A 57,671-nucleotide genomic window follows, 5' to 3' on the forward strand; every position below is an offset into this window, starting at 1 on the left:
TCAAAAGAAATAAGATACTGCAAACCATTGATTTTAAAGGGTTTGCAAAAAAATAACAAAAATATTAGCACTCACCTATTGACAGTGCTAACAAAAAGGAATATACTGTTAGCAGACATAGAGGTGGAGTGCTAGAAAGGAGTGAAAGACATGCTAACAAATCGCCAGATATCCATATTTAAAGCAATTGTTGATGAGTTCACCAGAACAGCAGAACCAGTTGGCTCTAAGCGATTGATGGATTTGTTAGAGTTCACTTGTTCCAGTGCTACCATACGAAATGAAATGGCTGCATTAGAGGATGTCGGCTTGCTGGAAAAAACACATACCTCCAGCGGACGCATTCCAAGCAGTAAAGGGTATCGCTTCTATGTTGAACATCTGATGGAGAAGCAACTTGATGAAGGAGTTAAGAATTCTCTTCAGGAAGTATTCAAGGAACGCCATTACTCAATGGATGAAATCGTCAAGAAAAGCTGTGACATCCTATCGCAGATGACATCATTAACATCTGTCGTGTTAGGACCGGAAAGCAAGTATCAAACCTTGCAGCACATTCAGCTATTTCCTTTGACAGAACGCAGTGCAGTCGCCGTCTTTATTACAGACCATGGGCATACGGAAAATAAAACGTTCCATTTTAACACCGAGGTCAGTATAGACGATATCAAGACCTGCTGCAATTTGTTGAATGATAAGCTGAGCGGCACACCGATCAATGAGGTCGTGGAGCGCATGCAGGAAATTGAGCCTTTATTAGCTAGTCATGTCGCACGACATGAAGTCTTGTTTGAAGCCTTCGTCAGTGCTTTCATGAAATTCGCTACGGAGCATGTGTATTGCAGCGGTAAAACCAATATGTTATACCAGCCGGAATTCGCAGATATCGAAAAGCTCAAGGAATTGATGAAGATGTTGGAAGACAGCTCTTTATTCCGTCAGATTGCCAATCACGAAGGCAACATGGCAATTGAAATCGGCGGTGAAAATGAATTGATCCATATGAATGATGTTGCTGTTGTCAGCAGTAAGTTCAAAGTTAATGACAATGAAGAAGGTGAGCTGATGATCGTTGGTCCAACCCGCATGCAGTATAGCCGTGTCGTTGCTTTGATGGAGTATATGAGCAAGGTTCTTGAAGATTTGTATCGACAGGAAGAAGTATAGGAGGTCATCATGCAGGAAGAAAAAGAATTGCAACAAGAAACAACATGTGACTGTGAAAAAGAAGCGTGTAAAACCGAAGAAGTAAAAGAAGCTGGCAAAGACGAAAAGGCAGCGGATAAAGAAGTAAACAAAGATGCGAAGGCAGATGATAAAGAAGCAAAAAAAGATGCCAAAGCTGAAGAAAAAGAAGAAAAGAAAAGCGCGAAGTTCTCAAAACGCAAGCGCATTGAAGAATTAGAAGAAGAAGTCGCTAAATTAAAGGAAGAAGTCGCTGCCAGCAAAAATGCGTATTTCAAGGCATATGCAGATGCAGAAAACTTAAAGAAGCGTTTGCAGAGTGAGGCAGACAACGTACGAAAATATCGTATCCAGGGATTCGCTACTGAAGTATTACCGGTATTGGATAATCTGGAAAGAGCACTTGATGTAAAGGTTGAAGATCCTAACATCAAAAATTATGTGAAAGGATTTGAGATGATTTATCAGCAGCTGGTACACATTTTGGAAAATGAAGGTGTCAAAGTAATTGAAGCACAGGATAAACCATTTGATCCAAATTATCACCAGGCACTGATGCAGGAGGCCAAAGAAGGCGTAGAATCCGGTATGGTCATTGAAGTTCTGCAGAAGGGTTACATGTTAAAAGATCGCGTATTACGTGCAGCACTCGTAAAAGTGAGTGAATAAATTAAGGAGGAAATTCATATGAGCAAAATTATTGGTATTGACTTAGGTACAACAAACAGCTGTGTCGCTGTGATGGATGGCGGAGAATGTAAGGTTATTACAAATCCGGAAGGAAATCGTACAACACCATCTGTTGTCGCATACAAAAACGGTGAAAGAATTGTCGGTGATGCCGCAAAACGTCAGGTAGTCACAAACAAAAATACTGTTTCATCTGTAAAACGTTTAATGGGTACAAATGAAAAAGTAGAATTGGAAGGAAAACAGTATACACCTCAGGAAATCAGTGCGATGATCCTGCAGTATTTGAAAGGTTATGCAGAAGATTATTTAGGAGAAAAAGTAGAAAAAGCGGTGATTACAGTGCCTGCTTACTTCAACGATGCACAGCGTCAGGCTACAAAAGATGCTGGTAAGATTGCTGGTTTGGAAGTAGAACGTATCATCAACGAACCTACAGCTGCAGCTTTAGCTTATGGTATTGATAAGACAGAAAAAGAACAGAAAGTTTTGGTATATGACTTAGGTGGTGGAACATTTGATGTTTCTATCCTGGAATTAGCTGATGGTACTTTTGAAGTATTATCAACAAACGGTGATACGAAATTAGGTGGCGACGACTTCGATAACGTTGTTGTTGATTGGATGGTTGATACATTCAAGAAAGAAAACGGTGTTGACTTACGTAAAGATACGATGGCAATGCAGCGTTTAAAAGAAGCTGGTGAAAAAGCGAAGAAAGACTTATCCGGTATGGTGCAGACACAGATTTCTTTACCATTCATCTCTGCAGGAGCTGATGGACCATTGCACTTTGAAGCAACTTTAACACGTGCAAAATTTGATGAAATGACAAAACACTTGGTAGATCGTACGATGGAACCAGTACGTAATGCATTGCGTGATGCCGGTTTAACAAAGAACGATATCCATCAGGTATTGTTAGTAGGTGGATCTACACGTATTCCAGCTGTTCAGGAAGCTGTTAAAAATGTCTTAGGTAAAGAGCCTAACCGTTCTGTAAACCCTGATGAAGTTGTAGCAATGGGTGCGGCTATCCAGGGTGGTGTTATCCAGGGTGATGTAAAAGATGTATTGTTACTGGATGTTACACCATTGAGCTTAGGTATTGAAACAATGGGTGGTGTCATGACAGTATTGATTCCACGTAATACGACAATTCCTACAAGCAAATCACAGGTATTCTCAACAGCAGCTGATAATCAGCCAGCCGTTGATATCCGCGTATTGCAGGGTGAACGTCCAATGGCAAATGATAACAAGGAATTAGGTATGTTTAAACTGGATGGTATTGCTCCAGCACGTCGTGGTGTTCCACAGATTGAAGTAACTTTCGATATTGACGTTAATGGTATCGTTCATGTATCTGCGAAGGATAAGGGTACTGGTAAAGAACAGTCTATCACGATTCAGAACACTAGCGGTTTAAGTGATGAAGAAATCGATCGTATGGTACGTGAAGCAGAAGAACACAAAGCAGAAGATGAAAAACGTAAAGAAGAAATTGATTTACGTAACCGTGCAGAAGGCTTTATCGCACAGATTGATGGTATGTTAGCTGACAGTGGTGATAAGATTGACGCTAAACAGAAAGAAGAAACACAGAAATTGCGTGATGATTTACAGAAATCACTGGATGAAAATGATATGGCAGCTGTGAAAGAAAAACTGGATGCTTTGGAAAAAGCAGCACAGGCAGCTAGTGCACAGATGTATCAGCAGCAGGCAGGAAATCCTAACGATGCTGGTAATGCACAGGGTGCTAACGATGACAATGTCGTAGATGCTGAATTTGAAGAAAAGAAATAAAATGTTTGACGACTACAAATCCTAGTGCTTGCGCTAGGTTTTGTATGTTGTTAGAAACGGTATCTAAAAATATAGGATAGCGAGTTTGTTGTCATAATGAGAATGATGTGTCATAAATAAAATAAAGAATGGTATTTGTGGCAAAGTGTGATAAAATAAAACCCGGTATGAAGAAATGTAACATGAATATTTATGGAACATTTTATCATTTATTTATAACAAGCAATTCAGGAAGGTGATGAGCATGGCAGAAAAACGAGATTATTACGAAGTCCTTGGATTAAGCAAGGGTGCAAGCGAGGATGAAATAAAAAAGGCATATCGTAAGATGGCCAAAAAATATCACCCGGATATAAATAAAGAACCGGGTGCAGAAGAAAAATTTAAAGAAATAAATGAAGCTTATGAAGTATTGAGCGATCCACAGAAAAAGGCAACCTACGATCAGTTTGGTTTTGCCGGTATGGATGGTGCACAGGGCTTTGGCGGTGGCGCCGGATTCGGTGGATTTGAAGATCTGAGCGATATCTTCGGTTCTTTCTTTGGCGGAGGCTTTGGCGGTGGAAGTCGCCGTGCCAGCAATGGACCACGTAAGGGAAATGATCGTTTCATGCAAATGCGCATTGATTTCATGGATGCTATCTTTGGTAAAACCGAAACGATTACAATTGATGTGGATGAACAATGTGATGAATGCATGGGCAGCGGTGCACGCAGTAAATCTGATGTGAAATCTTGTAGTCGTTGTGGTGGTACAGGTACTGTAACTCAGCAGCAGCGTACACCATTTGGTGTTTTCCAATCACAAACGGTTTGTCCGGATTGTAATGGTACAGGGAAAACGATTGCCCACAAATGTCCAAAATGTCATGGAAAAGGCTATGAGCATAAGCGTGTAAAGCTGGATATTAAGATTCCGGCAGGTATTCAATCTGGTCAGCAGGTTCGTGTGCCAAACAAAGGTGAACGTGGTGTAAATGGCGGTCCTAATGGTGATTTATATATCGAAATCTTAGTTACTCGTCATAATCAGTTTGTCCGTGATGGCAATGATATAAGAATCAGTGTACCAATCAGTGCGATTGATGCGACGTTAGGTTGTAAGATTGATGTTCCAACAGTGTATGGTGATGTAGAATTAACCATACCGGCAGGTACACAATATGGACAACAGTTCCGCTTGAAAGGTAAGGGTGTAAAATCACCTAGAGGTTCGCAAGGTGATCAGTATGTGGAAATCACAGTTGAAATACCTAAAAAGCTTTCTCGTGAAGAGAAGGAATTATATGAGAAGATACGTAATCGTAAAGATCATGAAAGTCCATTTGAAAAATTCAAGAATGCGTTTAAATAGTAAGAAGAAAGATACAAACAAATTACTTGTTGTGTCTTTTTTTATATGAGATTGAATTTAATATTGGTCTTTTAAGTAATCTAATCTATGATACCGAAATTTAGGTTGGTTTTACGTTCATACAAGGATTCTAGCTGATGGAGAATAATAAAAACGCAAGGAAGTATCATAATTCATCTTCGTTATGTCATTGTTTAGAAATTTTTAAGATTTTATTTCAACAGTTGATAAGAACTATCCTTCATACTGATAACAGTAAGAAAGAGGAGATGAAGATGAAAAAACAAAGAAAACAAATTAGTTTTGCCATCATCTGTATACTGTTTACGATTGCCTTATGTATCATCATTGCATCTACCCCCTTTTTAAGAACGATTGATACAATGGATGGTATCGTATTGGCAATGGCAGTTGGCTTTATGATAAAAACCACCTTACAGCGCTATATGATACAGCAACAAAAACGGTGGGAGGGATAAGATGGAACTATTTGTATACTGCATCTGTACGGTATGCACGTTTGCAGGATTTCTTCTGCATAGGAATATCTAAGCTTTCCAAGTGAATAGAAATCGGTTAAAATAGAACAAGTAAATAAGAGAGGGCGTTGAAACATATGGAACATACCGTATTAGTTGTTGAAGATGAACAAGGAATCCGCGAGGCAATCGCAATATATCTAAAGAATCAGGGCTATCAAGTGTTGTTAGCGGAAAATGGAAAAGAAGGACTTGACTTGATTCATACCAATGATGTACATTTGGCAATCGTAGATATCATGATGCCGATCATGGACGGTATCACTATGACGATGGAATTGCGTAAAAACTATGATTTCCCGGTGATTTTTTTAAGCGCGAAATCAGAGGATATCGATAAAATCAATGGTTTAAATATAGGAGCGGATGATTATGTCACAAAACCTTTTGGCTCAATGGAATTATTAGCACGTGTGCGTTCTCAATTGCGCCGGTATGAACAAATATTATCGCTACAAACAGCATCCAAACAAGATAAAACAGAGAAAAATCCCCATCGTTTCTGTGTCGGCGGATTAGAACTCGATACCTATACAAAGGATGTATATGTAGATGGCAGGCGTGTCAAATTGACTCCGAAAGAATTTGCTATTCTTCAATTGTTGATGGAATCCGCAGGAAGAGTGTACTCTGCAAAACAGATTTATGAGCAAGTATGGGAAGAAGAAGCCATCAATACAGAGACAATCATGGTACATGTTCGTAAATTGCGTGAAAAAATTGAAGTGAATCCTCGTCAGCCACAATATTTGAAAGTGGTATGGGGCGTAGGATATAAAATTGAAAAAGGATAGGTGAAAAGCATGAAGCAAAAAAGAATATTTTTAAGTGTATGGATCATGTTGCTCAGTGTGATCAGCATAACTATATGCAGTTTTTATCCATCATCTAAAATGGATAAAGAGAATATGCATAAAACCATTCAGAATGTACTGGGAGATGAATTGTTCTTCTATGCACTCAGTATGAATCAATTTGCGGATGAACAATGGTCCTATCCAAGGTTTTCAAATTTTCCTGAAAAAAGTCATTTTGAAGATGAGTATATAAGCTTGATGGATCGAGCAGTCTCCTGTTTCCAAAATGATGAAAATGTACAATATATCGTTTATGATGCAAATACAAAAAAACGATTAGCAGCGAATGTCAAGGATGATTTAAGTGAAAATGATAGTATGTTTTATGGCATAGGAACTTTTAAGAAAGATGGTTCTTTACAGCTGAGCGGAGATTTTGGTAACTATACGAATGGTGCTAAAGATTATTTGGTGGATTGTATGAATACGTTTATCCGGGATCCTTCCTTATATGATCAAAAAAATGATGCAAAGGTTTCTTTTCGTAATGATTTTACAGTTGTTATACGCATCCCTGAGAAATTAACAAATAATGGTATGTATGTTTATGATACAATTTATGACAGATATGAATATACTCCTTACGTGTTTATCGCTATGGGAGTAGGTGCTTGTATTTTAGCTCTATTCATACTTCTAGTACCGATTCGTATCGTAGAACAATGTCAACCGTTCAAAATTTTTGTGCAAATCAAGTTTGAAATCAATTCCATTTTAGCCTGTTGCCTGATTACCTTTGGCTGCATGGGTGTAGTGGTGCTTTCTAATTATACGATGAATGGCTTATTGGCTGAAATATTGTTACGATATGAAATGTGGGATGGCATAAGCCTACTTGCGAACCTTGCGGCATGGATGTTGTTATTTGCTTATTTATCAATCATTTTCTTTTTGCTAAAGTATATAATTGCCCATGGTGTGATTCGCTATTTGAAAGAGGGCACCTTCATTGGCAGTATCATTCGGCGTTTTAAGCATTATGTTAATGCTTTAGCAGATGTAGAACTAGATAAATTGAATCAGAGTTTGATCAAACTGCTATTGATAAATTTGCTAATCGTTATTATCTTTTGTTCCTTGCAGGGATTTGGTATCATCCTTTCCTTTGGATATACAATTGCTCTTTTCTTTTGGCTGCGTGATAAGTTGAAAGAGGTAAAATTAGAGTATCAAGAATTACTAGAGAATGCAAAGGCGATGGAAGAAGGACGTTTTGATTATGAATATACACATGTAGATGGTGTATTTAAAGAACTACAACAGGAATTAACCCAAGTGCGCAGTGGTTTTGAAAAAGCTGTGCGTGAAGAAACAAAATCGCAGTTAATGAAAACGGAGCTTATCAGTAATGTATCACATGATTTAAAAACACCATTGACCGGTATGCGAAATTATGTTGAATTGTTGCAAGATACGACATTGTCAGAAGAAACAAGAACACAATATGTACAAATGCTTGCTCAATATACACAGCGTTTAAGTCGTCTGATTGAAGATTTATTTGAGGTTAGTAAAGTTAATAGTGGAAACATTCAGTTAAATCTTATGGAGTTAGATGTCAAAGCATTAATCGAACAAGCACAAGCTGAATGTAGTGAATTATTACAAGAGAAGCATTTACAGGTCATTACTAGCTTTGATCAAGAACAATATTTGGTTGCGTTAGATGGCGATAAAACCATGCGAATTTTTGAAAATTTATTTATCAATATCGGGAAGTATGCATTGGCCAATACAAGAGTTTATGTGATGGTGAAAGCAGAAAATGAAACGGTGATAATCACCATGAAAAATATATCCGCGGAACCATTAAATTTTGATGAAACGCAAATTGTCGAACGTTTTCAACGAGGTGACTCTTCTCGTCATGGAGAAGGAAGTGGTTTAGGCTTGGCAATCGTTAAAAGCTTTACGGAGATTCAAAATGGTCAATTCCATATTGAAGTAGATGGGGACTTATTTAAAGCTATCGTGCAATTCGCTTTGCCTTCTGATGCAAATATAAACTGATAAACAGTAATCGCACAAAGCATGCTAGTTTAAGAATTTCTTAGCTATGCATGCTTTATTTTATCCTCAATCGTTTTCATGAAAAGAAGCTCATAGGAAATCGATGAAGTTCTTATAAGACATCACCTGTGATAATAATTCCAGTATAAGAATTGCTAAAAACCTTCTAGGTATGGTACTATAACCACACTATAGAATTGAGGGATATAATGAAGAAATATGTAAATTTGTTAGATGGTGCGATACTTCCGGCATTAAGCTCATTAGCACTACCTATCATGGCAACCAGTTTGATACAAATGGCATATAATCTTACCGACATGTTATGGATTGGCAGAATCGGGGCAAATGCTGTGGCATCTGTCGGTGCTGCCGGTATGTTCATGTGGCTTTCCAATGGCCTAGTCACCTTAGCCAAGATGGGTGCTCAGGTCAAAGTTGCACATTCTTTAGGCGCACAAGATCAAAACAAGGCAGCATGTTATGCCCAAAGTGCCATACAGATGGGCATTGTTTTCGCATTGGCATTTGGTTTTGTCACGGTCGTTTTTTCACGGCAAATGATTGGCTTTTTTAAATTAAACAGTGCACAGGTAGCAGGCGATGCACAAAGTTATTTAATCATCACCTGTGGCCTGGTGATTTTCTCATTTCTTAATCAGATATTCACGGGTATTTTGACAGCCATGGGAAATTCTAAGACTTCCTTTATAGTGACCGCTTTGGGATTGCTCATGAATATCCTCTTAGATCCTATTTTTATCTTTGGTTTTGGTGGGATACCGGCGATGGGAGTGCGTGGGGCAGCTATAGCTACAGTAATGGCCCAAATGATTGTTTGTCTATTATTTCTCATGGCAATAAGAAAAGATACACTTATTTTTTTACAAGTACATATTCTTTCACATATACACAAGGAAGAAATGAAGGAAATATTTCGTATTGGGCTGCCTATTGGATTACAAAGTATGTTGTTTAGCAGCATCTCTATGGTGATAGCACGCTTTATTGCCGGTTGGGGTGATGCAGCCGTTGCAGTGCAAAAGGTTGGCTCACAGATAGAATCCATTTCTTGGATGAGTGCGGAAGGCTATGCCGCTGCTTTAAATAGCTTTGTAGCTCAAAATCATGGTGCGCATAATGCACAGCGTATTCGCAAGGGATATCGTTTGTCTATGAGATTGATGATAAGCTGGGGCATCCTTTGTAATTTGATATTGCTTTTATTTCCGCAGTTTATTTTTCAGATTTTCATCAATGAACCAAAAGTCATTTGGATGGGCGTAGATTATTTACGTATCTTAGGTTTCTCCCAATTGTTTATGTGTATGGAAATTACTACTGCCGGTGCTTTTAATGGTTTAGGTAGGACATTGCCACCTTCGATTATATCCGTAACCTTGACGGCCGCTCGTATACCTTTGGCAATGTTGCTGGGAAATGGGCTTGGTTTAAACGGTGTTTGGTGGGCCATTACCATAAGCTCCATTTTTAAAGGTGTGTTACTGTTTGGTTGGTTTTTATGGGATATGAAAAAACCGGATTTCTTAGTTCAAGACCATCCGTCAAAAAGTATTTGTTAAGTTCTTAGTAAGCGATAAAGATATAAAAAACATCCAAATAGAAAGGTCTGTACTGGTAAGCGTTGATATTCCCAAGCGAATCCCCTATCTGGATGTTTTTTTATTTTCATAGTGGTTGTTATGGATGAAGGATAGCCATGATAAGAATATCGTGATAACTGCCATCATAATATAAGCCATCTTTTTTTCGTCCTTCTATCTGATAGCCACAACATTCATACACATGTTGGGCACGAGGATTGTAATCAAACACTTCCAGTTCAATGCGATGAAGCTGTAAGGTATACAATCCAAAATCCGTAACAGCTTTTACGGCCTGTTTACCGATGCCTTTATTTGTTTGTGTGCTTGAAAATAAAGCAATTCGAAAACCAGCCATGTTAGCATCCCAATCAATGTCATTTAAAACAGCTTCCCCAATTAACTCGTCTTGATATGTAAATATTAAAAAATCATAGCGATCATCAGCTTCAGCAATACGTTCGACATAATCGTAGATCATCTTTTTGCTAAACGTTTGTGTCGTTCCGGTAAAACGTCTCACTTCCTCATCTTCTTGCGCAAAACCTTTCTCATAATACATGGCGGCATCTTCTTTTCGTAGCAAACGAAGATAACAGTCTTGTACATACAAAACATCTGTTGTTTGTTTCTCATGTCTCATGCAATCCACCCAAACTTTTTACAAGCCTTCCATATTCCATCACGTGTATTAGTATCTGTCACATAATCCGCTTTTTTCTTCAAGACTTCTTTAGCATTTCCCATCGCGATACTTGTCCATTGTGAATCAAACATGACCAAATCATTTGTATCATCACCAAATACAACAACATCTTCAGCTTTTCCATCAATATAGCGCAACATGTCTATAATACCATCTTTTTTTCGGTCATGTTGAATTGTTAAGTAAGCATCGACGAAGCGGAGTTGGCCGACTTCTTTTAATAAAGGAATGCGATCTTCTTCATCAATAGGTACGGAGATATATAGTTTATAAATATCTTTTGCATCCTCAATGCGAAAGTTTTGATCATACACATAGCGTGTAGGTTCTTGACGTTCTCCACATTGTTTTACAAACGTGTCATCTATCCCATAAAGGTCAATAGAATCATCTAGCATTGCTAATACACCATATCCAGCATTGATTGCTTGATGATATAAGGTAATACTTTGTTCACGATCTAAGGGAATGTTTTGGATAAGTTCATCGTTTACTACGAGTGCATTTCCTCCGCAACAAACCATGTTATGCAGATGGACGCTTTCCATAAAGGGTCGTGCCTTATAATGTGCACGCCCTGTGGCAATCGCCACAAAATGTCCGTTTTTTTGCAGCTCATCTAGTGCTTTCTGAGCACTAGGTACGATTTTTTTAGTAGCATTGTCGGTTAATGTACCATCAATATCAAAAAAGATATATTTCTTCTTCATTGTAATCACCTTTCTATTTGGTATTATCATACAGGAAACAAAGAATTTTGACAAGAATAGTGGGCCATACAAGAGCCATCCTAACAATAGGTGATAAGATGAAAATTGGATATGCTTGTACACTGGCATTACAGGATGATACAAAAATGCGTAGCTGTATCGCAAAAAATGCGAGTGAGTTGCGTTTAATAGAACTGATAGATCACAATTTAACCGCTTTATCAAATATTCTGACATATAATCATCAACAGGGAATTAAAATGTTTCGCATTAGTTCAGACATCATACCTTTTGGCTCTAGTCCTATCAACAGTGTTGACTGGCAGACTTTGTTTCAGTCAGCCTTTACTTTCTTACAAGAACAAATTAAACGCTATGATATGCGGGTTTCTATGCATCCTGGACAATATACGATTATAAATTCTCCTAATCCGGAAGTGGTACAAAGAGCGATAGTTGATTTACAATATCATTGTGCGCTTTTGGATCTTTTATGTGAGGATGCCACGCATAAGATGGTGTTACATGTGGGTGGGGTATATGGCGATAAACAGGAAGCGATGAAACGTTTTATGGCAGAATATCGAGAATTGGATGAGACAATCAAACGACGTTTGATCATTGAAAATGATGATCGCTATTATACATTAGAGGATGTCTTATGGATCGCGGAAAAAATCCAGATACCGGTGGTCTTCGATAATTTGCATCATAAATTAAATCCATCTCTTACCAATCTTAATGAAAAACAATGTCTAGCGTTGGTAAAGCAGACTTGGAAATCCGTTGATGGGCGCATGAAGATGCATTACAGCGAACAGGATCCGTTAAAACGTGCCGGTGCCCATGCCTCATCTATTGACATAGAGACATTTTTGGAATTCTGCAAAGATTTACAAAAAGAGGAAGTTGATATCATGTTAGAGGTTAAAGATAAACATGTTTCTGCATTGCGTGTGATAGAAGCATTGCGAAATAAATATCCATGGCTGCTTGAGGAATAAAGTAAAAAGCCCTGTGCATACTAAAGATTGACAAGGAGGAATCAGTAATGAAAAAAACAATGAAAGTATTGCTGGCAGCATTTCTGTTCACAGGTATATTACAAGGCTGTAGCAGTAATAACAATGAAACCACTGGTAAGGAAAATCAAAGTGATACCGGTGATGTTGCAAATGATGTAAAAAATGATATTGATGACAGCATTGACAATGTCATGAGCTTCTTCAATAACAAAAAAGTTGAGCTTGAGAATATGCAGCCAATCAAAAATATGGAATTTGCGGCATATGAAGGAAAAAGCTTTGAGGTGAATGGCAAAACAGCTTATCTATATCGTGTAAAAAGTAATGATGAAAACATGAAAAAAGTCTTAAAAGAGGCTAGAGAAAAAGGTAAAGTACGAGTAAATATCAAAAATAAAGAAATGGAGTATGGAGCAAAAGTAAATGGAAATTTCTTACTGTTATATGACCCAAATGCTGATATGAACGATGTCTTAACAACATTTGATGGTTATACAAGTGGTGGAGTAAATGCAGGAACAAGCGCCAAAGATACGACCAATACGCCAACAAGTGATGGTGCATATGGAAATGCCAAAACAAACGATCCCAATGCCGGTAATACGACAAGTGGGAATCAAAATGGTGATGTGAATAATAATGGTAAAACAAATGCCAACAATACCAATGGAACCAATGCTGCAGGACAAAATGAAAACTAAGTAAATATAAAATAAATCTTTCTATATATGAATTGTAGGAAGATTTTTTTGCTGTACAGATAATAAAAAAAGTTTATACTATTTTTATATTATTACACAAATAATGTAACAATGTGGTTTATGATATAGCCGTAAAGATAAGGAAAGAGGTTGAGGCTATATGATAAACGAGAGAAAAATGGCAAAGGAATTATTAAATGCAGTTTGGAACAAGGAAACGGAAAGAATCAAGGAACTTTTAGATTTTGGGGCGGATCCCAATTGGATTTTCAATGGCTATCCCATCTTATTACATGCTGTCTATACGCGTAATGTAGATGCTGTTCTGGCATTTTTAGAAGCAGGAGCATATCACACGGAAGAGGCATTAGGTTTTGCGTTAGAAAATGGAATAGGTGAAGTCGTGGCGGCTTTAGCACCCAAAGGTATCGTACCAAAGAAAAAAGAAGTTGAACCGGTTTTTGGTTCTTTTCCATCCCGCTATAGTCCATTGGACTATCATCCAAAGGTCATACGTTCCTAATGGGAAGGATGAGAGGAAATGAAACGCAGTGCACGCTGTATTCAAATGTTGCAATTATTAAAAGCAAGAGGTTTTTTATCAAGAGAAGAATTAGCGACATTATTAGATACAAATATTCGCAATGTATCCGAATATCGCAAAGAACTTGAAGAGGCAGGCTATTCCATCATTAGCACGACCGGCAAATATGGCGGTTATCAGCTGGATGCATCCTGTCTTTTTCCAATTGTCGGTTTACGGCAAGAAGAGGTTAAGGCGGTGAGTGAGGCGATCAGCTATATGAAGAGTCATGATGATTTTTTGCTGTTGCCACAATTTTTATCTGCGATGGATAAATTAATGGCAACGCTTACTATGGAAAAAAAGGAAGGCGGTATTTATGTGAAGGGCAATACCCCATTACTTAATCCAATGTTAAAGGAATTTATCATGCGAATGGATGGTGCTCGTAATGATCAACTTGCTGTTGATATTGTATATAAAGGAATGCATGCTAAAAATTTTGAAAAGGTACGTATTCATCCATATGAAATCTTGAACGATGCAGGGAGCTATTATTGTTTAGCATATTCATTGAAGGCAAAGGATTATCGAAATTTTAAGTTTAGTGAAGAGCGTATGAAACAAGTGCAAGTAAGTGATGTGAAATTTCAGCGGGATGCTGATTTTCAAGTAAGTGAGCATATTGGCAAAAAGGGTCTTATTCGTAATGAGGTTTATGAATTGGATGTATTGATACATGGTGAGAGTGCTTTGTTAGTAAGTGAAAAAATGATTGGCATCGATCCGAAAGGTGAATGGATAGATGAACATGTTTTACATTTCACAACGATCATGGAAGGGAAAATTCCAGCTATGCAGTTTCTGTTATCTTTGGGTAATCAGGTCGAAGTAAGAAAACCCCTCTCTTTAAAAGCGGAACTAAAACATATTGTAGAAGACATGTTTCGACAATATCATGAAACGAAGGTTCCAACTTATGATATAATACAAGATAGAGAAAGTGTGGAGAAATAAAATGTATCATATTACCGATATAAAAAAGATGGAACGTTGTGAACGTTTGTTTTGGTTAAGTAGAAGAGTTCAAAAGTCATTTACTCCTTATGTGCAATATACAGAAAGTATGACTTCGCTGATGAAAGAACGTCTGTTGTTGCCAAATGATTGTTTTGAAGGACAGGCAAATGATGATCCTGCTTTAGCGTTGCAGGCTTTCGCAGAGAAAAAGCCATTGGTCAATGCCCGTTTTGCATATGAAGATTTACGTATCAAAGTTCCTGTACTTATACAGGAGGAAGGTAAGACCATCCTGTATATGAGTTATCGCAGCTGTTACCCTAAGGAACAGGAAGCTCAATATATCGCCGATATCATTGCGGTGTTGCAATTGTTGGATATTAGAATAGATGAAATCTATGCCATTCATTTGAATGCGGAGTATATACGGGGAAAAACATTAGATGTACATGCATTACTTACCATCAGTGATCATTTTTATAATTCACATAATCGCCCTGGTAAAAATATTTTTCAGCTTGTACAAATGAAACTGCGAGATATTCGCCCATTGCTTGAGAATATGCGTATATTAGATGCATTGGATGAGATAAAACCAAAGCGGACATCGTTTTGTACTAGAGGAAATAAATGTTCTTTTTATAAAGAATGTTTTCAAGAAGAAAGTCAACCTGGCGCTATTACTAATCTAGTTCAATCACAGCATAAATATGCGATGAAAGAAGAGGGAATCCAACGTTTAAAGGATGCCGATCTTGATCGTATTGAAGGAACACGCCATCAATATGCCCAGATCATGGCGGATACATATGGCGGGCTGTATGTGGATGTTGCCGCCTTAAAAACTTGGCGCAAAGATCATATCAGTTATCCCCTTTCTTATCTGGATTTTGAATGGGAAACGTATGCCTTTCCACCTTATGAAGGAATGAAGCCTTTTGATGTTTTGACCTTTCAGTTCAGCCTCCATGTTGAAGAGGAAAAAGGAAAGACATTACAACATACTGGTTTTATCGGTGAGAAAGATTGTCGCCTTGCCTTTATAGAAGCTTTGTTAGCAAGTGTACCGAAAACGGGAACGATTTTAGTCTATAATATGGAGGGGGCTGAGAAACTGCGCTTGGTACAATTGGCCCAACAGTTTCCGCAATATGAAAAAGCTTTGATGCAGATATGGGAACGCATGGTGGATTTATCCCTGCCTTTTTCCACCGGAAATGTTTATGATGTACGTATGGCAGGTCTGTTTTCTTTAAAGACGTTGGTGCCGATTTTCAGTTCTTATCATTATGAAGATTTGGCCATTTCTTATGGATTAGATGCGGTAGCAAAATGGCGGGAGTATCAAGAAAGTGAAGGTACTAAGAAACAACAAATCTATGAGGAGTTAACACAATATTGTGCAATGGATACTTATGCAGAATATATCGTCTATCATGCTTTAGAAGGATTTATGGATGTTTAAGCGACTGCAACGTAGTGATTATGAGATGATCTTAGCAATGATCATCTTTGGCACACTTGCTCCATTTGTACGCAATGTAGCAACATCCAGTGCCACCATAGCTTTTTCAAGAACCTTGTTGGGAGCTATCGTATTGCAAATTATGCTCCTTTTTAAACGACAGACGCATTCTTTAGCGAAAGGTGAAAGAAAGCTTATGGTGCTATCTGCAGCTGCGTTAGCCGGTAATTGGATTTTTTTATTTGAAAGCTATCGTTATGTCAGTGTGTCCATAGCAACCATGCTGTATTATACAGCTCCTATATTGGCTTTGTTATTATCTTTTATATTCTTTCATGAGCCACTTACCAAACGTCAAATAGGGTGTTTTATATTAACCTTGATTGGCTGTATTCTCATTTCATGGCAACCACAAAGTGCATTTAACTTACGTGGTGTGATTATGGGATTATGTGCTGCTTTCTGTTATGCAATGATTTTATTACTACAACGTTTTCGAAAGCCAATGCCTGGATTATTATTGACAAGTTGGCAGTTATCGATTGCGGCCATCCTACTTGGCATATATTTAGTAATAAGTAAAGATACCACCATGTTACATATATCGTTAGCCCAACTTCCCTGGTTGTTATGCATTGGTATTGTTCATACTGCATTGGCGTATTATTTATATTTTCATGCATTGGCTCACTTAGCTTTAGCACGTAGTGCATTATATAGTTATCTCGATCCGTTGACTGCTATATTACTATCTTTTCTAATCTTGCAAGAATCGTGTACAGGAATGCAGGGAAGTGGAATCGTCTTATTATTTAGTGCTATGCTCTTATATTCATATCAGAAATGAGGTGTCAATATGCTGTATCGATTAGAACAAAAAATGATTCCTATTACACTAGATGATGTCAATGATACCGTGTTATGTGCAGGCGTATATCGCATGGCGGAAATGGAACCATTACTTGCCCATTTTGGCTTTGCCCCACAGACATTGCGGGAATTGAAAGAACATCATCAGCATACGGTTAATAAGTTAGATGCTTATTTTGGTTATTGCTTTGGTCTTGTGCATGAAATTATAAAACAGGATGAAGAACTTTCTTTTATTCATATTGGTGTATATTTTAAAAAGAACCTCATCTTACTAGTTTGTGAAGATGAAAAAGCATTGCAGCGATTTCAACACAGGTTAGAGTTAATACCAAACACCAGTTATAGCCTAGAACATGTTTTGGCTATTCTTTTAGAAAGTGTTTTGGCACCTATGCATCCTCTATTTGAATCTATTGAGAATACAATCATGCAGATGGAAGAAGATATTTTGAGTATGCAAAAGGTGACGATGACTGCCAATATCATGAAGATTCGTCGTGAAATCACGATGCTGTCACATTACTTTGCGCAAATGATGGATATCGCCGAGGAGTTGCAACAAGATGAAAATGATCTATTTCAAAAAGATCAGTTGCATCATATTCGTATTTTTGCCGATCGTGTGCAACGCTATGAACAAAGCGTGCAAATGCTAAAAGATTACATCATACAAGTACGCGAATTGCAGCAGTCACAATATGATTTGAATCTAAACCGTATGATGTATGTTTTTACGATCGTAACCATCATCTTTTTACCTCTTACATTGATTGTTGGATGGTATGGCATGAACTTTACGACTATGCCGGAATTAACATGGCGCTATGGCTATCTTTTCGTGATTGCTTTATCACTCATTACGATTGTTGGTTGTATCTGGTATTTTAAGAAAAAAGATATCTTACAATAAGAGCAGATGAAAAATGTGTATGGTGTTAAGAAAAAGCGATAAGAGTAATTGTATAATTGATGCAGAAGAGCGCATTGGTTATTCTTTTCTAGATTCAAGATTGGTTATAAAATGAATACGAGAAAAAGGCTTTTACGATACAATATTCTATCCAATCAAATACAGCATTCTTTTGCCCCTGATATTTTATCGGTATGAAGAAAAGATTTTATAGCAGCACTCGCTGTTTTTTTTGTAAACTCACAAAATTATTTTGAAAATTTTCAAAGAGTTATGAAAAAACCATCATGTTGTGCTACAATATAAGAAAAGGGAAATGAGCATATGAAAAAGAGGGAACACACAAAGACACCTTTCCTGTTACGGTTAGGGTGTTTTTCAAAAATCGCATGTATATATAAAGCGCTGCATTATCAACAGCGTTTTCAGCAGTTTCTATTGATGATCCTTTTGTTATTTGCCATGTTATCGGTATCCATCAGCGTTAGTGTCTTTACGCGTAGTGATTCTATCGTAGCACGCATTGATCAGATGCATGCCACACATACCGCAATCATTTCCGATTCACCAAAAGGAATGTACAAGTTTTTGGATGTCATACAGAAAGAAGAGCATTGCTTTGACTATTATGAAAAGACAAGCGTCTTTCCGTATGCCCCATATCCAGGAAGCTCTATCCAAGGATCTTTCCCCTTGTATATTGAAGGCTATGTGAAAAGTGATGCTAACTATCCTTTATTGGATGGCAAACCTCTAGAAAAGCTAATAGGAAATGAAATTGCCATCACCCAAAGCTATGCCAAACAGCTGGAAGATAAAGGCATCCAGGTACTTGGTCATAAGGAAGTCATCAAAGATCCATCCAATGGAAAAACGTATTCCTTTGTGATTGCTTCCATCATGGAATATCCCAACTATAACCAAGGGTATATCGGACAAAACGATATTAATAAAGTCGATATGTTCACGATTGCCAAACCAGCCGTTGCAATTGGAAATTATGAAACAATCAAGAAGCTGGAAAAAGCCTCTATCTATGGCAATGCCATGGCAAAGATACGCTTTCATGATTATCATGAGCAGGATGAATATGACCTACGTTCACGCATGTATCTGGATTATACCTATATTACCGGAGAGATGGCTTCCTATCCTGATTTCCGTCTGTTAGCAGAAGAGATGAATGCCAATAAAATCATGAATGGGATCTTTCAGTTTGTATCGCTATGCGTTACCATCTGTATGCTAATCAGCTCTTGCTTTGTGCTTTATGCTTTTATGAAACGGAAGCTGATAAAGGATCAGGAAAAATTAAGCTTAATGTTTATGAATGGGGTTCGCCGTTTGAATATCCGCAATGCCTATTTGCTGGAAATCGTACAAATCTTTTTACAGGCCTTTATCATTCATCTTATCCTTCTGTTTATGATGCAATGGTTTCTGCATGTCTTGAACCGTTACGATTTATTATTGCTGTTTACATTATCAATGAAAGGATGGCTCTTGATCATTGGCAGTACACTGTTATTTTTAGCAGCCTTGCTCTTTCAGGTAACATTGCAGGTTCGTTCCTGTTTTAAAGGCAATTTGGTAACGGCAATACGCTCGCGCTCTTTGCATTTGAAACATCATAAGAGCATACACTATCGCTATCAAAGCTTACAAATGGCGTTGCGTGATATCGTAACCACTCCATTTTCCAGCCTGCGCAGTGTCGTTTCTTTGGCCTTCGTGTTTGTGACCTTGCTGGTATTAAGTGGTACTTCTACCATCTTATTTCATCTATATACACCAGAAACGTTTGGTTTATCTTTCGATTATATGTTAAAAGGACCTATCTCCTTTTCATCTTTTACAAAGCTGCAAAAAACATATCTGGATGAAGATTTCGTGTTTGTCGCTGCGGAAAGTGCAGATACCAGTGTCTATCGTTGTTTTATGGTCGATGATCGCAGCAATCGCGATGAAAATCTCTATCATTATTATCCGGGATTATTGATGATCATGGATGGACCTTTGGATAAATTTCTTCCTTTACGAAAGGGAACCTATCCACAGGAAGCCAATGAGCAGCACTTAGGTGAGCGTGCCTTTGAGTTACAATATGGCATGACGACCAGACGTTTAGAACATGATTTTGGCTTATACACCATGCAAGATAAAAAGGTGGCACAGGATGATACATTACGTACGAAAACTTATGTAGAGTATAGTCTTAATCATTACTTATCCGCATCCCAGTTACATGGCTTTACAGAATCCATTATCAATAATGGGTATATTACATTCTTTCGCGCAAAGCGAAGACCTTTAAATACCTATTGGTATCCGGAAATTCCAACGACATTGCTACGCTTAAAGGATGAAAAGCAAGCAGCTACTTTTGAAACGACATGTAAGCAACAAGGAATCACTTATGTTCGCTACAAGGATATCTTAGATGTGCTGCAGGAGAATAACAATGCCTTACAAGCACGCTTATTTGCTATTATGGCAGGAGTTGCCAGCTTAACGATCTTAGTTGGCTGTATGACGATGTATGCAAATGTCCAAAGTGACATCGAAGAAAAACGTCGGGAAGAAGGCTATCTGTTAAAACTGGGCTGGCAAAGAAACATGCAAAAGAAACGATTGCTGTTGCATGAAATTATTTTGCTGGTTATGGCGTTCTTGCTGGGGTTATTGCTATATGCGGTATTCAAACTACCTTATTTTGCTATTTTGCGTGATTATCTAGGTTTATATACGTTGCCATCCGCATATTCAATAATGCCATGGCTAATGGCCTTGTTATGTGCAGGCGGTGTCTTGCTGTTATTGGTTATCGGAAGACATCGTGGAAGGGAGATATAATATGATTGATGTAAAAAACTTGCGAAAATCTTATCAGACGCAAGATAAGATCGTTGAAATCTTGAAAGGTATCAATATTCATGTAAATCCCGGTGATTTTATGATCATCATGGGGGAAAGCGGCAGTGGAAAGACAACGTTTCTGAATTGTGTTTCCGGTTTTGATACGATTGATGAGGGAAGTATCGAAATTGGTGGCACAAAACTAAATGAAATCAAAGGCAAAGCGTTGGAACAATTGCGTTTACATCAGTTTGGTTTTATCTTTCAGGACAATTATTTAATCGATAATCTGACAATCTTAGAAAACGTAGCGATTACTCGTTTGCAATACGATGCGAAAGCGTATGAAAAAGCAATTGAATTATTGAAGAAGGTGCATATTGATCATTTAAAGGATAACTATCCATCTCAGGTGTCCGGAGGAGAAAAACAGCGTTGTGCGATTGCCAGAGCCTTGGTAAATGAACCAAAGATCTTGTTTGCGGATGAACCAACCGCAGCCTTGGATCGACAGACTGCTGATGAAATCATGAACATCTTAAGTGAGCTGAATAAACAAGGACAAACGATCTTGATGGTAACTCATAGTCCGCGAATTGCCGCATATGGAACAAGAATGGTGTTTGTGGAAAGTGGGGTATTTGAATGCGATGAAGCCTTTACCGGTGATGATCTAGAAGCTAACTATCAGCGAGTGATGGAAATCACGGAGCGCTAAGCTTATGAAACTTGTATATAAAACGTTGCATCAGAAACAGATGTTTACACATGGCTTATTGATCGTACTGCTGTTTTTATCTATGCTGTCTTTACAAGTAACCTGCACGGTTTTTACGAAGAATCAAAGCATGGCAAAACGTATTGAACATTTAGATGTTGCCACAACAACCATCTTCAGCAGTCCTTCGATGAATTTTGATACGTATCTGAAAGAATATCAGGAACAAGGTAAATTTAACTTCACGTATGAAAAAGGTAGTGCATGGCCATACCTGCCTTATTCAACTAGCTGGATGCAGTCAAAATTTCCATTATATTTAGAAAGCTATATTCAAAGTGATGATGCATACCCTTTGTTAGAAGGAAAGCCATGCAAAGAATTAAAGGGTAATCAGATTGCCGTTATGAACGGCTATGCCAATGCTTTACGAAAACAAGGCATAGAACCCTTGCATCATCAAATTAGTATTCAAGATGATATGGGAAATGCGCATACCTTTCAAATTGAAAGCATCCTATATTATACAAACTATGAAGATGGCTATGTGAATCATAAAAATGAAGACGCAATAAAAGATTATCAAATCTTACCACCGGCTGTTGGTATCGTAAAACAAGAAACTTTGCAAAACTTACGTAATGAGATTATCAAAGCCAAAGGAGAAGGTGCGACAGGGGCCTTCAGTACGATGTTAAAAGTACGTTTTGATAGTTATGATATGCAGGATGAATATGAATTTCGCCAGGATGCTTTAGATACCTATTATATGTCATCGGCAGATTTTCGTTTATTGGCGGATGAATTAAATGGCAATCGAGTACAAGATACTATCTTCCGTTTTGTGTCAATGAGTGTAACGGCATGTTTATTGCTAAGCTGCTTATTTGTTCTGTATGCCTTTTTAAAGCGGAAACTGCTAGATGATCAGGAAAAATTAAGTATTCTTGTCATCAATGGCATTACCAAACGCAATATTCAAAGAGCTTATGATCTGGAATATGGACGATTGTTTGTATTCGCAATCCTTTATCTAATCCTTTTTGATTTTTTCACATATCTTGTTCTTCAGCAGCAAAGTGATTATATTTTGCGCTTACTATTTACCATGTCATGGGAAACGGCAAAATGGTTGTTACCTTTATTAGTTGCTTTCATCATTGTTTTAATGCTGATGATTCGTTGGCAAGTGCATCGCTGCTTCCATGGCAATTTATTTCGACAAATCAAAGGAAAACATCTGTCGGTAAAACGGAAACGACGTGTCATCAGTTATCGCTTTCAGCCACTGCATATGGCAATGCGACAATTTCAGACAGATCCATTTATGGGAATACGGAATATCTTCTCTTTAGCCGTTATTTTCTTAACGATCCTGCTTTTGTCCATGACGCAAGGAATCTTATCACATTTGTATACACCGGCTACCTTTGGCTTACAATTTGATTATCAAATAGCTGCGGGTATGCCTTATGATGATTATGAAAAAATCAAACCATATATAAAAGAATATGCACTTCTAGAGATGAACAAAGAAGAAAATGGTATTATGAAAGAATATATGGTAAATGATCGCAGTACACGCGAGAGTGTAGATTTTCGTTATTTTCCGGGGATGCGTTTGGTATTAACCGGAGATTTGGATGAATTTCTTCCATTACGAGAAGGCTCTTATCCACGGATACCGGATGAAAAACATAATGGGATAGATTATTCGAAAGAGCGTGCTATGGTGCCGCGGCGTATTCAATATGATTTTGATAAATATATCGCCAATTCGGATTATGTAAATCAACATCCTGAATATGCCAATGATACGTATGCCGAATTTGTCGAAGGCTTTTCAGTTCATGGTGCAGCGATTTATGGTTTTACAGAATCCATTATGAATCAAGGTTATGTTGCTTTTACATCGCGAAGAAAAAGTCCGGTTGACAAAGTCCATTATCCATATCTTCCTAAGATGTTGGTAAAGGTCAAGGATGAGAAAGCAAAAGCAGATATGGAAAAGATGATGAAACAAAGTGCATTGACGTATAATTCTTATGATAGCGTCTTAGCGATGCTGCAGGAAAATAATGATGAATTGAACCAGAAGCTGCGATATGTCATGAGTGTTGTCTTTGGAATGGAAATCCTTGTGTTAGCCATTACGCTATACGCCAATATCATGGCCGATAAGGCGCAGCAAAAAGCGATGTATACATGTTTTGCACGCATCGGTGTTAAGAACAGCTTGCGTCGGCGCAAAGAATTTTCTTATGAAGCGTTGATGCTGCTTCTAGCCTTTCTTATGACGGCGTTGCTGTATATACTTGTACAATATCCGTATTTTAATGTATTAGGCATTTATCTTGGTGTATATGAATTACCTTCATCGTTAAGCATGATGCCTATGCTAATGGTAATCTTCGTTATCATATTAAGTGCAGGGATGTTGTTTTATGGAAAAGCGCAGCATAAAAAGGAAGGATGAACAGTATGATTGATGTAAAAAACTTACGAAAGTCTTATCAGACCCAGGATAAGACCGTTGAGATCTTGAAAGGGATTAATATTCATGTAAATCCCGGTGATTTTATGATCATCATGGGGGAAAGCGGCAGTGGAAAGACGACCTTTTTGAACTGTGTTTCCGGTTTTGATACGATTGATGAGGGAAGTATTGAAATTGGTGGTACAAAGCTAAATGAAATCAAAGGCAAAGCGTTAGAACAATTGCGTTTGCATCAGTTTGGTTTTATCTTTCAGGACAATTATTTGATTGATAATTTAACAATCTTAGAAAACGTGGCTATAACCAGATTGCAGTATGATGCGAAAGCATATGACAAAGCCATGGAACTATTGAAGAAGGTGCATATTGATCATCTAAAGGATAACTATCCATCTCAGGTATCCGGAGGAGAAAAACAGCGTTGTGCAATTGCCAGAGCCTTGGTAAATGAACCAAAGATCTTATTTGCGGATGAACCAACCGCAGCCTTGGATCGACAGACTGCTGATGAAATCATGAACATCTTAAGTGAGCTGAATAAACAAGGACAAACGATCTTGATGGTAACTCATAGTCCGCGAATTGCCGCATATGGAACAAGAATGGTGTTTGTGGAAAGTGGGGTATTTGAATGCGATGAAGCCTTTACCGGTGATGATCTAGAAGCTAACTATCAGCGAGTGATGGAAATCACGGAGCGCTAAGCTTATGAAACTTGTATATAAAACCTTGCATAAGAAACAAGCTTTCCTGCATGCTATGCTGATACTGCTGCTCTTTCTTTCCCTATTATCTTTGCAAATCACCTTTACAGTGTTTACAAAAGGGCAAAATATGGCAGAACGTATCGATAAGATGGATGTAGCCACGACCAATATTTTTTATAAAGAATATGATGATGAAATCAAGGATTTTTTGCAAGAGTATAAAGAAGATGGCAACTTAGACTTCACTTATGAAGAAAGTTTGGTATGGCCGTATGGCGTTTTTTCAACAAGCTGGATGCAAGAAACATCTCCTATCTATTTAGAAGGATTCGTGAAAAGCGATGCGCATTATCCGTTATTAGAAGGTAAGCCCTTAAAAGATTTAAAGGGGCATGAAATCGGGGTCATGGAAAGCTATGCACGTTCTTTACGAAAACAGGGCATTGAACCTTTAGGACATGAGATTGAAATTACTGGATCCTTCCAAGAAAAAGAAAAATTTACGATAACAAGTGTTTTTGATTATCCTAATTACGATGATGGCTATGCCAATCAAAAGAATAGTAAAGCTATTCAGGATTATCAGATTACCAGACGTGCCGTAGGTATCGTTAATGAGAAAACCATAGAACAAATAAACGGTCATTATGTGAAAACGTATGGTCTTGAAAAGGCGGCAGGTCTATATGAGCGTATCTTAAAATTAAAAATCAAGGACTATTCAGCACAGAAAGAGTATGCCCTGCGCAGTGATGCGTATAATGATGATCGTACTTCTTCCGCTCAGATAGATTTTCGTTTACTTGCGGATGAAATTGATGGTAATCATGTACAAGATGGTATCTTCCAATTTGTATCCTTAAGTGTTACCTTTTGCTTGGTGGTAAGCTGTTTATTTGTTTTGTTTGCCTTTATGAAACGTAAGCTGATCGAAGATCGTGAAAAGCTGCATATTTTGATTGCCAATGGGATCATGAAGAAAAATATTCAAAAGGCATATGGAATGGAATATGGGCAGCTGTTTGCTGCAGCGCTTGGTCTGCTGATTGTTTTTGATATCGTGTTGCAGCTAGTGTTGGCACATCAACAAAACTATGTCTTGCGTCTGTTATTTTCTTTATCAACGAAAACAGTGTTATATCTTTTGCCGGTTACCATCCTTTTCTTTATCGGATTGCTCGCTTTGATGCTATGGCAAGTACATGCCTGTTTCCAGGCAAATCTATCCCATGCGATGAAGGCGAAAGACGTGCATATTACAAAACGTACACATCGTATTCGGTATCGTTGGCAGAGTCTGCATATGGCATGGCGAGAAGTTTTAACACATCCGTTTTCTTCCATGCGTAATATTCTTTCTTTAGCTATTATCTTTTTAACAATCTTGCTGCTGTTTATGACGCAAAGTATTTTATGGCATTTGTATACGCCGGCTACCTTTGGCTTACAATTTGATTATCAGTTGTATAAAGGGATAGCTTATGATGATTTTATGGAACTGAAAAAGGAATATTTTGATGTCTTTGCTTTTATGGATGAAACAAAGCGTTTTACCAGTATCGATAAGGAATTCATGGTTTATGATAAAAGCACGCGGGATAGTGTAGAATTTCATTATTATCCAGGCATGCGCATTACCTTAACTGGAAGTCTAAAGCATTTTCTACCGGTAAAAGAGGGCGTTTATCCGCCACCGGTTGGAGCAGAAGGTGGCGAAACATTGATGGAAAAGATGCGTACTATGGTGCCACGTCGTATCCAACATGATTTTCATCGCTATATCATGTATTCTGACTATGTGAAAAAACATCCTGAAGTTGCTAATGACACTTATGCTGAATTCTCACAGGGATGGCGAGTAAATGGATATCCGATCTATGGCTTTACAGAATCTATCGTAAATCAAGGCTATGTGGCATTTGCCAGTCGTAACATGAGTCCTTTAGATAGAGAGCATTATCCACAAATGCCTAAGACTATCCTAAAACTAAAGGGCAGCTCACAAAAGCAAGTTTTTGAAGCTGCTTTAAAGGAAAAAGGCATTGCCTATGATAGCTACGATACGGTATTACACATCTTGCAGGAGAATAATAACGATTTGAGTCTGAAATTACGCTATGTCATGATTAGTGTTGCAATGATGGGCAGTTTTGTCTTGTTGTTGACTTTATATGCCAATGTGCGTGCAGATGAAGCTATGCAAAAGATGAGCAATATTTGTTATGCACATATCGGTATGCAAAAAAAGATTCGGCTGCAGCGAGATATCTTATATCAAGGCATGATTATTGTAGCAGCTATGATTTTAGCTATTCTCTTGTATGGTATTTTACAATATCCTTATTTCCAGGTGTTAGGAGTTTATCTTGGTTTATATGAATTGCCATCAGGAGCTATCTGGATTCTTCCTGTTTGCCTCGTTATTGTGGTACTGCTATACCTACTGCTTATTGTAATAACCAGAAAACGAAAACACCCCAATATCTGATGGTGTAAGATAGGTATTTCATGGTACGATGAGGAAATCTGTTTACTGTAGCTATTGCGTAACGATTTCCTCTTATAATAGAAGTATATTTTTATATTTTTAATTGCAAAGTATGTAATGCCCGATGTTAGGAAATGAAAGAAGGTGAATAAAGTGGATGAGAGCATAAAGAAAACCTGTAAGAAGTTGAACTTAAGTGAGCTAAACTATATAAAGTGTATATGCAGATTTACGAAAGATACAATTAATTCCGCAAAAAAGGATATTAAAGACAATCTTGATATTGGTAATGATAAAAAACGTGTATGGGCTTTGTTTGGAAAAGATGGAAAAGATTGGTACTGTTTAGAAGTCGGTTCCAGCAATAACATACAAACAGAAATACTATCAAATCTACAGAGTATGCAGCAAGAGCCAAAAGCGGTATGGAAAGGTGCTTATTTTCATAAGGATGAAAAATTGTTTGCATTCCAAACCTACATGGATAGAGCCAGTTGTAAATATCGTGGCATGTTACAGCTATGTGAGGAATTTTGTTGGTGTGAAATTGATATCGATTCCTATGTGGGTGCTAATCAGCTACCTGAAGATATGGAAAGCAACGATATCAACGATCATTTAGAAAATTATGTAGAAGCAAAATTTGCCTATGATACAAAGGCTCTATTTTGGAATCCTTCTCCTGCAACAAACGGTAATAAAGAAAAAGCAATCCTACAGGAATTAGAGAAAGTAGAGAAGTTAAAGATGGCACAAAAAGGTTAGTTTTGCTAACTTATTATGAAATATATAAATTTAATTCGTTAATGATCGTATATTGTTAGTGATTCAGCTAATGATTTACGATTGTTAGTTATATAGCTAATAAATACTGAAAATAAGTAAATATCAACAATTTGCAGAATATTATTTATTAGAAACTTTATGAAGCATAATTCGTTTTTTGATTCATGAATTTAAAATGGAAGATCATGAGTTTTAAAAAATTAAAAGGATACAGTATGAGCGGCTGATAATTAGTTAAGTGCATCCGTGCGATATCTGGATCATAAGGAAAAGATAGAAACTGCTACATTCCTTTGTTTCTTCTTCTAAATTACGCGCATCATGAAAATAATCAAAAAAATCCTTTCATGAGGTGACGAATGAATGCCTTCTATGGTACTATTATATGGCTTATAGAGATGGAGGCGTTATTATGGCTTTTTTACCAACAACACGCGAGGAAATGCTGGAACAGGGATATGAACAAGTAGATTTTGTTTATGTTAATGGGGATGCTTATGTGGACCATCCTTCCTTTGGTTGTGCCATCATTACCAGAGTTTTACAGGCGTATGGCTATAGCTGTGCAATCTTAGCTCAACCGGATTGGCATAAGGATGAAGAATTTTTACAATTTGGAGAACCACGGTTAGGTTTTCTAGTATCTGCCGGCAATATTGATTCTATGGTGAATCACTATTCTGTAAATAAACGCCGCCGTGATCATGATTCTTATAGTGATGATGGTGTCATGGGAAAACGCCCGGATCGCCCTACGATCGTATACACTCAAATCTTGAAACGACTGTTTCCACATAAACCGGTATTGATTGGTGGCATTGAGGCTAGCTTACGGCGCCTATCGCATTATGATTATTGGGATGATGCTGTACGACGCAGTATTCTGATGGATTCACAGGCAGATCTATTGATGTATGGCATGGGAGAAAATACGATTGTTGAGGTTGCGGATGCATTGGCAAGTGGCTTAGCAGCAAAGGATCTATGTTATATACGCGGTACTTGCTGGAAAACCAAAAGTCTAGAGTATTTGAGTGATTATATCTTGTTGCCCAGCTATGAGGAAGTAAAAGCGGATAAGCGCACTTATGCCAAGAGTTTTCATATCCAGCATGAAAATATTGATGCCATTGCGGCAAGTGTATTGGTAGAGCCTTATGATGGTTGGTATGTCGTACAAAATCAACCACCATTGCCATTGACACAGGAAGAGATGGACTTTACCTATTCCTTGCCATATGAACGCACCTTCCATCCAAAATATCATTATATCCCGGCAATTGAAGAAGTGCAGTTTTCCATCGTATCCAATCGTGGCTGCTTTGGCTCCTGTGCTTTCTGTGCCATCACCCATCATCAGGGACGTGTAATTTCTACACGTAGTAAGGAAAGCATTGTCGAAGAAGCAAAACGCATAACCGAGATGCCGAATTTCAAGGGGTATATTCATGATGTAGGAGGGCCTACAGCTAATTTCTCACGAGAAGCTTGTGATAAGCAGCGAGAATTTGGGGCCTGTAAGAAACGAGAATGTTTATTTCCAAAGCCTTGTGGCAACATGGTAGTGGATCACAGTCGTTATTTGGATATCTTGCGTTCCGTTCGTGAATTACCTAAAATTAAGAAAGTTTTTATTCGTTCTGGTATTCGTTATGATTATCTGATGCAGGATAAAAATGATGAGTTCTTTGATGAATTGGTAAAATATCATATCAGCGGGCAGTTGAAGGTAGCTCCTGAACATATCAATGCGGCTGTGTTAGATAAAATGGGAAAACCACGCAAGGAGCTCTATTTAAAATTTGTTGAAAAATTTAAAGAGAAGAATGAACAGTTCCATATGGATCAATATATTGTGCCTTATTTGATGAGTTCACATCCAGGCAGCGATTTACAGGCAGCCATAGAATTGGCTTGTTATTTAAAGAAGATCCATTATACACCGAAACAGGTACAAGATTTCTATCCAACACCGGGGACACCGGCTACTTGTATGTATTACACCGATTTGGATCCTAAGACGATGCGTCCTGTTTATGTAGCGAAGACTTGGGAAGAAAAAGCAATGCAGCGTGCCTTGATGCAATTTACATATCCACAAAATTATGATCTGGTGTACAAAGCATTAAAAAAAGCAGGAAGAGAAGATTTGATTGGCAATGGTCCAAAGTGTTTGATCTCGTATCGTCGTCCATCCGCTAATAATTTTTCACACAAACAAGCAAAAGGGAAAGATAAGACTATGAATAAAAAGAATGTTGGAACAAAGAAAAGGACAAACGCACATAAAAGAGAAAGGAATGCGCAGCGATGAAATTGTTTCGTGAAATTATCATCATCTTTGGCATTAGCTATATTGGAGAATGTCTGTCTACGCTTTTACATTTACCCTTGCCAGGTAGTCTGGTAGGAATGCTGTTACTGTTGTTACTGTTGTCTTTTCGTATTCTGCGGCTGGATATGATCGCAACAGTTTCGGATTTTTTGTTAGGACATCTACCATTTTTCTTTATTCCGGCTGGTGTTGCTTTGATGGCAAAATTTTATCATATCGCCGATATTTGGATTCCAATCCTCTTAATCTGCATGGTGACTACAGTGATTACGATGGGGTTGAGTGGATGGAGCATGCAACAGGTGATGGAGAAATGGGGGAAGAAGCATGGATGAACTTATCAATACCCCTATGTTTGGCATCTTATTGTCATTGCTTGCTTTTGAAATAGGGTTATTTATCCAAAAGAAAACAAAGCTCTTATTTCTGAATCCGTTACTCATTGCCATCGCTCTTATCATTATCGTGTTGCTGATTAGTAACATTCCATTAGAAAGCTATCAGCTTGGTGGCGATATTATCAATCTGTTTTTAGGACCGGCGACAGTTGTTTTAGCGGTTCCTTTGTATCAACAGTTACATAATCTGAAAAATTATTTTGTTCCTATCATGATAGGAATTTGTGTGGGGATCTTAGTTGGCATGATTTCAACGATATCTTTATGTCTTTTAACTCATTTTGATGCTGACATCATTGCTTCTTTAGTTCCTAAATCAATCACAACGCCGATTGGAATTGAAGTAAGTGCACAGCTGGGCGGGATACCTGCTATTAGTGTATTGACAATTTTAGTTACTGGGATTTTTGGAGCAGTTGCAGCGGATGTCGTTTTTCGTGTTTTTCATATCAAACATCCTGTCGCAAAAGGAATTGCTTTGGGAACTAGCGCTCATGCCATTGGAACGACCAAGGCTTTATCGTTAGGCAAAGTAGAGGGTGCGATGAGCTCTTTGGCAATAGGCGTCAGCGGTATTATCACCGTCATGATAGCTCCGTATGTATGGAATATCGTAATGTCGATTTTATAAAAAAAAGGAAGTCCATGTTATCATGCAATTTTTTGGATGATCATGTTGCTTCCTTTTTTAATGTGTTTTTATATCTTTATCACTATTTTTTCATTATGCTTGCTTATGGAGAAATCGCTTTTTCATAGACTTCAAGTTCTTTGCACATCTGCTTTATCAGCTGCCATTGTGTCTCATCCAGGATGCCATTGACTGGAAGGCCGAGCAGTCGCTGAAAGCTTTTTATGGCTTGTCTTGTTGTTTGAGCATCTTCCATAGCACAGTAAGGAATCGTAGGATAATAGGCATGCAAGATGTTCAGCTTTTCTTTTAATGTGTTTAATTGTTCTGTTGTTGCTATGGATAGGGGGGTGAACAAAGGCAAAGAGCCAGCAGTATGCTGCATGATGGTAAAAGCAAGCTCATATGCCCATTGTATCGTAAATGGAGTCAAATGATCCATGCAAGGAAGATGCCAATACCTGTGGAAGGCAAGAAGTGCTTCCATGCTGTCATGGTTCCATTGACCATTCTGTTTAGCGATGATAGGCAATGCCTGGTGAAAGCTGGATATGATATGGTATTGTTGTTGAAACTGTAATCGATAGGTTTTTTTCTGCTCATCAGATAGAGCAGTAATAGGATTTTTTTGATTACTATAAGCATTAAAATAGTGTACGGCTTTTGCTAAAAGGTCAGGATAGAAGCAATAAGTGGCAGTTGCAGCTTTACTACCTTCATCTGTTGTGGAGTCTTGTTCCTGCAAGCTCAACAGTTTCATAATGGAAGCCTCAAGTTGTTCATCAGATGAGGTAGGATTCATCTTTTCACTTAAAAGGTGCATTAATTTACTGATGACGGGTTGAAAAACACCGGCAGGGAAACAAGAAACAGGTGGGTCATGGGCAAAGCATAGACAATCTTTTGTCACTTGATGAGTATTGCCTTTTTGGGTATTTGTACGCATCAAAGTTAATAGACAACTTCGTTCATTCGCATACAGGATGACTTTTTGCTGTAAATTACGAAAGTTTCCTATACGTATATCAACCAGATATTCCACAGGGTTTTTACCATCCACATAAAGGGGAATCCAGGAAGTCATACCATAAGCATCACTTAACAGAAAATCTTCAAATACCAGAATGTTTTGTTGTTTGCGATAAATACGTATGCAGGCTTGGGCAACAGGTGAAAAGGTTTCCTGTGTCATGACATGAACTTGTAAATATGCGGTTGCGATTGTTTCACCTCCCCTACATTACGGTATGTTTCACTAGACAAAGGGCATGGGTGGAATGCCTAGCAAAAGCAAAAATGGAAGGAAATGGAATGATAACCTTTTCAATATGTGAATTATGTGAGAAGTATAGAGTTTTGATGTTGAAAACAGCAAAGGTATTGACGTTATAAAAGGCAAGGTGTATATTCATCACATAAACTATTTCATGCGTGAAATAATAGGAAGTGAGGACGCTGTTATGGGCAATGAGGAACGTATTGTTCGTTTGATCAGAACGATAACTACACATTTGCATAGCTGTATGAATCGCTGTTATGAAGATTATGGAATGACGGGTATTCAAGGGCTTGTACTGATGGAAGTGGCAAATGATGAAGAATGTAAACTGGGGGCATTGGCACAGCGCTTGCTAATGACGAATTCAAATCTATCCGCCATTATCAAACGAATGGAAGAGCATGGTTGGATACGCAGATGCCGTTCACCTCAGGATGAGCGTATTGTCTATGTACGCTTAAGCAATGAGGGCGCAGCTATTCTTGCGGATATTAAAAAGCGTATGGATGCTAAGTTGGACTTTCTGAAGCAAGAAGATGAAGAAAGTATTAAGCAAATGATACAGAGTCTGAAACGACTTGATGATCTTTTGCAGGAGGTTACCTATGAATAAGCAGAAAAAGCCATTATATTACTATTATTTAATCATCTTAATCGTTCTGTTAGGAATTAATCTTGTATTTACTATGTTTCGTGGGGATAAAATTAAAAACGTGAACTACAATGATTTTATGAAACAAATTGAACAGCATCAGATAAATGAAGTAGAAATAGGTGATCAGAATATTACGTATTCACTTAAAGGGGAAACGAAACAGCTGTATAAAACAGAAACGATGGAAACAGATACGAGTTTATCACAGCGCTTATATGATGCCGGAGCTAAATTTACGCGTATTCATACGAAAGAAATGAATCCTTTGTTATCTTTTCTATTGACATTTATCTTACCGGTTGCTTTCTTATGGTGGCTAGGTAATCGGATGTTTAAAAAGATGCAGAAGAAAATGGGTGGCGATGCCATGAGTTTTGGCGGTGGTTTTGGTAATTTTGGCAAAAGCGATGCTAAAATTTATGTAAAAAGTCAAAGCGGTAAAACCTTTCGTGATGTAGCAGGACAGGAAGAGGCGAAGGAATCTTTACAGGAAATGGTTGACTTTTTAAAGGATCCAGAAAAATATAGTAAGATTGGTGCACAAATGCCAAAAGGGGCATTATTAGTAGGTCCACCGGGTACCGGTAAGACGTTATTAGCCAAAGCTGTTGCCGGAGAAGCCAATGTGCCTTTCTTCTCTATATCCGGTTCCGAATTTGTTGAAATGTTTGTTGGACGCGGAGCTGCCCGAGTACGTGATTTATTTAAACAGGCTCGTGAAAAAGCTCCATGCATTGTCTTTATTGATGAAATTGATACGATAGGGAAAAAGCGAGATGGTGCAGGCGTTGGTGGAAATGACGAACGAGAACAGACGTTAAATCAGTTATTAGCCGAAATGGATGGTTTTGATGGCAGTACCGGTGTTATCATCCTAGCTGCGACCAATCGTCCGGAATCCTTAGATCAGGCATTGTTGCGTCCGGGACGATTCGATCGCCGCATTCCGGTGGAATTGCCTGACTTGCATGGACGTGAAGCAATTTTACAAGTTCATGCGAAAGATGTTAAAATCAGTAAACAAGTTGATTTCCGCGCGATTGCCAGAGCTACAGCAGGGGCCAGCGGTGCAGAACTTGCTAATATTATTAATGAAGCAGCTTTGATTGCTGTAAAAGATCATCGTAATCAAGTATTGCAGAAGGATTTAGAAGAAGCTGTTGAAATTGTGATTGCCGGTTATGAACGTAAAAATGCTGTGATTTCAGCGAAAGAAAAACTCATTGTATCCTATCATGAAATTGGTCATGCCTTAGTAGCAGCCCGCAGTAAACATTCCATGCCAGTCGCAAAAATTACGATTGTACCAAGAACAAGTGGAGCTCTTGGCTATACTATGCAGGTACCGGAAGATGAAAGTAATTTGATTACAAAGGATGAGGCTTTTACGAAAATCGTAACATTCTGTGGCGGACGAGCTGCGGAAGAATTGATTTTCCATTCCATTACCAGTGGTGCAGCAAATGATATCGAACAGGCAACCAAAATTGCCAGAAGTATGATCACTCGTTTAGGAATGAGTGAACAGTTTGGCATGACTGCTTTAGAAACAGTGAATAATCGCTATCTTGGACAAGATGCGACACTTGCTTGCAGTGATCAAACGGCAACCAAAATTGATGAAGAAGTAGTGAAACTGATACAGGATGCATATCAACAAGCATATCGAATACTTGAAGAAAATAAAGATAAATTGCATGAGCTGGCAAAGTTCTTATATGAAAAAGAAACGATTACCGGTGAGCAGTTTATGGCAATTTTGAATCGCCCGCGGCAAATTGAAACAAGCGCGGTGCAGGAATAAAGAAAACGTCATAGGACAGGATGCATGTCAACAGCAACTGTGTTATGACGTTTTTTATTTACTTAATCAGATTCTTTAAGAAAGCCTTCTCCCCAATAGCCAACAGGATCTTTCAACAATAACTTCTTAAAATCATTTGCCGGCATTGGTTTAGCAAAGACATATCCCTGGATGAAATCACAGCCACATTTTTCTAAGAAGTACACTTGATCAGGCTCTTCAATACCTTCTGCAACGACCGCGATATGAAGCTGTTTCGCCAAATGAATAATATGGGAAACAATGATGCGAGCTTTCTCTATAGAAGCACCTTTGCGAAAGAATAAGATATCTAATTTTATGACCTGAATAGGAAGTTCTTTTAATGTATTCAAGGAAGAATAGCCAGCACCGAAATCATCAATTGAACAAAGGAATCCATGAGTACGCAGTTCACTGATCTTGGCACTTAATAACGCATGGTCTTCAATCGCTAGACTTTCGGTGAATTCCAATTCTATCACATCATCACAAAGTTCATATTGTTCTTTTATCGAAACATAATAGCTTATGAAATCTTCCTGGAAAATGTCTAATCTTGAAACATTGACTGCTAGATGAATGCGATGTGTGTGATTTTCAAAATAATCGTGCAGCCATTTGCAGGCAGAAGCAAACATATAACGATCTAAAAGAACAATGAATCCATTACGTTCAAATATCGGAATAAAGTCATTTGGAGGAATGATGGTTCCATCACTTTTTTGCCAACGTACCAAAACTTCTCCACCCATGATGCGATGATTATGATGAGTATCCGTTTTAGGCTGTATATACATTTTAAATTCACCATTCTTCAAGGCAAGCTGCATTTGACTTTCAATCTCATTAACATGTAGGATATTTTGACGAATGGTATCGGAATAAAATGCTTGCCGTATTTCACGATTTGCTTTAATTGACTGTTGCGCCATCTTAGCACGGTTATACATCTTATTTACACTTAACACATCTTCTGGTTTTGTTACACAGTAAAAACCAATTGCAAATGAAATAGGGAAAGAATGTGTATTGCAATGCTCTTTCGCAATAACAGCTTTCATGATATGTTCATGCCATTCGATTAATTGGTTAGGTTCTTGGAAAAAACGTATACCCGTAAAATGATCGGCACTTTCACGACAGAAGAAATCATGTGTTTGCATATTGGCAAGTAGGCAATTGCACATGATTTTTAATAAAGCATCACCGGCCTCATAGCCAAAGGTGTCATTATAGATTTTAAAATTATCAATATCCCCATACCAAAAGGCGAATGGTTGAAATGCGTCTTTTCTTTGGATTATCTGTTCTTCCACATCTATAGAAAATTTGACAAAGTTTGATATACCGAGCACAGGATCTGCAAAGGCTAGTCTTTCAAGATGTTGCTTTGTGCGATTGTGCGTGCGATTAATAAGGTAAAAGAGTAGTAAAAAGATCAATAAGGCAAAGCCTGTTAACAGAATGATTCCATAGATCAGCGTATGATCTGCATTAATCATATTTTCATTTACGATACTTAATAAATACCAATCGTTATACGATAATGGTGTATATAAGCACCAATAAGTTTGTTTATCCTCATCATATGTGAAGAAATGTGATGTTTTATCTTTGAGGTTTTGATGAATACTTGTTAATTGTTCTTCACTAAGATTACCAATATCCCCTATATTTTCCACCGTTGCTGATTTCATAGAACGAATGATATAAGTGCCGTTGCTGTCAATGATATTGGAATAGCCACTGTGACTGAAGATGGCATTATCCAAAACACTCCGCAGTCGCTGAGTTTTATCAGCCGCTAGTAACACACCGATATTTTGATTATTACTGATAATAGGAACACTATAATAATTGAGGTAGTTATTACTGAAAGGATCTTTTAATGTCTTAGAAATGGTAAGGTTTCCTTGCATGCCTGATTGAAAAATAGGAGAGGAACTAAAATCAACCTTATGATGAATGGTGCCATCTAAATCAACCATGTCGGCTTTCCCATTGCTATGAATGATACCCATGCGATAAAACGCGTTGCGATCATTGATCTTACGGATAATAGGAAGTAAATGTTTTAAATCCATAACTTTCATTTCACCAAGTGTAAGTGCCACACCGTCAAGGGTTTCCATATTATTCGCTATTTGTTCGTTAACCGTTGTCTTCATATTTTCTACAGACTCTTCAAAATAAGCAATATTTTTCTGATTGCTTTCTTTCATCATATAGAAAATAAAACCGACACCTGAGACGAAAAAGCACAGGCATAATATAAGAATAATACGATAATATCTACTTGTTTTTTTTGTTACCATGACTATCTCCTATATAAATCATCATCCGATATCCCTTACATCGGTTATAGTTCTTACATTATAGCATGGATTATGTAAAGAGTGGTACTAGAATAAGAATTCCTATTTATTCACTTTATTTTTAGCATATATCATGTATATATCATACTTCTACAAGTAATCTGTAATGAATGAAGATAACAATTACCGAAAATAAGATACCACTTTCAGCAAATGATAAGAAATAAAAAATATGGCATTGCTCTTTCAGTTACTATCCTATGGAATCAAGCATAAAAGAAAAGAAGGGTTTCGCTTTCATAATAAAGCATTGTGAAAAAGAGGAATGAAATGCTATAATACCACTAGACGACAATAGGAGGGAAGCACATGCCAAATATTATCACGCACAAAATATTTGCTGAAGAGGTATTAAAACAATTAGAAAAACAAGATATTCGCTCAATTATTGAAAAACATCCGCAAAGCTATTATATTGGCAGTAACGGACCGGATTTTCTGTTTTTTTCGCATAGTAAGCCTTGGGAGGCATATAAGAGCCATGTCTTAAATCATCTAGGGAGCCGTATGCATGCAACCCATATCAACGCTTTTTATGAAACTGCACTGCGCTGTGTGAAAGCTCAGGAAAACATACAAATAAAAGAAACAATGATGGCATATTTGTTTGGACATTTATGTCATTGGGCATTAGATAAAACAACACATCCTTATATTTTTTATCGTACCGGGAACTGTAAAGGAAAAAGTGCCGGATATCATCACCGTTTTGAATCTATGATGGATACCATGATGTTAGAAAAATATAAGGGTATTAATATTAAAGAATTCCCTTGTTATGAAATTTGTGAATATGATGAAGATATACTAAAGGCTATTGCCAGGATATATGTTCCTAGCGCAAAAGAAGTGTATCATGTAGATGTAAAGGTACATGACATACGAGAAGCTTTAAATTCCTGGTATGATATTCAAAAATTATTGTATGATCCTAATAATTTGAAATATCCCATTGTTAAAGGTGTGGAAACTTTGTTTAGACAACCATGGAAGATCAGTGGCAATATCGTTAAAACAAAGATTGATGAACGCTATGATATCTTGAATGAAGAAAAACGCGAATGGCTGCATCCTTGTGATTCTGCTATGCGATCAAATGCATCCTTCCTTGAGTTATTCCAAGAGGCGCAATCGTTGGCAGTTGCGGTAGTGGAAAAGGCCTATGGATGTATAGAATATGATGCAAATGTCCAAAGTGTTATGGATATTTTACAAAATCAGGCATATGATACTGGTATGGATGGCAATCCTAAGATGCAGTATTTTGATGTCATCTATGAGCATTAGCAGCATATATGCTGCTTTTTTAAACGGAGGTGTATGATTTGAAGAGTTTTGATTTGCATGCAGATATCGGCTACGATATTATGCAAAAGAAAAATAAGGGATATAAAGAGAATATTTTAAAAACGTATCATCTGCCTAAATTTGAGCAGGGAGAAATCGCTTATATTTGCATGGCATCTTTTTTTGATGGGCATGAAGATTGGACGGATATGCAGGATATGATCCAAAGTACCAAAAAAGCCATACAGGAGTGCGAAGATGTCTGTCTTCTTTTGCAAGCAGAAGACTTTTTTGTACCTGCTAAGGTTCATGCCATTATGAGTGTAGAAGGGATGTGTGGAATCAAGGAGCATCCGCGTGAAAAGATACGTTGGATGTATGAACAGGGTGTGCGTTTGGCGTCCTTTTGCTGGAATGATGAAAATGCGCTGGCAACCGGTGTGAAAGGTGATACACAACGTGGACTTACGGCAATGGGAAAAGAAGCATTGGACGAAATGGTAAAACTGAATATGGTCATTGATGTCTCACATGCAAATGAAAAAACTTTCTGGGATATTCTTTCTCATCCTAAGGCCAATATCATCGCGAGTCATTCTAATGTTCGGGAATTGTGTGATCATCCACGTAATCTTAAGAATGAACAGATTGAAGCATTGCTGAAACGTGGCACTTTGATTGGAATGAATACAGCACCACAATTTGTGCATAGCAATAAAGAAAAACAGGATGTTGCCCATCTTGTACAGCACATGGTCTGGTTAAAAGAGTTTCATCATAATAAGGTTGACAGCATTGCTTTTGGCTTTGATTATATGGATTTTTATGAGGAACAATATGATTATTTAAAGGGTGCGAAGGATTGTACGCAGACTGGTAATATCCTTCAGGAAATGCGTAAGTATTTTAGTGAAGAGGAGATTGCAGCAATTGCATATCGTAATGCATGCGATTATTTTAAAAAGATTTGGCAGGCCCATAATGCCATATAGAAACATTCAAAAAAGAAAGTTTTCAGGTAGTTTAAAATTCACCTTAAGACTTTCTTTTTTTAAACAATTTATTTGTAGGAAGACGTTCTTACTTGGTCATTTGTGCTAGCAAATGTACCAGTTTGTGATAGGCAAGCTCCATATCGTCTATATGCAATACACATGTTTCCATGGGGCAGATACCATCTTTTTTGCGATTGATGATATTTGGCACAAGTAGTTCGTAATGAACAAGAATATGATGTGCTTGTAAAAAATGCAGTGCCGGTTCAGATATCACACCAGCATGAACTTCTTTGATGCCCCCGAATACTAACATCATTGCTGCCGCTTTGCCAATCACTTTATCTGCGATTTGCGCATCTTTCAATACACCCTTATCAAGGAGGGTTAGAATGGGGCGTATTCCATCAGCCTTTTCTTTATAAATATGATTGTTTTGTGATACTATACAGGATAAGTGTTCTTCCTTTAAAATTTTCATCAGGCTTTCCATTTTTTTCTTTTCCTTTCTTACAAATAGTTTGCATAAAAAAAGCGAAACTTCCATGATCGCCCTTACAGTACAAGTCTATCATATTTTATCTAAAAATGATAGTCTAGTAAAAGGAATTTTTTTGACTATAATAAAGGTATAAATACAAGGAGGGATTTTATTATGAAAGTCCAGATCTACGGTAAGAACATTACGGTAACTCCAGCAATCGCTGAGAAAATTGAGAAGAAGTTAAATCATCTCGAAAAGTATTTCATCATTGATGAGAATGTGATTGCAAATGTGGTAGTTCGGGTGTATCCGAACAAACAGAAAATAGAGGTGACGATTCCAACAAAGTTTGCAGTTCTGCGTGCAGAAGTTGTGCATGATGACTTATATGCAGCCATTGACTTGGCTATCGACAAACTGGAAGATCAGATTCGCAGACAAAAAACAAGATTAACGAGAAAGAACAAAGAGAAATTGGCATATGCGTTCCTTGAAACAGAAGAATTAGATGAAGAGTATGATGAAGCGGATGAAGTCGTTAAGACAAAATCCATTGTCCCAGACACCATGGAATTAGATGAAGCGATTATGCGTATGGAAATGTTGAATCATAATTTCTTTATTTATCGCGACGATGAAACAAAGGAAATTGCCGTTGTCTATAAACGTCATGATGGTGGCTATGGCTTAATTGAAACGGAATAAACATAATGAAAGAAAGTGTGCAATCGCACACTTTTCTAATGGTTTCTTGTTTGTTTAATGGTAGGTGTTTGTTAAATGATAAGGTTTCTTTGTGCCAATAGACTATAACATGCCGAATCAAGCATATAGATCAACATTGCTATGAAGCGTAGGTGCTTGCAGGACTTGACCGCTTTGTTTAGGGAAGATAAGTAAGGAAAAGATAGACTTAAGACCGTGTGGAAATCAAATAAAATTGTAACACGTATTTGAAACTGTTATAATAAGAAAAAGCAGGTATATTTGAAGTGATTTTTTCCTTGTATCATAGTAGTGCTGTTCTTGTTAGAAGGTATATTGTAAAATAAAAGGAATGGAGAGATCATATGTTAATATCTAATGGAAAACAAAAATTAACAAGTTTTACAAAAAACTATAAAGAAGCTGTTATAGAAATAACATCAGGTGTATGGTTCGTTTTTGGCGTGGGGCATAGTAATGCTATTTTTATTGAAGGTGCTACAAGTATTCTTCTGATTGATACTTTAGATTCTTTAGAACGTGGCAAAAAATTGGCAAATATCATTCGAAATCATACAGAAAAGAAAGTTAAAACCATTCTTTACACACATGGACATCCAGATCACAGAGGTGGCGCAGGTGCTTTTTCAGAAAGTGTTTCGGAGATTATTGCATTTGAGCCTAAGATGGCGGAATTAGAGAAAACAGCTTTTTTAAAGGATATTCAAACTTTACGAGGGGCAAGACAGTTTGGTTATGCGCTAGATGATAATGAAGCCATTTCTCAAGGAATTGGGATACGTGAGGGAGTTGTTTATGGTGAACAGCGTGCTTTTGTTTCACCGACCACTTGTTATCAGCAAGATAAAGTCATTAGAGAAATTGATGGTATACAATTAGAGTTGGTTAGACTTGTTGGCGAATCTGAGGATCAGATGATGATATGGCTTCCTCAAAAAGAAGTTTTATGTTGCGGGGATAACTATTTTGGTTGTTTTCCAAACCTATACGCTATTCGTGGCGGACAATATCGAAACCTTGCGACATGGATTAACAGTATCGACTTTATGTTATCTTATCCTGCCAAATATCTTTTAGCTGGACACACAGCCTTGATACAGGGAAAAGAAAAAATTCATGAAGTACTAACGAATTACAAGAATGCGATGGATTATGTCTTGAATGAAACACTGAAAGGTATGAATGAAGGCAAAAACGCAGAACAATTAGCTTCTGAAATTCATTTACCAGCTGAATATGCTGACTTACCATATTTAGGTGAATATTATGGTTGTGTAGAGTGGACAGTAAGAGAAATCTATGCAGCTTATTTAGGCTGGTTCGATGGAAATCCAACCAATCTTCACCCTCTTTCTCCTGAGCAAAAAGCAAGTAAAACGGTTAAATTAATGGGAGGAAAAGAAAATGTGTTTGCAGCTGCGCAAACAGCGCTTAAAGACAGAGATTATCAATGGTGTTTAGAACTTTGTGATTTGCTGATACAAATAGATATAGATAAAACTATATTGGAAGTAAAAGCAACTGCATTAGAGAAAATTGCAGAATATGAAACAAGTGCCAATGGACGGCACTACTATATCGCTTGTGCTAAAGAATTAAGAAATAAAATTTCAAAAGAATTTCCTGATAATGATGTTGTCTTATAAGGACAAACGAGCGCTTTGCACTAAACGATTGATAAAAATGGATCTTTCCAGAAGAGAATCCCTACTGGAAAATGGGTAATTGAAAAATAGGAATTAAAAAATGGAGATTTCCAAAATGACGATACATAGTAACCATTTAGAAACCACTTTTACAAAGCTAACCTAAAGTAAGAAAGAACCTAGAGGAGTCATCGTACAGTTGTTAAGGTTAGGCAGTGTCTTTCATCTAGGTACTATATTTATTAATGAAAAGCACAAGGTGTCTATCAATAATTGGCACCTTATGTTTTTTATATTATCTGTTATGAAATGTCATTTCAATGATCATGTTATGATAGCGGCTTTGTGGGAAAGCCGATTTCTTAATAGGTACATAGATAAAATATTTTTTATACAGATAATCATATATGAAATGTAACTTATGTTAAAGAAGAAATGTTTGTATCTTCATTAAAATACATCAATATAAACTACCATTGATTGCTCTTACTTTGTTTTATTTTCAACAATTTTTTTAAAACGATTTCGATATTCGGCTGCCAAAGTATTGTCTTGAAAATGCTGCATACTGCCTTCTTTTTTTATACCGAGTTGCATGAAGATGGCATCACACTCTTCAATTTCTAAATATGTATGCTCTTCATAACGTTTTTCATGTGCCGCATTTGGCATAGAAATATCAATCTTTTTACCATCCTTCAGATAAAGAAAATAATAGAAATCACCTTTATTGTGTTGCGATAAGAAGGATTTGGCTGATTGAAAACCAGTTTTTACTTTTGTGATATTTTGATAATCATTTGTTTGCAGGATAGGCGCATACCAGCGTGCTATTTCAAGATGTGATGGATATAGCACATTGATGTTTGTTAAAGATATATAAAGAACGATGAGATTTACAAAGAGCATTAGGAAACGGTAGTGTTTCAGTTTGTGAAAGATGACTTGATAGTCTTCAAAATCAATATTATGCGTTTTCTTGGCAATGTAGGCGCCATTTATGACCATCGCTTCAATGTGGAAGAAAAAGGGAAGGATATCGGCAAGCATCGTGGAACTCCACAGTATGTAGCCATCTTTAAGATAAAGCAGCTCTTTTAGCCACTGTATGACAAAGATGAATAAAAATCCTATGCATAAAGAAAAAGGCAACCACAAGAGTAAGATCCATCCTCTCTTTTTCCGTTCTTTAAATTGGTGTCTTGTAGTAAAATACTTACGCCATAATAATGTTAGCACGCTCATGTCAGCTAGAGAAAGTAAGGTTAGCAATCCTTGGTGTTCTACATTATGTTCATTAATTTTAAGAAATAAAGTTAGAATAGGGCCACTAAGAATGAGAGTCCATACAACATAAAAAAGCGGGGAATGCTGCGTCAACATTTGGACATCTTCGTGTAATTGTTGGAATTCATCCGTTTCGATTTCTTTTAAAGTTTGTAGCCATGCAGATAATGCAGAGGCATCACTTTTCTGAAAAGATTTTTGCATATCATATAAAATAGATAGGCGAAGATCTTCTTGCCATTTCTGTTTTTCCAACATATGAATTTGTTTTTCTAATAACTCTACTAGCGTACATTTTCCGTCTGTAACATCCTTAATAGCAGCTATAGAACAACCACATTTTCTTAATAAAGCAATTGTTTGTAATTGCGTTAAATCTTCTTCGCCATACTCGCGATAGGCATTTTCACCACGTTTGATCTATAATAGGCCCTTAGTTTCATAATAGCGTATCGTCTTGGCAGAGATGCCACTCAATTTTTCAATTTCTCCAATTTTCATAGCTATGCTCCTTCTTTTATAGAGGTAGTAAACACCTTCTAGCAGCTGGAAGGTCAAGGAAAAAATAAACTTTTTGCTATATTTACGACATTTTTATATCATCTTGTGATTGTTGTTGCTTCACATGTCACTTTTTGCGATAAATAAAAAACCCGCTTGCATCAGCGGGTAATACACATATGGCGTCCACGAAGGGATTCGAACCCCTGACCGTGCGCTTAGAAGGCGCATGCTCTATCCAACTGAGCTACGTGGACAACAATCAATGCCTAATTATAATAGCAAATTTCATATTGAATTTCAATATATAATTTGTTTTTTTTTCATTTCTGAACAGTTTTTCAACCGTAGTACACAAAGAATGTTAAGTGTAAAGTGAGATATATGCACCCTCAAATATGTAAAGTCAATCATATGTATTAATACTTTTTGTAAAATAGTAGTATGTGTTTGGCATTTTTAAAATATCATATCCTTATATAATATAGCGGTTTGTAAAAGAAACTTCGCTTTTATGATTTTAAAGAAAATAAAAGTATTTTCATTTTTAGGGATTTTACTGCATGAAGTGTGTACGTTGCCTAGAAAGACTGTTGTAAAAGCAGGATGGGCAAAGGAAAATCATCACATAAGAAATGAAAATAACACACTTTATGTGATAACGGACAAAAAATGCGTGAAATTGGCGCAACTATGGACATACTAATTGATAAAACAAGGTAAATATGCTATATTAATGTATGTTTGGTCGTAAAGGAGATACCATGGATACTTATTATGAAGATATTCTAAAAAAAGTAGAAATGCAGATGGAACAACATGACCATCAAGCTGCTTACCAGATTCTTGAGGAAGAGCTTTCCATGCCTTATATTCCTAAGGAATATGAACAGCGATTGATCGATCTTTATAATGCCTGTCGCAGTGAGTTGCAACCACAAGCACAGCGAAGCTATAGTGAAGAGGATATTGAAATGCTGCTAAAGGGTTCCTTGGAAGAACAGTTTCTTGCGATTGAACAGTTAAGAAAAAGTAATATTCGTAATCATCTGGATGCGATACGCGATTACCTTGGCAATGCGCCACACTACTTAATTCGCTCTTATCTAATTGAAGCGATGATGGAACAAAACATCAGTGACGAGTTCACAATTGAGATGGATGGGTTAGTCATAACCTTTGCTCCATGCTTTATTGAGCCGCCAATGGAGAGTGATGGTGTCATACAAGCAGTCGCATACCTAAAGGATTGGTTTGAAAGCGATAATCCGACATTCACGATGATGTGTGTGGAAACACTAGTAAAAGAGGCATATCTTCGATTGCCATACAATATCGAAGAAGATGATGCTTTGGGAATTGCAATCGGTGTTGCACAATATGTCTTTGCGGCACATGAAGAAATGGATGCTTTTGCAATATTTCTGAATGAAAAAGGACTTGCGCGAAACAGTGGTTATGAATTATTATTAAGTAAGCATGAAATTTAAACATGTGAAAATCGTATTGGGTACGTAGGAGGTATGAACATGAGTTCAACATGGGAATTAAAAGAAAAATCAACAGGTGAATTAACAACAACTGTAGAAGGAGATGCTTGGAAAGCTGCTCAAAAGAAAGCATTTGGCAAACTTTCTAAGAAAGTAAATCTGCCAGGCTTCCGTAAAGGACATGCTCCTGAGGCACTGGTTAGAAAACAAATCAGTACACAAAATATATTAATGGAGGCAATTGATGAAGTTGCTGGTGAAGCTTTAAGTGATGGTATCAAGGAACATGACTTGTGGGTCGTTTCTCGTCCTTCTTTAGGCATCGACAGTATTGATGAAGATAAAGTAACTTTTAAATTCACAGTTACAGTGAAACCAGAAGTAAAACTTGGCGCATATAAGAACTTGGATATTAAAAAAGATGATGCAGCCGTTAGCGATGAAGATGTTGAAGCAGAATTGACTTCTTTACAGGAACGTTTTGCTGATCTAGTAATAAAGGAAGACGGCAAGGTTGAAAATGGCGATACAGCTGTCATTGACTTTGAAGGATTTAAAGATGGTGTTGCATTTGAAGGTGGAAAAGCAGAGGCTTATCCATTAGTAATCGGTAGCGGTTCTTTCATTCCAGGTTTTGAAGAACAGCTGTTAGGCATGAAGAGCGAAGAAACAAAAGAAATCAATGTAACTTTCCCTGAAGAATATCAGGCAGAAGAATTAGCTGGTCAACCAGTGGTCTTCAAGGTTACGGTACATGATATTAAAGAAAAGGTATTGCCTGAAGTAAATGATGAATTAATCAAACAGGCAGAAATCAAAGATGTTGAAACGGTTGATGCGTACAAAGAATATGCACGTAAAAATCTGGAAACTAGTAAAGCAAATGCGGCTAATCAGAAATTTGAAAATGAATTGCTGACTGCGGTAACGGATGCTGCAGAAGTAGAAATTCCAGATGTTATGGTAGAAGAAGAAACGGATACTTTGGTAAATGAATTTGCACAGCGTTTACAGTCTCAGGGATTCAGCTTGGATCAGTTCAAACAGGTAACTGGACAAACAGATGAAATGATTCGTGAGGAAATGGGCAAAGACGCATACAACAAAGTAAAAGTGCGTTTAGTTCTAGAGGCAATTGCTGCTGAAGAAAAAATGGAAATCAGCGATGAAGAAGTAGAAAAAGAACTGGAAACAGTTGCAACTACTTACAACATGCCATTAGAACAGGTGAAACAGCTGATTAGCAAAGATGCGATTGCGTATGATCTGCGTATTCGCAAAGCTCTTGAATTATTGAAAGAGACAGCTGGTAAGTAAAGCCGCGTAAAAGACGCATCCGCGTCTTTTTTGGCTTATGAAAGGAGTGTAGACAAATGAGTGAAAACGATGCTAATCCAATTGTACGACTGCCTTTGGTTTGTACGCGCGGTGTAATTGTCTTCCCAAATCAAGAAGTAATCATTGATGTAGGACGAGACAAATCTACGTGTGCTGTAGAAGAGGCTCAGGAAAAGTTTGAGAGTCAGGTGGTTCTGGTAGCGCAGAAAGACTTAGCGATGGATTCACCAGACATTGATGACTTATATTCCTTTGGTACATTGTGTCAAATTCGCCATATCCGTCGTATGGATGGCTATCTGCGAGTAAAATTTAAAGGGCTTCAGCGTGTAAAGATTCATACGATCATCAATGACGATGAGATGATGAGCACATCTGCTGAGGTTATGTATGATGTAACACAGGATGCGATGGAAGAAGTAGCTTTAATTCGCAAAATTGCAAAACAGTTTGAAGAGATTGAAGCAATTTCGCAAAGCATTCCGAAAGAGATGATTAATGAGTTGGCAAAAGGGGTCAGTGCTCCTCAGCTAGCGGATCAGATATCACAATTGTTTCCTTTTACATTGGAAAAACGCCAAGAATTATTGGAAACAACAGGTGTCAATGACCGTCTGTTTTTGATCTTACAGGAAATCGAAAGTGAGAAAGAGCTTTCTCAGATTGAAAATAAGATCAATGATAAAGTGAAATCACGTATTGAAGAAAGCCAGAAAGAATACTATTTGCGTGAAAAGATGCGGGCGATTAAAGAAGAGTTAGGTGATGTGCCTGACAGTGATAAGGATGCGGATGAAATTCGTCGTCGTTTAGATGAGAACCCATATCCGGAAAGCATTAAAGAAAAAATTAAAGAAGAGCTAAGCCGTTATGAAATGTTGCCAGCAGCCAGTGGGGAGACCGGGGTCATCAAAACTTATATTGACTGGATGATGGATCTTCCTTGGTGGCAAGAAAGCAAAGATAATGAAGATTTGCAAGCTGCCAGTGATGTCTTAGATGCAGATCACTATGGCTTAGAAAAAGTCAAAGAACGTATCTTAGAATATTTAGCGGTGAAACAGATGACGAATTCTTTGAAAGCTCCAATTATTTGTTTAGTTGGTCCTCCAGGAGTTGGTAAAACATCTTTGGCCAAATCTGTTGCGCGTGCATTAGATCGTAAATTTGTAAAAATTTCACTTGGCGGTGTTAAAGATGAATCTGAAATTCGCGGTCATCGCAGAACGTATTTAGGTAGTATGCCGGGACGTTTCATTCAAGCGATGAAAAAAGCCGGAACGATCAATCCTGTCTTTTTGATCGATGAAATCGATAAGATGGCAAGTGATTATAAAGGAGATCCTGCCAGTGCAATGTTGGAAGTATTGGATCCTGAACAAAATGCGATGTTCTCAGATCATTACATTGAAGAACCATATGATTTGAGTAAGGTTTTATTTATCGCAACAGCAAACTACTTGGAAAATATTCCAAACGCTTTACGCGATCGTTTAGAAATTATCGAACTTTCCTCTTATACGGAATTAGAGAAAATTGAGATTGCGAAACGTCATTTAGTACCAAAGCAGATTAAAGAAAATGGTTTAAAGAACAGCCAGCTGAAAATAGACGATGATATGATCAGCTATCTGATTCGTTATTATACGCGTGAAAGTGGTGTGCGTCAGTTAGAAAGAACGATTGCCACTGTATGCCGGAAGAGCGTTTTGGCTATTCTTAAGGATAAAAAACGTTCGATCAAGGTTACAAAAAAACTCATCCATGAATGGTTAGGCAATGAAAAATTTGAATACGGCAAGCGTGAAACAAAGGATCAGGTAGGAACTGTGACAGGGCTTGCGTATACAGCCTTTGGCGGTGATGTGTTACAGATTGAAGTAAATCATTTCGAAGGTAAAGGGAAGTTGGTAATTACCGGACAGCTTGGTGATGTGATGAAAGAATCGGCAACGATTGCATATGATTATGTGCGTGCCAATGCTAAAAAGTATAAGATCAAACCAGACTTCTTTGAAAATAACGATATTCATATCCATGTTCCAGAAGGAGCCGTACCAAAAGATGGACCAAGTGCAGGGGTTACTTTGACAACAGCGCTTGTATCCAGTCTAAGCAACACGCCGGTAAAAGCGAATTTAGCTATGACGGGTGAAGTTACCTTACGTGGTCATGTTTTGCCAATCGGTGGTTTAAAAGAGAAATCGATGGCTGCTCATCGCTGTGGTATCACAACCGTAGTTATTCCAAAAGCGAATGTGAAGGATCTTGATGATGTACCTGCTGCTGTTAAGGAAACCGTAAGCTTTATCCCAGTGGAACGTGTTTCACAGGTACTAGATGCAGCTTTGGTAAAGTAAATGATCACTTTTCAGAAAGCAGAGCTAGTTATATCTGCTCCCGATAAAAAATCTTGGCCGGAAACCGATTTACCGGAAATCGTATTAGCAGGACGCAGCAATGTTGGTAAAAGCAGCTTTATCAATACGATGTGTGGAAGAAAAAAACTTGCCTATGTAGGAAATACACCGGGGAAAACAAGACTTTTAAACTTCTTTAACCTAGATGATAAATACATGTTTGTCGATGTACCAGGCTATGGTTATGCTAATATATCAAAAGCACAGCTGCTAAAATTTGGCGAAATGATGGAAGATTATTTTGCCGAAAGAAAACAGAAAAAAGGGTTAGTCATCCTTGTGGACGCAAGGCATAAACCAACAGAGGATGATATCACCATGCTTGAATTTGCACGATATTATGAAATTCCGGTAGCTGTTGTTGCGACGAAAACAGATAAGCTGCCATCAACCAAATTAAAAAATCAATTAAAGATGATTCGTAAAGAATTGCAATTGAATGATCATGAGCCATTATTTCCATTCTCCGCTGAAAAAAAGACGGGAATGGAGGCGGTATGGGAGTATCTCATTCCTATCTTTGAATCTTAAGACGTGTGTAATGCACGTCTTTTCTTTTATGAATTGGGTAATTAATTTTTTAGGGGTCTTTGCTAGAAATTTAGGGGACAACTTTAGGGTAGATGAAGAAAACGAACTAAAATCTAAGACCCCTAAAGTTTTAGATATCTTTTAAATTAGCAAAAGAAAAGCAGGGAATTCCTGCTTTAGAAATTATATATTAGGCCAAGATAACCTCTTGAATGGTTTTACGCAAATGCTCTTGTTGCTCATGTTCGATGGCATCATCGACAATGATGCGTGAAAGCTGTGATAAATCAGCGAATTTACAAAAACAGACTTTGTTGAATTTCGTAGAATCTACCAGTAAGATGGTTTCATTGGCAATGGCCATCATTTTTGCTTTTAGATGAGCCGTTCCAGCATTCGGTGTTGTCAATCCCTGTACCAGATCAATGGCAGAAGTTGTTAGGAAAAATTTATCAACATGGAAAGCACTCAACATACGAATGGCAATATCGCCACAGGCAAAATGGAAACCATGACGAATTTCGCCACCAATGGAGATGATTTCAAAGTCCTGACGTTTTTCAAATGTATGCAACAACATCAAATCTGAAGTAATGATCTTCAGATTTTTTTTTGATGATTGGATCAAGGCATTTGCAAATGCCAAGGCTGTCGTTCCGGTATCTAAGGCGAGGGTATCACCATCATGAACATAAGCAATTGCGCTTTGGGCTATTTTCATTTTCTTATCATCGTTTTTGCGATTATCTAATACTTCTTCCTGTTCAATCTTGTTACGTAAAACAGCTCCTCCATGTGTACGGATGATACTGCCGTTTTTTTCTAGCTCCCTTAGATCACTGCGTATCGTTGCAGGGGTGATATCAAATAATTTTGCTAGCTCACTCACACTGCAACGGGTGTTTGTTTTAATGAAATTCATAATTTTGCGTTTTCGCTCTTCCGCAAAAAGCGGATTTGGGTTCTTCTGCATAATTTCACTTCCCTTATGTATATTTTAGCAGATTATAGAAAAGTAAGCAAACGAAAATAAATAAAAACAAAAATAAATAAATATATTTACAAAACAAAAATATAGGACTATAATGAACCTGTAAAACGAAAGCAAATGAAAATAGGAGGAATTAAATGAAAATAACAAGAAAAGAATTAGCGAGTATGGTGGATCACACAAACTTAAAAGCTTATGCGACAAAAGAAGATTTCCAACAGCTATGCGAGGAAGCGAAAGCTTATGGGTTTAAATCTGTAGCAATCAATTCCTATCCAGTTGCGATGTGTCGTAAGATGTTGGAAAATTCTTCGGTATTATGTGGAGCTGCTATTGGTTTTCCATTAGGGCAAACCACGATTGCTGTAAAAGCTGCCGAAGTTGAAGATGCCATTGGCAATGGATGTCAGGAATTTGATTATGTATGCAATATCGGCAAAGTAAAAGAACATGATTATGCCTACCTTCGCAAAGAAATGGAATGTTTAGTAGGAATTGCTCGCAAACATGGGGTTTGTTGCAAAGTGATTTTTGAAACCTGTTATTTAGAGGAAGATGAAATCATCGAGCTTGCGAAAATTGCAAAAGAAGTAGAGCCTGATTTTGTGAAAACATCAACTGGCTTTGGCAGTGCTGGTGCAACAATTGCCCATGTAAGGCTCATGAAACAATATGCCGGTGATAAGGTACAAGTAAAAGCAGCCGGTGGTATCCGCGATCTGAAAACTGCATTGGCCATGATAGAAGCAGGAGCAACTCGTCTAGGTACTTCCTCAGGCATAAAAATATGCGATGAACTGGCAGAAAAATAAGGAGATCAATAATGAATATACAAGAATATATCAGTAAGGATTGTGTAACTTTCCAACTCCAAGCTGATAAGAAAGAAGCCGCATTAAAGGAAATGGCAGAACTACTATATCAAGCAGGGAAAGTGAAGAATTTATCACTTTATCTGAAAGCAGTAGAAGAGAGAGAATTGGAATATACGACCGGGATAGGAGGTGGAATTGCTATACCGCACGGGAAATCGGCTACTGTACCCCATGCCTGTATTGCCTTTGGCAAGAGTGAAACGGGTATTGCCTGGAATTCACTTGATGAAAAGCCTGTCTATTGTGTATTCATGCTCGCTATACCGGAACATGAAGATGAAACGCATTTGGATATGCTCAGTACATTGGCGCGTAAGCTCATGCATCAGGAAGTTCAAGAGGCATTGTTACAGGCAAATGATATAGATACGTTTTATCAAGCTATCGAATAATAAACATCGTAGATGAAAAAGGAGAAGATATTATGAAACTGATTGCGATTACATCATGTTCAACCGGAATTGCCCATACATATATGGCAGCTGAGGCATTAGAAATAGCCGCAAAAGATATCGGATGGAACATCAAGGTTGAAACGCAGGGGTCGGTGGGGGCTAAAAATGTATTAACTCAAGAAGATATTGAGGCTGCAGATGCTGTTGTCATAGCGGCAAGCACATCTGTAAACAAAGATCGTTTCCATGGAAAACGCTTATATGAAGTAGATGTCAATGATGCCATCAAAAACGGACAACAGGTTTTAAAGGATTCTTTGCAAGCTCCTATCTATGGAGGTGCTAAACAAACAGAAACCATAAAGGTTGAAAAAGAAAGTAATAACAACTTTAAAGGTATTTACGCTCATTTGATGACAGGTGTATCTTATATGATTCCATTTGTTGTAGCCGGTGGTATCATGACTGCATTATCTTTTGCATTTGGTGGTATTAATTCAGAAGGAGCAATTGCCGAAGCCTTTAAGACCATCGGTGGTACTGCCATGGGATTGATGTGGGCAGCACTTGGCGGTTATGTGGCTTTCTCTATTTCTGATCGTCCAGGACTTGTACCAGGCATGGTTGCCGGTATGTTGGCATCTTCTTCCGGGTCTGGCTTTTTAGGAGCATTGCTAGGAGGCTTTATTGCAGGTTACTCGGTTTTAGGTGTTAAAAAAGCCTTTGTAAAATTACCAGAAAAGTTTGAAGGTCTGATGCCGGTCTTGATCATTCCGGTACTATCCTGTATCATTACCGGTTTCTTAATGGTCTTTGTCGTCGGAAAACCACTTACTTGGTTGAATGAAACCTTGACATCTTGGCTGACAAGCATGAGTGGTGCTAGCTCCGTTGTATTAGGGGTCATTCTTGGTGCCATGATGGCAATTGACCTTGCCGGTCCTATTGGAAAAGCAGCATATTTCTTTGGTGTTGCATCTTTAACAGCCTTAACGCAAGGACAGACAAGTCCGGTAATGGCAGCGGTAATGTTATCTGGTATGGTACCTCCACTTGCTATGGCCTTATCTTCCACAGTGTTGGCAAAGAAAAAATATACACGCGATGAGCGTGAATCAGGAAAAACAGCATGGATTCTTGGTCTATCCTTTATATCTGAAGGAGCGATTCCCTTTGCGGTAGCCGATCCAATTCGTGTTCTTGCCTCTGTTACGGTAGGTTCTGCGATTACCGGGGCATTGTCAATGGTTTTCAATTGTGGTCTTGCTGTACCACATGGAGGATTCTTTGTCTTGTTAATTCCCGGTGCTACATCCAATGTCTTTATGATGGTATTGGCATTAGCTGTTGGTACGGTTGTATCCGCCTTGCTGGTATCTTTATGGAAGAAGGAAAAATAATATGAAAGATTGTCTAAACGTCTGTTTAATAGGAACAGGAAGAGCAGGCATGATCCATGCCCGCAGCTATATGGGAAACGTCGTGGGAGCACGTCTATTGGCAATATGTGATCCCTGTGAAGAAAATTTAAAAAAAGCCCAAGAAGAACTTCATGTTGCTTATACGTATGCGGATTATCAAGTGGCACTACAGAATAAAGAGATAGATGCAGTAATCGTGGTGACACCAACAGGTACCCATAAAGAAATTGTGCTGGCGGCAGCTTCTGCCGGCAAACACGTGTTCTGCGAAAAACCGATGGCGATTTCAGCGGAAGAATGTGATGAGATGATAGCAGCTTGTAAACAACATCATGTAAAGCTACAAGTAGGATTTATGCGGCGTTATGATGAGAGCTTTCAGAAAGCAAAAGAAGTCATTACATCTGGTAAGATCGGTGAAGTGACAATGATTAAATCACTGACTCATGGACCAAGTGAGCCCAAAGAATGGATGTATGATATAGCAAAAAGCAGTGGACCTATCGGAGAAGTTAACAGCCATGATTTCGATACGTTGCGCTGGTATGCCGACAGCGAAGTAAAAAGTATTCATGCAATTGGAAGAAATTTTCGCTCCTGCGAAAAAAAAGCAGAATATCCAGACTATTATGATACCGTGGCTGTATTATTGGAATTTGAAAATGGCATTATCGGCATGATTGATGGAGCACAATATGTACAGTATGGCTATGATGCCAGAGCGGAGATATTAGGTACATGTGGCAATGTATTGGTAGGTTCACAGAAAAACAACAATGTGAGCATCGCCACTCATGATAAGTGCATGCATGCTGAAGTCATGCCTTCCTGGACAAAGTTATTTAAAGATGCTTATATTAATGAAGCAAGAGATTTTATTCGTTGCATACGTGAAGATGATACCCCTAGAGTTAGTGGACATGATGGTAAAATGGCATTGATTCTGGTACGTGAAGGATTGCGTTCGTTACTTGAAAAACGACCAATCAGAATAGGAGAGTAAAAATGAAAGCTGCATTATTAAAAGGAAAGCTAGACATTAGCGTAGAAGAAGTTCCGCTGCCGGAAATAGGGGATGATGAAATCCTATTAAAGGTGAAAGCTGCAAGTATTTGTGGCAGTGATGTTCGGATGTATAAGAATGGTTATCAACATGTATCTAAAGAACATCCTTTGATTATCGGCCATGAATTTGCCGGGGTCATTGAGAAAATCGGTAAACAAGTCACGGCGTATGAAGTAGGGCAACGAGTAGCTGTTGCGCCCAATATGGGATGTGGCACTTGTGATCATTGTGTGAGTGGTGAAACACATCTGTGTGAGCATTACCAAGCCTTTGGTATTAATATGAACGGTGGGTTTGCCGAATATGTAAAAATTCCAGCAACCGCCATTCAACAAGGAAATATTACGGTATTACAGGATGCGATTTCCTTTGCGGAAGCTGCTTTGGTGGAACCTTTAAGCTGTGTGTATAATGGGCAAAAGCGTCTGCATATGACACCGGGAAAAGATGTTTTGATTATCGGCGCCGGCCCGATTGGAATTATGCATATCATGGTGGCAAAATTGTTTGGTGCTGCCAAGGTGTTCATGAATGATCTCAGTCGTGAACGGATGGAACAGGCGAAGAAACTCTTTCCTGATTTGATTCTGGTGGAAGGTGATTTACAAGAGGAGATACGCAAGCATACGGGAAAGGGCGTAGATGTATGCATCATTGCAGCTCCGGCACCAACAGCACAAACACAATCCTTGCAGTATATGAATATGAATGGGCAGCTGTTATTTTTTGGCGGTCTTCCTAAAGATCGCGAAAATGTATCATTAAATACGAATCTTGTACATTACAAGCAATTGAGCATTTATGGCTGTACCAGACAAAGTGTCATGGATTATCGACTTTGCAGCAAATTGGTAAACGATAAACGTATCCCTTTGAATAGCATCATATCCGCAACATATCCCATCGATGATTTCATGGAGGCGATGGATAAGGCAGCACATGCCGTTGGTTTAAAACATGTCATTACGTTTGCATAATCTGATCAGACAGTGAGCATGACATAATGGTAGTAAATAAATATGAAAGCACATAAAAAAGGCGAAAAGTTCGCCTTTTTTATCATTTATTGTTCTTTTTGTTCCACAGCTAGGATCAATTCTTTTGCATAAGGTAAAGAAGCAATCCAATCACATACAACATGCCATTCATCCAGTTTGTGATTTCTTCTGGCATAATATATATTCATTAACGTTTCATAATTCAAGGTACAGGTACGCAGTTGGTGGTAGCTGGTTGGCAATAGTTGAATCATGCTATACCAGACAGTTTTATCTTTTGTTTCTAAATATTCCAAGCGCAACTCTTCCAATACCGCTATGACTGCTTTCAAAGATGCTAAGGCTTTTTCATTCATATGCTCATAAGAGAAGTCATCTAATGTAAAAGGCTTACTGGCAATCTTATGCATGGTGCTTGTTGAATTGGCAACCGTTGCTACTTTATAGGTGTCATATTCTTTCCACCAGTACATTGGTGCGGTAAAATCTACGGAAACAAAAATCTGGCGAATAAATTTACGATGGTCACTGCCAGCCTTTGCTAAACGCTGTGCTAAAGATAAATCATTAGGCCCCATCACAAAGTTTCCTTCATCATCATAATAGGAATCCATGCGATTCCAGCTATTCATCGGATTACGAGCTCCGCGAATGGCGTTTTCAAAATTCATAACGCTGCAACGTTCAATTTTTATCATAATTCTTTACTCCTTATTTTTTATTGTTGTATTTATTTTATCATAGAAAAGATAAAGTACAGAGAAGAAAGTTGTTTTTATTTTCACATGGGCATATTTAGAGAAAAAGATGCATACATAGTGATAGGAGGATTTGACAATGAAAACAATGAAGATTGAAAAGCATCTGTTTTATGCAGATGAAATAAAGCGTTTGCATACACTGCAGGCAAAAGAACAGCTGCAATATGATCAAGATGAAGATGGTATTCGGGCAACCGGGCCGCTGCATATTCAAGGCAGTTATGAAACAATGGATGGCAATATAATACCTTTTGAAGAAGAATTGCAAATGGATGTATTAGCACCTAGAGAAAAGTTGGGCACAATGCCTTTTGCTATGCAGGTGGAAGCATGTGAAGGGAAGATGGATGAAAATGGGATACTTGTAACAATACTCATGAACATTAGCGGCTTAAAAGAAGAAACAGAGAAACCACAGAAAAAAATTACACCACAGCCGGTAACGACAACACCAATTCCACAACGAGAACAAACACCAGTACCGGATACATCGAACAGCAATAAGCAAGATGAAGAAGAAGCACAAGAGATTATCACTACTCCAGAAAATGAACAACCGGAAACGGAAAAAACGACGGTTGATGAATTTGAAGATTTATTTGAGGATGCCGATACCACGTATACTTCTTATCGCATGATTGTCGCAAAACCCAATGATACGTATGCCAGTATTGCCAATCGTTATGAGGTGAAAGAAGCTGATTTACGTGCATGTAATCATAATAAAACGATTGAGGCCAAAACTTTAGTAATCTTACCATGATGATTCTATTTGGAATCATCTTTTTCCTTTTAAGGGGTGCTTGAACATGATACAAATTCGTCCTGTTTCTGACCTTGAAAATGAATTCCCAAAGATTGCAACCATTATCAACAAATATTTGGTATATCTTACAAGAATAGATATGGTGAATAGGCATATGAAGTC

48 protein-coding genes, 1 tRNA gene and 1 pseudogene are annotated in these 57,671 nt (G+C 37.8%); 40 read left to right on the forward strand and 10 right to left on the reverse strand.

What is annotated here, in order from left to right:
* Positions 1 to 150: 150 nt before the first annotated feature.
* The 8 genes from hrcA to AC1VS3_RS02090 all read left to right on the forward strand — a co-directional run bounded on the left by hrcA (position 151) and on the right by AC1VS3_RS02090 (position 10,027).
* Positions 151 to 1,167 (forward strand): heat-inducible transcriptional repressor HrcA, encoded by a 1,017-nt coding sequence (gene hrcA, locus AC1VS3_RS02055; protein WP_020991171.1) that lies wholly within the window; start codon positions 151 to 153, stop codon positions 1,165 to 1,167.
* 9 nt (positions 1,168 to 1,176) lie between these two features.
* A complete protein-coding gene (gene grpE, locus AC1VS3_RS02060; RefSeq protein WP_008978934.1) occupies positions 1,177 to 1,854 on the forward strand; it encodes a nucleotide exchange factor GrpE in 678 nt (225 codons plus the stop codon).
* Between the two features lie 18 nt (positions 1,855 to 1,872).
* Positions 1,873 to 3,684, forward strand: a complete 1,812-nt coding sequence (gene dnaK, locus AC1VS3_RS02065) for a molecular chaperone DnaK (protein ID WP_270757396.1) — start codon at positions 1,873 to 1,875, stop codon at positions 3,682 to 3,684.
* 244 nt (positions 3,685 to 3,928) lie between these two features.
* On the forward strand, positions 3,929 to 5,038 hold the full coding sequence (gene dnaJ, locus AC1VS3_RS02070; RefSeq protein WP_008978936.1) for a molecular chaperone DnaJ: 1,110 nt from the start codon (positions 3,929 to 3,931) through the stop codon (positions 5,036 to 5,038).
* Between the two features lie 275 nt (positions 5,039 to 5,313).
* Positions 5,314 to 5,517 (forward strand): hypothetical protein, encoded by a 204-nt coding sequence (locus AC1VS3_RS02075; protein ID WP_008689021.1) that lies wholly within the window; start codon positions 5,314 to 5,316, stop codon positions 5,515 to 5,517.
* Positions 5,518 to 5,654: 137 nt separating this feature from the next.
* Positions 5,655 to 6,371, forward strand: coding sequence for a response regulator transcription factor (locus AC1VS3_RS02080; RefSeq protein ID WP_008689020.1), 717 nt, complete (start codon positions 5,655 to 5,657; stop codon positions 6,369 to 6,371).
* 99 nt (positions 6,372 to 6,470) lie between these two features.
* Positions 6,471 to 8,444: a sensor histidine kinase gene (locus AC1VS3_RS02085; RefSeq protein ID WP_227160525.1), complete on the forward strand. Its 1,974-nt coding sequence runs from the start codon at positions 6,471 to 6,473 to the stop codon at positions 8,442 to 8,444.
* Positions 8,445 to 8,653: 209 nt separating this feature from the next.
* On the forward strand, positions 8,654 to 10,027 hold the full coding sequence (locus tag AC1VS3_RS02090; RefSeq protein WP_008689018.1) for an MATE family efflux transporter: 1,374 nt from the start codon (positions 8,654 to 8,656) through the stop codon (positions 10,025 to 10,027).
* 118 nt (positions 10,028 to 10,145) lie between these two features.
* Here AC1VS3_RS02090 and AC1VS3_RS02095 read toward each other — a convergent pair whose 3' ends face one another.
* Together AC1VS3_RS02095 and AC1VS3_RS02100 are read right to left on the reverse strand one after the other, a co-directional pair.
* The gene (locus AC1VS3_RS02095; protein ID WP_119957486.1) at positions 10,146 to 10,691 is read right to left on the reverse strand and encodes a GNAT family N-acetyltransferase; all 546 of its coding nucleotides are present in this window, start codon (positions 10,689 to 10,691) and stop codon (positions 10,146 to 10,148) included.
* The gene (locus AC1VS3_RS02100; RefSeq protein WP_008689014.1) at positions 10,688 to 11,464 is read right to left on the reverse strand and encodes an HAD hydrolase family protein; all 777 of its coding nucleotides are present in this window, start codon (positions 11,462 to 11,464) and stop codon (positions 10,688 to 10,690) included. The genes AC1VS3_RS02095 and AC1VS3_RS02100 overlap by 4 nt, the downstream gene beginning before the upstream one ends.
* A gap of 98 nt (positions 11,465 to 11,562) precedes the next feature.
* On the opposite strand from AC1VS3_RS02100, the gene uvsE reads away from it, so the two are divergent.
* The 16 genes from uvsE to AC1VS3_RS02180 all read left to right on the forward strand — a co-directional run bounded on the left by uvsE (position 11,563) and on the right by AC1VS3_RS02180 (position 31,397).
* Entirely contained in the window at positions 11,563 to 12,468 is a 906-nt protein-coding gene (uvsE, locus tag AC1VS3_RS02105) for a UV DNA damage repair endonuclease UvsE (protein WP_017144622.1), read from the forward strand.
* Positions 12,469 to 12,515: 47 nt separating this feature from the next.
* Positions 12,516 to 13,190 (forward strand): hypothetical protein, encoded by a 675-nt coding sequence (locus AC1VS3_RS02110; protein ID WP_008689011.1) that lies wholly within the window; start codon positions 12,516 to 12,518, stop codon positions 13,188 to 13,190.
* Between the two features lie 160 nt (positions 13,191 to 13,350).
* On the forward strand, positions 13,351 to 13,713 hold the full coding sequence (locus AC1VS3_RS02115) for an ankyrin repeat domain-containing protein (RefSeq protein ID WP_008689009.1): 363 nt from the start codon (positions 13,351 to 13,353) through the stop codon (positions 13,711 to 13,713).
* A gap of 18 nt (positions 13,714 to 13,731) precedes the next feature.
* Positions 13,732 to 14,730 carry a helix-turn-helix transcriptional regulator gene (locus tag AC1VS3_RS02120; protein WP_008689007.1) on the forward strand — a complete coding sequence of 333 codons (999 nt, stop codon included), beginning with the start codon at positions 13,732 to 13,734 and terminating at the stop codon, positions 14,728 to 14,730.
* Position 14,731: 1 nt separating this feature from the next.
* On the forward strand, positions 14,732 to 16,198 hold the full coding sequence (locus AC1VS3_RS02125; protein WP_008689005.1) for a DUF2779 domain-containing protein: 1,467 nt from the start codon (positions 14,732 to 14,734) through the stop codon (positions 16,196 to 16,198).
* Positions 16,191 to 17,045 (forward strand): DMT family transporter, encoded by an 855-nt coding sequence (locus AC1VS3_RS02130; RefSeq protein ID WP_008689004.1) that lies wholly within the window; start codon positions 16,191 to 16,193, stop codon positions 17,043 to 17,045. The genes AC1VS3_RS02125 and AC1VS3_RS02130 overlap by 8 nt, the downstream gene beginning before the upstream one ends.
* 9 nt (positions 17,046 to 17,054) lie before the next feature.
* Positions 17,055 to 17,981, forward strand: coding sequence for a magnesium transporter CorA family protein (locus AC1VS3_RS02135; protein WP_008689003.1), 927 nt, complete (start codon positions 17,055 to 17,057; stop codon positions 17,979 to 17,981).
* Between the two features lie 324 nt (positions 17,982 to 18,305).
* The gene (locus AC1VS3_RS02140; RefSeq protein ID WP_008689002.1) at positions 18,306 to 20,834 is read left to right on the forward strand and encodes an ABC transporter permease; all 2,529 of its coding nucleotides are present in this window, start codon (positions 18,306 to 18,308) and stop codon (positions 20,832 to 20,834) included.
* Between the two features lies 1 nt (position 20,835).
* Positions 20,836 to 21,555, forward strand: coding sequence for an ABC transporter ATP-binding protein (locus AC1VS3_RS02145; RefSeq protein ID WP_017144623.1), 720 nt, complete (start codon positions 20,836 to 20,838; stop codon positions 21,553 to 21,555).
* Between the two features lie 4 nt (positions 21,556 to 21,559).
* The gene (locus AC1VS3_RS02150) at positions 21,560 to 24,031 is read left to right on the forward strand and encodes an ABC transporter permease (RefSeq protein WP_481275485.1); all 2,472 of its coding nucleotides are present in this window, start codon (positions 21,560 to 21,562) and stop codon (positions 24,029 to 24,031) included.
* Between the two features lie 5 nt (positions 24,032 to 24,036).
* Complete coding sequence (locus AC1VS3_RS02155) at positions 24,037 to 24,756, forward strand: ABC transporter ATP-binding protein (RefSeq protein ID WP_008688999.1); 720 nt, start codon at positions 24,037 to 24,039, stop codon at positions 24,754 to 24,756.
* Between the two features lie 4 nt (positions 24,757 to 24,760).
* Positions 24,761 to 27,247: an ABC transporter permease gene (locus AC1VS3_RS02160; RefSeq protein ID WP_008688998.1), complete on the forward strand. Its 2,487-nt coding sequence runs from the start codon at positions 24,761 to 24,763 to the stop codon at positions 27,245 to 27,247.
* A gap of 153 nt (positions 27,248 to 27,400) precedes the next feature.
* Entirely contained in the window at positions 27,401 to 28,012 is a 612-nt protein-coding gene (locus AC1VS3_RS02165; RefSeq protein ID WP_008688995.1) for a hypothetical protein, read from the forward strand.
* A gap of 433 nt (positions 28,013 to 28,445) precedes the next feature.
* Positions 28,446 to 30,347 (forward strand): YgiQ family radical SAM protein, encoded by a 1,902-nt coding sequence (locus AC1VS3_RS02170; protein ID WP_008688994.1) that lies wholly within the window; start codon positions 28,446 to 28,448, stop codon positions 30,345 to 30,347.
* Positions 30,344 to 30,703, forward strand: a complete 360-nt coding sequence (locus AC1VS3_RS02175; protein WP_008688992.1) for a CidA/LrgA family protein — start codon at positions 30,344 to 30,346, stop codon at positions 30,701 to 30,703. Before AC1VS3_RS02170 ends, AC1VS3_RS02175 begins: the two co-directional genes overlap by 4 nt.
* Entirely contained in the window at positions 30,696 to 31,397 is a 702-nt protein-coding gene (locus AC1VS3_RS02180) for an LrgB family protein (protein ID WP_008688991.1), read from the forward strand. Before AC1VS3_RS02175 ends, AC1VS3_RS02180 begins: the two co-directional genes overlap by 8 nt.
* A gap of 103 nt (positions 31,398 to 31,500) precedes the next feature.
* On the opposite strand, the gene AC1VS3_RS02185 is transcribed toward AC1VS3_RS02180, so the two are convergent.
* A complete protein-coding gene (locus AC1VS3_RS02185; RefSeq protein WP_008688989.1) occupies positions 31,501 to 32,589 on the reverse strand; it encodes a peptidoglycan-binding domain-containing protein in 1,089 nt (362 codons plus the stop codon).
* Positions 32,590 to 32,824: 235 nt separating this feature from the next.
* Between AC1VS3_RS02185 and AC1VS3_RS02190 the strand changes: the two genes are divergently transcribed.
* Complete coding sequence (locus tag AC1VS3_RS02190; RefSeq protein WP_226906214.1) at positions 32,825 to 33,289, forward strand: MarR family winged helix-turn-helix transcriptional regulator; 465 nt, start codon at positions 32,825 to 32,827, stop codon at positions 33,287 to 33,289.
* Positions 33,282 to 35,135 (forward strand): ATP-dependent zinc metalloprotease FtsH, encoded by a 1,854-nt coding sequence (gene ftsH, locus AC1VS3_RS02195; RefSeq protein ID WP_008688984.1) that lies wholly within the window; start codon positions 33,282 to 33,284, stop codon positions 35,133 to 35,135. Before AC1VS3_RS02190 ends, ftsH begins: the two co-directional genes overlap by 8 nt.
* 62 nt (positions 35,136 to 35,197) lie before the next feature.
* Here ftsH and AC1VS3_RS02200 read toward each other — a convergent pair whose 3' ends face one another.
* The gene (locus AC1VS3_RS02200) at positions 35,198 to 37,471 is read right to left on the reverse strand and encodes a bifunctional diguanylate cyclase/phosphodiesterase (RefSeq protein ID WP_008688982.1); all 2,274 of its coding nucleotides are present in this window, start codon (positions 37,469 to 37,471) and stop codon (positions 35,198 to 35,200) included.
* Positions 37,472 to 37,840: 369 nt separating this feature from the next.
* On the opposite strand from AC1VS3_RS02200, the gene AC1VS3_RS02205 reads away from it, so the two are divergent.
* Both AC1VS3_RS02205 and AC1VS3_RS02210 read left to right on the forward strand, forming a co-directional pair.
* Complete coding sequence (locus AC1VS3_RS02205; protein WP_008688980.1) at positions 37,841 to 38,818, forward strand: zinc dependent phospholipase C family protein; 978 nt, start codon at positions 37,841 to 37,843, stop codon at positions 38,816 to 38,818.
* Positions 38,819 to 38,847: 29 nt separating this feature from the next.
* Positions 38,848 to 39,810, forward strand: coding sequence for a dipeptidase (locus AC1VS3_RS02210; protein ID WP_008978958.1), 963 nt, complete (start codon positions 38,848 to 38,850; stop codon positions 39,808 to 39,810).
* An 88-nt stretch (positions 39,811 to 39,898) separates the two neighbouring features.
* Here AC1VS3_RS02210 and AC1VS3_RS02215 read toward each other — a convergent pair whose 3' ends face one another.
* On the reverse strand, positions 39,899 to 40,306 hold the full coding sequence (locus tag AC1VS3_RS02215; RefSeq protein ID WP_008688977.1) for a DUF1893 domain-containing protein: 408 nt from the start codon (positions 40,304 to 40,306) through the stop codon (positions 39,899 to 39,901).
* Positions 40,307 to 40,468: 162 nt separating this feature from the next.
* Between AC1VS3_RS02215 and hpf the strand changes: the two genes are divergently transcribed.
* Positions 40,469 to 41,002, forward strand: a complete 534-nt coding sequence (gene hpf, locus AC1VS3_RS02220; RefSeq protein ID WP_008688975.1) for a ribosome hibernation-promoting factor, HPF/YfiA family — start codon at positions 40,469 to 40,471, stop codon at positions 41,000 to 41,002.
* Between the two features lie 365 nt (positions 41,003 to 41,367).
* Complete coding sequence (locus AC1VS3_RS02225) at positions 41,368 to 42,669, forward strand: alkyl/aryl-sulfatase (RefSeq protein WP_008688973.1); 1,302 nt, start codon at positions 41,368 to 41,370, stop codon at positions 42,667 to 42,669.
* Positions 42,670 to 43,155: 486 nt separating this feature from the next.
* Here the strand turns inward: AC1VS3_RS02225 and AC1VS3_RS02230 are convergent, their stop codons facing one another.
* The 3 genes and pseudogenes from AC1VS3_RS02230 to AC1VS3_RS02240 all read right to left on the reverse strand — a co-directional run bounded on the left by AC1VS3_RS02230 (position 43,156) and on the right by AC1VS3_RS02240 (position 44,714).
* Positions 43,156 to 44,160 (reverse strand): MerR family transcriptional regulator, encoded by a 1,005-nt coding sequence (locus AC1VS3_RS02230; protein ID WP_418548236.1) that lies wholly within the window; start codon positions 44,158 to 44,160, stop codon positions 43,156 to 43,158.
* A 108-nt stretch (positions 44,161 to 44,268) separates the two neighbouring features.
* Positions 44,269 to 44,457, reverse strand: a pseudogene (locus AC1VS3_RS02235) (MerR family transcriptional regulator); the annotation flags it as partial.
* A gap of 180 nt (positions 44,458 to 44,637) precedes the next feature.
* A tRNA-Arg gene (locus tag AC1VS3_RS02240) sits at positions 44,638 to 44,714 on the reverse strand.
* Between the two features lie 507 nt (positions 44,715 to 45,221).
* On the opposite strand from AC1VS3_RS02240, the gene AC1VS3_RS02245 reads away from it, so the two are divergent.
* The 4 genes from AC1VS3_RS02245 to yihA are packed head-to-tail and all read left to right on the forward strand — an operon-like array spanning position 45,222 to position 50,236.
* Positions 45,222 to 45,947 (forward strand): DUF3196 family protein, encoded by a 726-nt coding sequence (locus AC1VS3_RS02245; RefSeq protein ID WP_008688969.1) that lies wholly within the window; start codon positions 45,222 to 45,224, stop codon positions 45,945 to 45,947.
* 39 nt (positions 45,948 to 45,986) lie between these two features.
* A complete protein-coding gene (tig, locus tag AC1VS3_RS02250) occupies positions 45,987 to 47,264 on the forward strand; it encodes a trigger factor (RefSeq protein ID WP_008688968.1) in 1,278 nt (425 codons plus the stop codon).
* Between the two features lie 56 nt (positions 47,265 to 47,320).
* Positions 47,321 to 49,645 (forward strand): endopeptidase La, encoded by a 2,325-nt coding sequence (gene lon / locus AC1VS3_RS02255; RefSeq protein ID WP_008688966.1) that lies wholly within the window; start codon positions 47,321 to 47,323, stop codon positions 49,643 to 49,645.
* Positions 49,646 to 50,236, forward strand: coding sequence for a ribosome biogenesis GTP-binding protein YihA/YsxC (yihA, locus tag AC1VS3_RS02260; protein WP_008688964.1), 591 nt, complete (start codon positions 49,646 to 49,648; stop codon positions 50,234 to 50,236). It abuts the gene before it with no gap.
* Positions 50,237 to 50,426: 190 nt separating this feature from the next.
* Here the strand turns inward: yihA and AC1VS3_RS02265 are convergent, their stop codons facing one another.
* A complete protein-coding gene (locus AC1VS3_RS02265) occupies positions 50,427 to 51,209 on the reverse strand; it encodes a DeoR/GlpR family DNA-binding transcription regulator (protein WP_008688963.1) in 783 nt (260 codons plus the stop codon).
* Positions 51,210 to 51,364: 155 nt separating this feature from the next.
* Here AC1VS3_RS02265 and deoC point away from each other — a divergent pair, with 155 nt between their 5' ends.
* From deoC to AC1VS3_RS02290, 5 genes are read left to right on the forward strand one after another with little or no spacing between them, the layout of a single operon-like run.
* Entirely contained in the window at positions 51,365 to 52,039 is a 675-nt protein-coding gene (deoC, locus tag AC1VS3_RS02270; RefSeq protein WP_008688960.1) for a deoxyribose-phosphate aldolase, read from the forward strand.
* Between the two features lie 11 nt (positions 52,040 to 52,050).
* Positions 52,051 to 52,494, forward strand: a complete 444-nt coding sequence (locus tag AC1VS3_RS02275) for a PTS sugar transporter subunit IIA (protein WP_008688957.1) — start codon at positions 52,051 to 52,053, stop codon at positions 52,492 to 52,494.
* 32 nt (positions 52,495 to 52,526) lie between these two features.
* On the forward strand, positions 52,527 to 53,897 hold the full coding sequence (locus AC1VS3_RS02280; RefSeq protein WP_008688956.1) for a PTS fructose transporter subunit IIC: 1,371 nt from the start codon (positions 52,527 to 52,529) through the stop codon (positions 53,895 to 53,897).
* A gap of 1 nt (position 53,898) precedes the next feature.
* Positions 53,899 to 54,921 carry a Gfo/Idh/MocA family oxidoreductase gene (locus AC1VS3_RS02285; protein WP_008688954.1) on the forward strand — a complete coding sequence of 341 codons (1,023 nt, stop codon included), beginning with the start codon at positions 53,899 to 53,901 and terminating at the stop codon, positions 54,919 to 54,921.
* 2 nt (positions 54,922 to 54,923) lie between these two features.
* Positions 54,924 to 55,961: a zinc-dependent dehydrogenase gene (locus AC1VS3_RS02290; RefSeq protein WP_008688953.1), complete on the forward strand. Its 1,038-nt coding sequence runs from the start codon at positions 54,924 to 54,926 to the stop codon at positions 55,959 to 55,961.
* An 86-nt stretch (positions 55,962 to 56,047) separates the two neighbouring features.
* Here AC1VS3_RS02290 and AC1VS3_RS02295 read toward each other — a convergent pair whose 3' ends face one another.
* On the reverse strand, positions 56,048 to 56,680 hold the full coding sequence (locus AC1VS3_RS02295) for a hypothetical protein (RefSeq protein ID WP_008688950.1): 633 nt from the start codon (positions 56,678 to 56,680) through the stop codon (positions 56,048 to 56,050).
* A gap of 139 nt (positions 56,681 to 56,819) precedes the next feature.
* Here AC1VS3_RS02295 and AC1VS3_RS02300 point away from each other — a divergent pair, with 139 nt between their 5' ends.
* Positions 56,820 to 57,506 carry a LysM peptidoglycan-binding domain-containing protein gene (locus AC1VS3_RS02300; protein WP_008688948.1) on the forward strand — a complete coding sequence of 229 codons (687 nt, stop codon included), beginning with the start codon at positions 56,820 to 56,822 and terminating at the stop codon, positions 57,504 to 57,506.
* The last annotated feature ends 165 nt before the right edge of the window (positions 57,507 to 57,671 follow it).

Source organism: Longicatena sp. (assembly GCF_982403165.1).

Bases quoted from the DNA above. Each gene is read 5' to 3' on its own strand.
- hrcA (WP_020991171.1), top strand. From the start codon at position 151: ATGCTAACAAATCGCCAGATATCCATATTTAAAGCAATTGTTGATGAG.
- grpE (WP_008978934.1), top strand. From the start codon at position 1,177: ATGCAGGAAGAAAAAGAATTGCAACAAGAAACAACATGTGACTGTGAA.
- dnaK (WP_270757396.1), top strand. From the start codon at position 1,873: ATGAGCAAAATTATTGGTATTGACTTAGGTACAACAAACAGCTGTGTC.
- dnaJ (WP_008978936.1), top strand. From the start codon at position 3,929: ATGGCAGAAAAACGAGATTATTACGAAGTCCTTGGATTAAGCAAGGGT.
- AC1VS3_RS02075 (WP_008689021.1), top strand. From the start codon at position 5,314: ATGAAAAAACAAAGAAAACAAATTAGTTTTGCCATCATCTGTATACTG.
- AC1VS3_RS02080 (WP_008689020.1), top strand. From the start codon at position 5,655: ATGGAACATACCGTATTAGTTGTTGAAGATGAACAAGGAATCCGCGAG.
- AC1VS3_RS02085 (WP_227160525.1), top strand. From the start codon at position 6,471: ATGGATAAAGAGAATATGCATAAAACCATTCAGAATGTACTGGGAGAT.
- AC1VS3_RS02090 (WP_008689018.1), top strand. From the start codon at position 8,654: ATGAAGAAATATGTAAATTTGTTAGATGGTGCGATACTTCCGGCATTA.
- AC1VS3_RS02095 (WP_119957486.1), bottom strand. From the start codon at position 10,691: ATGAGACATGAGAAACAAACAACAGATGTTTTGTATGTACAAGACTGT.
- AC1VS3_RS02100 (WP_008689014.1), bottom strand. From the start codon at position 11,464: ATGAAGAAGAAATATATCTTTTTTGATATTGATGGTACATTAACCGAC.
- uvsE (WP_017144622.1), top strand. From the start codon at position 11,563: ATGAAAATTGGATATGCTTGTACACTGGCATTACAGGATGATACAAAA.
- AC1VS3_RS02110 (WP_008689011.1), top strand. From the start codon at position 12,516: ATGAAAAAAACAATGAAAGTATTGCTGGCAGCATTTCTGTTCACAGGT.
- AC1VS3_RS02115 (WP_008689009.1), top strand. From the start codon at position 13,351: ATGATAAACGAGAGAAAAATGGCAAAGGAATTATTAAATGCAGTTTGG.
- AC1VS3_RS02120 (WP_008689007.1), top strand. From the start codon at position 13,732: ATGAAACGCAGTGCACGCTGTATTCAAATGTTGCAATTATTAAAAGCA.
- AC1VS3_RS02125 (WP_008689005.1), top strand. From the start codon at position 14,732: ATGTATCATATTACCGATATAAAAAAGATGGAACGTTGTGAACGTTTG.
- AC1VS3_RS02130 (WP_008689004.1), top strand. From the start codon at position 16,191: ATGTTTAAGCGACTGCAACGTAGTGATTATGAGATGATCTTAGCAATG.
- AC1VS3_RS02135 (WP_008689003.1), top strand. From the start codon at position 17,055: ATGCTGTATCGATTAGAACAAAAAATGATTCCTATTACACTAGATGAT.
- AC1VS3_RS02140 (WP_008689002.1), top strand. From the start codon at position 18,306: ATGAAAAAGAGGGAACACACAAAGACACCTTTCCTGTTACGGTTAGGG.
- AC1VS3_RS02145 (WP_017144623.1), top strand. From the start codon at position 20,836: ATGATTGATGTAAAAAACTTGCGAAAATCTTATCAGACGCAAGATAAG.
- AC1VS3_RS02150 (WP_481275485.1), top strand. From the start codon at position 21,560: ATGAAACTTGTATATAAAACGTTGCATCAGAAACAGATGTTTACACAT.
- AC1VS3_RS02155 (WP_008688999.1), top strand. From the start codon at position 24,037: ATGATTGATGTAAAAAACTTACGAAAGTCTTATCAGACCCAGGATAAG.
- AC1VS3_RS02160 (WP_008688998.1), top strand. From the start codon at position 24,761: ATGAAACTTGTATATAAAACCTTGCATAAGAAACAAGCTTTCCTGCAT.
- AC1VS3_RS02170 (WP_008688994.1), top strand. From the start codon at position 28,446: ATGGCTTTTTTACCAACAACACGCGAGGAAATGCTGGAACAGGGATAT.
- AC1VS3_RS02175 (WP_008688992.1), top strand. From the start codon at position 30,344: ATGAAATTGTTTCGTGAAATTATCATCATCTTTGGCATTAGCTATATT.
- AC1VS3_RS02180 (WP_008688991.1), top strand. From the start codon at position 30,696: ATGGATGAACTTATCAATACCCCTATGTTTGGCATCTTATTGTCATTG.
- AC1VS3_RS02185 (WP_008688989.1), bottom strand. From the start codon at position 32,589: ATGACACAGGAAACCTTTTCACCTGTTGCCCAAGCCTGCATACGTATT.
- AC1VS3_RS02190 (WP_226906214.1), top strand. From the start codon at position 32,825: ATGCGTGAAATAATAGGAAGTGAGGACGCTGTTATGGGCAATGAGGAA.
- ftsH (WP_008688984.1), top strand. From the start codon at position 33,282: ATGAATAAGCAGAAAAAGCCATTATATTACTATTATTTAATCATCTTA.
- AC1VS3_RS02200 (WP_008688982.1), bottom strand. From the start codon at position 37,471: ATGGTAACAAAAAAAACAAGTAGATATTATCGTATTATTCTTATATTA.
- AC1VS3_RS02205 (WP_008688980.1), top strand. From the start codon at position 37,841: ATGCCAAATATTATCACGCACAAAATATTTGCTGAAGAGGTATTAAAA.
- AC1VS3_RS02215 (WP_008688977.1), bottom strand. From the start codon at position 40,306: ATGGAAAGCCTGATGAAAATTTTAAAGGAAGAACACTTATCCTGTATA.
- hpf (WP_008688975.1), top strand. From the start codon at position 40,469: ATGAAAGTCCAGATCTACGGTAAGAACATTACGGTAACTCCAGCAATC.
- AC1VS3_RS02225 (WP_008688973.1), top strand. From the start codon at position 41,368: ATGTTAATATCTAATGGAAAACAAAAATTAACAAGTTTTACAAAAAAC.
- AC1VS3_RS02230 (WP_418548236.1), bottom strand. From the start codon at position 44,160: ATGCAAAAATCTTTTCAGAAAAGTGATGCCTCTGCATTATCTGCATGG.
- AC1VS3_RS02245 (WP_008688969.1), top strand. From the start codon at position 45,222: ATGGATACTTATTATGAAGATATTCTAAAAAAAGTAGAAATGCAGATG.
- tig (WP_008688968.1), top strand. From the start codon at position 45,987: ATGAGTTCAACATGGGAATTAAAAGAAAAATCAACAGGTGAATTAACA.
- lon (WP_008688966.1), top strand. From the start codon at position 47,321: ATGAGTGAAAACGATGCTAATCCAATTGTACGACTGCCTTTGGTTTGT.
- yihA (WP_008688964.1), top strand. From the start codon at position 49,646: ATGATCACTTTTCAGAAAGCAGAGCTAGTTATATCTGCTCCCGATAAA.
- AC1VS3_RS02265 (WP_008688963.1), bottom strand. From the start codon at position 51,209: ATGCAGAAGAACCCAAATCCGCTTTTTGCGGAAGAGCGAAAACGCAAA.
- deoC (WP_008688960.1), top strand. From the start codon at position 51,365: ATGAAAATAACAAGAAAAGAATTAGCGAGTATGGTGGATCACACAAAC.
- AC1VS3_RS02275 (WP_008688957.1), top strand. From the start codon at position 52,051: ATGAATATACAAGAATATATCAGTAAGGATTGTGTAACTTTCCAACTC.
- AC1VS3_RS02280 (WP_008688956.1), top strand. From the start codon at position 52,527: ATGAAACTGATTGCGATTACATCATGTTCAACCGGAATTGCCCATACA.
- AC1VS3_RS02285 (WP_008688954.1), top strand. From the start codon at position 53,899: ATGAAAGATTGTCTAAACGTCTGTTTAATAGGAACAGGAAGAGCAGGC.
- AC1VS3_RS02290 (WP_008688953.1), top strand. From the start codon at position 54,924: ATGAAAGCTGCATTATTAAAAGGAAAGCTAGACATTAGCGTAGAAGAA.
- AC1VS3_RS02295 (WP_008688950.1), bottom strand. From the start codon at position 56,680: ATGATAAAAATTGAACGTTGCAGCGTTATGAATTTTGAAAACGCCATT.
- AC1VS3_RS02300 (WP_008688948.1), top strand. From the start codon at position 56,820: ATGAAAACAATGAAGATTGAAAAGCATCTGTTTTATGCAGATGAAATA.